At 74.6% G+C, this 56,125-nt stretch carries 55 protein-coding genes (2 of these 55 cut by a window edge); 32 read left to right on the forward strand and 23 right to left on the reverse strand.

Annotated features, from left to right (window positions below; genetic code table 11):
* On the reverse strand, positions 1–64 hold the 5' end (the start) of the coding sequence (locus tag ABD324_RS07235) for an HAD hydrolase-like protein (protein WP_344413761.1). Its footprint begins 578 nt before the window's first position; the window shows 64 of its 642 coding nt (coding positions 1–64); its start codon is at positions 62–64; its stop codon lies off the left edge, out of view.
* 40 nt (positions 65–104) lie between these two features.
* Between ABD324_RS07235 and ABD324_RS07240 the strand changes: the two genes are divergently transcribed.
* Positions 105–1,202, forward strand: a complete 1,098-nt coding sequence (locus ABD324_RS07240) for a lyase family protein (protein ID WP_344413763.1) — start codon at positions 105–107, stop codon at positions 1,200–1,202.
* Positions 1,203–1,280: 78 nt separating this feature from the next.
* Here the strand turns inward: ABD324_RS07240 and ABD324_RS07245 are convergent, their stop codons facing one another.
* Positions 1,281–2,606, reverse strand: coding sequence for an alpha/beta hydrolase (locus ABD324_RS07245; protein ID WP_344413765.1), 1,326 nt, complete (start codon positions 2,604–2,606; stop codon positions 1,281–1,283).
* A 381-nt stretch (positions 2,607–2,987) separates the two neighbouring features.
* Here ABD324_RS07245 and ABD324_RS07250 point away from each other — a divergent pair, with 381 nt between their 5' ends.
* Positions 2,988–4,028, forward strand: a complete 1,041-nt coding sequence (locus tag ABD324_RS07250) for a winged helix DNA-binding domain-containing protein (RefSeq protein WP_344413767.1) — start codon at positions 2,988–2,990, stop codon at positions 4,026–4,028.
* A gap of 128 nt (positions 4,029–4,156) precedes the next feature.
* On the opposite strand, the gene ABD324_RS07255 is transcribed toward ABD324_RS07250, so the two are convergent.
* Positions 4,157–4,357, reverse strand: a complete 201-nt coding sequence (locus ABD324_RS07255; protein WP_344413769.1) for a hypothetical protein — start codon at positions 4,355–4,357, stop codon at positions 4,157–4,159.
* 86 nt (positions 4,358–4,443) lie between these two features.
* Between ABD324_RS07255 and ABD324_RS07260 the strand changes: the two genes are divergently transcribed.
* Together ABD324_RS07260 and ABD324_RS07265 are read left to right on the forward strand one after the other, a co-directional pair.
* On the forward strand, positions 4,444–5,406 hold the full coding sequence (locus tag ABD324_RS07260) for a helix-turn-helix domain-containing protein (RefSeq protein WP_344413771.1): 963 nt from the start codon (positions 4,444–4,446) through the stop codon (positions 5,404–5,406).
* A 127-nt stretch (positions 5,407–5,533) separates the two neighbouring features.
* The gene (locus ABD324_RS07265; RefSeq protein ID WP_344413773.1) at positions 5,534–6,880 is read left to right on the forward strand and encodes an FAD-dependent oxidoreductase; all 1,347 of its coding nucleotides are present in this window, start codon (positions 5,534–5,536) and stop codon (positions 6,878–6,880) included.
* Positions 6,881–6,962: 82 nt separating this feature from the next.
* On the opposite strand, the gene ABD324_RS07270 is transcribed toward ABD324_RS07265, so the two are convergent.
* From ABD324_RS07270 to ctaE, 5 genes are all read right to left on the reverse strand, one after another.
* Positions 6,963–7,235, reverse strand: a complete 273-nt coding sequence (locus ABD324_RS07270) for a hypothetical protein (protein ID WP_344413775.1) — start codon at positions 7,233–7,235, stop codon at positions 6,963–6,965.
* Positions 7,236–7,530: 295 nt separating this feature from the next.
* Positions 7,531–9,240: a cytochrome bc1 complex cytochrome b subunit gene (gene qcrB, locus ABD324_RS07275; RefSeq protein WP_344413776.1), complete on the reverse strand. Its 1,710-nt coding sequence runs from the start codon at positions 9,238–9,240 to the stop codon at positions 7,531–7,533.
* On the reverse strand, positions 9,237–10,355 hold the full coding sequence (qcrA, locus tag ABD324_RS07280) for a cytochrome bc1 complex Rieske iron-sulfur subunit (RefSeq protein WP_344413778.1): 1,119 nt from the start codon (positions 10,353–10,355) through the stop codon (positions 9,237–9,239). The genes qcrB and qcrA overlap by 4 nt, the downstream gene beginning before the upstream one ends.
* Positions 10,352–11,206, reverse strand: a complete 855-nt coding sequence (gene qcrC / locus ABD324_RS07285; RefSeq protein WP_344413780.1) for a cytochrome bc1 complex diheme cytochrome c subunit — start codon at positions 11,204–11,206, stop codon at positions 10,352–10,354. Before qcrC ends, qcrA begins: the two co-directional genes overlap by 4 nt.
* A gap of 54 nt (positions 11,207–11,260) precedes the next feature.
* Positions 11,261–11,863, reverse strand: a complete 603-nt coding sequence (gene ctaE / locus ABD324_RS07290) for an aa3-type cytochrome oxidase subunit III (protein ID WP_344413782.1) — start codon at positions 11,861–11,863, stop codon at positions 11,261–11,263.
* A gap of 127 nt (positions 11,864–11,990) precedes the next feature.
* Between ctaE and ABD324_RS07295 the strand changes: the two genes are divergently transcribed.
* The 3 genes from ABD324_RS07295 (at position 11,991) to ABD324_RS07305 (ending at position 13,832) form a co-directional block, all read left to right on the forward strand.
* The gene (locus ABD324_RS07295) at positions 11,991–12,425 is read left to right on the forward strand and encodes a hypothetical protein (protein WP_344413784.1); all 435 of its coding nucleotides are present in this window, start codon (positions 11,991–11,993) and stop codon (positions 12,423–12,425) included.
* On the forward strand, positions 12,422–13,486 hold the full coding sequence (gene trpD, locus ABD324_RS07300) for an anthranilate phosphoribosyltransferase (RefSeq protein ID WP_344413787.1): 1,065 nt from the start codon (positions 12,422–12,424) through the stop codon (positions 13,484–13,486). Before ABD324_RS07295 ends, trpD begins: the two co-directional genes overlap by 4 nt.
* A 67-nt stretch (positions 13,487–13,553) precedes the next feature.
* Positions 13,554–13,832, forward strand: coding sequence for an Lrp/AsnC family transcriptional regulator (locus tag ABD324_RS07305; RefSeq protein ID WP_344413790.1), 279 nt, complete (start codon positions 13,554–13,556; stop codon positions 13,830–13,832).
* A gap of 69 nt (positions 13,833–13,901) precedes the next feature.
* Here ABD324_RS07305 and ABD324_RS07310 read toward each other — a convergent pair whose 3' ends face one another.
* Entirely contained in the window at positions 13,902–15,668 is a 1,767-nt protein-coding gene (locus tag ABD324_RS07310) for a DEDD exonuclease domain-containing protein (RefSeq protein ID WP_344413793.1), read from the reverse strand.
* Between the two features lie 131 nt (positions 15,669–15,799).
* On the opposite strand from ABD324_RS07310, the gene ABD324_RS07315 reads away from it, so the two are divergent.
* The 4 genes from ABD324_RS07315 (at position 15,800) to ABD324_RS07330 (ending at position 20,452) form a co-directional block, all read left to right on the forward strand.
* On the forward strand, positions 15,800–17,176 hold the full coding sequence (locus ABD324_RS07315) for an NYN domain-containing protein (protein WP_344413795.1): 1,377 nt from the start codon (positions 15,800–15,802) through the stop codon (positions 17,174–17,176).
* A 128-nt stretch (positions 17,177–17,304) separates the two neighbouring features.
* On the forward strand, positions 17,305–17,610 hold the full coding sequence (locus ABD324_RS07320) for a hypothetical protein (RefSeq protein WP_344413797.1): 306 nt from the start codon (positions 17,305–17,307) through the stop codon (positions 17,608–17,610).
* Positions 17,611–17,878: 268 nt separating this feature from the next.
* Positions 17,879–19,204 (forward strand): NlpC/P60 family protein, encoded by a 1,326-nt coding sequence (locus ABD324_RS07325; RefSeq protein WP_344413799.1) that lies wholly within the window; start codon positions 17,879–17,881, stop codon positions 19,202–19,204.
* A 105-nt stretch (positions 19,205–19,309) separates the two neighbouring features.
* Positions 19,310–20,452: a glycosyltransferase family 4 protein gene (locus ABD324_RS07330; protein WP_344413801.1), complete on the forward strand. Its 1,143-nt coding sequence runs from the start codon at positions 19,310–19,312 to the stop codon at positions 20,450–20,452.
* A gap of 91 nt (positions 20,453–20,543) precedes the next feature.
* Here the strand turns inward: ABD324_RS07330 and ABD324_RS07335 are convergent, their stop codons facing one another.
* Entirely contained in the window at positions 20,544–22,355 is a 1,812-nt protein-coding gene (locus ABD324_RS07335) for an AMP-dependent synthetase/ligase (RefSeq protein WP_344413804.1), read from the reverse strand.
* A gap of 143 nt (positions 22,356–22,498) precedes the next feature.
* On the opposite strand from ABD324_RS07335, the gene ABD324_RS07340 reads away from it, so the two are divergent.
* From ABD324_RS07340 to ABD324_RS07365, 6 genes are read left to right on the forward strand one after another with little or no spacing between them, the layout of a single operon-like run.
* The gene (locus ABD324_RS07340) at positions 22,499–22,873 is read left to right on the forward strand and encodes a polyketide cyclase / dehydrase and lipid transport (protein WP_344413806.1); all 375 of its coding nucleotides are present in this window, start codon (positions 22,499–22,501) and stop codon (positions 22,871–22,873) included.
* Positions 22,874–22,883: 10 nt separating this feature from the next.
* On the forward strand, positions 22,884–23,672 hold the full coding sequence (locus ABD324_RS07345; protein WP_344413809.1) for a metallophosphoesterase family protein: 789 nt from the start codon (positions 22,884–22,886) through the stop codon (positions 23,670–23,672).
* Positions 23,673–23,695: 23 nt separating this feature from the next.
* Positions 23,696–24,136: an SRPBCC family protein gene (locus ABD324_RS07350; RefSeq protein ID WP_344413811.1), complete on the forward strand. Its 441-nt coding sequence runs from the start codon at positions 23,696–23,698 to the stop codon at positions 24,134–24,136.
* Positions 24,137–24,171: 35 nt separating this feature from the next.
* Complete coding sequence (locus ABD324_RS07355; protein ID WP_344413813.1) at positions 24,172–25,410, forward strand: ArsA family ATPase; 1,239 nt, start codon at positions 24,172–24,174, stop codon at positions 25,408–25,410.
* Complete coding sequence (locus ABD324_RS07360) at positions 25,407–25,706, forward strand: hypothetical protein (RefSeq protein ID WP_344413815.1); 300 nt, start codon at positions 25,407–25,409, stop codon at positions 25,704–25,706. The genes ABD324_RS07355 and ABD324_RS07360 overlap by 4 nt, the downstream gene beginning before the upstream one ends.
* A gap of 1 nt (position 25,707) precedes the next feature.
* Complete coding sequence (locus ABD324_RS07365) at positions 25,708–26,658, forward strand: ROK family protein (protein ID WP_344413817.1); 951 nt, start codon at positions 25,708–25,710, stop codon at positions 26,656–26,658.
* 41 nt (positions 26,659–26,699) lie between these two features.
* Here ABD324_RS07365 and ABD324_RS07370 read toward each other — a convergent pair whose 3' ends face one another.
* Positions 26,700–27,203: a hypothetical protein gene (locus tag ABD324_RS07370; RefSeq protein ID WP_344413819.1), complete on the reverse strand. Its 504-nt coding sequence runs from the start codon at positions 27,201–27,203 to the stop codon at positions 26,700–26,702.
* 141 nt (positions 27,204–27,344) lie between these two features.
* Between ABD324_RS07370 and ABD324_RS07375 the strand changes: the two genes are divergently transcribed.
* The 3 genes from ABD324_RS07375 (at position 27,345) to ABD324_RS07385 (ending at position 30,620) form a co-directional block, all read left to right on the forward strand.
* Complete coding sequence (locus ABD324_RS07375; RefSeq protein WP_344414243.1) at positions 27,345–28,049, forward strand: lysophospholipid acyltransferase family protein; 705 nt, start codon at positions 27,345–27,347, stop codon at positions 28,047–28,049.
* Positions 28,050–28,110: 61 nt separating this feature from the next.
* Positions 28,111–29,418 carry a DUF1800 domain-containing protein gene (locus ABD324_RS07380; RefSeq protein WP_344413821.1) on the forward strand — a complete coding sequence of 436 codons (1,308 nt, stop codon included), beginning with the start codon at positions 28,111–28,113 and terminating at the stop codon, positions 29,416–29,418.
* Complete coding sequence (locus ABD324_RS07385; RefSeq protein WP_344413823.1) at positions 29,415–30,620, forward strand: DUF1501 domain-containing protein; 1,206 nt, start codon at positions 29,415–29,417, stop codon at positions 30,618–30,620. The genes ABD324_RS07380 and ABD324_RS07385 overlap by 4 nt, the downstream gene beginning before the upstream one ends.
* A gap of 26 nt (positions 30,621–30,646) precedes the next feature.
* Here the strand turns inward: ABD324_RS07385 and ABD324_RS07390 are convergent, their stop codons facing one another.
* Positions 30,647–31,987, reverse strand: a complete 1,341-nt coding sequence (locus ABD324_RS07390; protein WP_344413825.1) for an ABC transporter substrate-binding protein — start codon at positions 31,985–31,987, stop codon at positions 30,647–30,649.
* A 106-nt stretch (positions 31,988–32,093) separates the two neighbouring features.
* On the opposite strand from ABD324_RS07390, the gene ABD324_RS07395 reads away from it, so the two are divergent.
* The gene (locus tag ABD324_RS07395; protein ID WP_344413827.1) at positions 32,094–32,582 is read left to right on the forward strand and encodes a polyadenylate-specific 3'-exoribonuclease AS; all 489 of its coding nucleotides are present in this window, start codon (positions 32,094–32,096) and stop codon (positions 32,580–32,582) included.
* A gap of 170 nt (positions 32,583–32,752) precedes the next feature.
* The gene (locus tag ABD324_RS07400; protein ID WP_344413829.1) at positions 32,753–34,156 is read left to right on the forward strand and encodes a class II 3-deoxy-7-phosphoheptulonate synthase; all 1,404 of its coding nucleotides are present in this window, start codon (positions 32,753–32,755) and stop codon (positions 34,154–34,156) included.
* A gap of 165 nt (positions 34,157–34,321) precedes the next feature.
* On the opposite strand, the gene pknB is transcribed toward ABD324_RS07400, so the two are convergent.
* Positions 34,322–36,235, reverse strand: a complete 1,914-nt coding sequence (gene pknB / locus ABD324_RS07405; RefSeq protein ID WP_344413831.1) for a Stk1 family PASTA domain-containing Ser/Thr kinase — start codon at positions 36,233–36,235, stop codon at positions 34,322–34,324.
* Between the two features lie 117 nt (positions 36,236–36,352).
* Between pknB and ABD324_RS07410 the strand changes: the two genes are divergently transcribed.
* The 3 genes from ABD324_RS07410 (at position 36,353) to ABD324_RS07420 (ending at position 37,947) form a co-directional block, all read left to right on the forward strand.
* A complete protein-coding gene (locus tag ABD324_RS07410; protein ID WP_344413833.1) occupies positions 36,353–36,733 on the forward strand; it encodes an Rv2175c family DNA-binding protein in 381 nt (126 codons plus the stop codon).
* 154 nt (positions 36,734–36,887) lie between these two features.
* Positions 36,888–37,097 carry a type IV toxin-antitoxin system AbiEi family antitoxin domain-containing protein gene (locus ABD324_RS07415; RefSeq protein ID WP_344413835.1) on the forward strand — a complete coding sequence of 70 codons (210 nt, stop codon included), beginning with the start codon at positions 36,888–36,890 and terminating at the stop codon, positions 37,095–37,097.
* A gap of 25 nt (positions 37,098–37,122) precedes the next feature.
* Positions 37,123–37,947 (forward strand): endonuclease domain-containing protein, encoded by an 825-nt coding sequence (locus ABD324_RS07420; protein ID WP_344413837.1) that lies wholly within the window; start codon positions 37,123–37,125, stop codon positions 37,945–37,947.
* Here ABD324_RS07420 and ABD324_RS07425 read toward each other — a convergent pair.
* The 4 genes from ABD324_RS07425 to ABD324_RS07440 form a co-directional block, all read right to left on the reverse strand.
* A complete protein-coding gene (locus ABD324_RS07425) occupies positions 37,833–38,783 on the reverse strand; it encodes a phytoene/squalene synthase family protein (RefSeq protein WP_344413839.1) in 951 nt (316 codons plus the stop codon). The genes ABD324_RS07420 and ABD324_RS07425 overlap by 115 nt on opposite strands.
* Entirely contained in the window at positions 38,761–40,470 is a 1,710-nt protein-coding gene (gene mptB, locus ABD324_RS07430; RefSeq protein WP_344413841.1) for a polyprenol phosphomannose-dependent alpha 1,6 mannosyltransferase MptB, read from the reverse strand. The genes ABD324_RS07425 and mptB overlap by 23 nt, the downstream gene beginning before the upstream one ends.
* Complete coding sequence (gene crtI / locus ABD324_RS07435) at positions 40,467–41,975, reverse strand: phytoene desaturase family protein (protein WP_344413843.1); 1,509 nt, start codon at positions 41,973–41,975, stop codon at positions 40,467–40,469. The genes mptB and crtI overlap by 4 nt, the downstream gene beginning before the upstream one ends.
* Positions 41,976–42,040: 65 nt before the next feature.
* The gene (locus tag ABD324_RS07440) at positions 42,041–43,153 is read right to left on the reverse strand and encodes a polyprenyl synthetase family protein (protein ID WP_425565749.1); all 1,113 of its coding nucleotides are present in this window, start codon (positions 43,151–43,153) and stop codon (positions 42,041–42,043) included.
* Between the two features lie 63 nt (positions 43,154–43,216).
* Here ABD324_RS07440 and ABD324_RS07445 point away from each other — a divergent pair, with 63 nt between their 5' ends.
* Positions 43,217–44,116, forward strand: coding sequence for a methylenetetrahydrofolate reductase (locus tag ABD324_RS07445; protein WP_344413845.1), 900 nt, complete (start codon positions 43,217–43,219; stop codon positions 44,114–44,116).
* Between the two features lies 1 nt (position 44,117).
* On the opposite strand, the gene ABD324_RS07450 is transcribed toward ABD324_RS07445, so the two are convergent.
* Together ABD324_RS07450 and ABD324_RS07455 are read right to left on the reverse strand one after the other, a co-directional pair.
* Entirely contained in the window at positions 44,118–44,819 is a 702-nt protein-coding gene (locus tag ABD324_RS07450) for an LppM family (lipo)protein (RefSeq protein WP_344413847.1), read from the reverse strand.
* Between the two features lie 171 nt (positions 44,820–44,990).
* A complete protein-coding gene (locus ABD324_RS07455) occupies positions 44,991–45,578 on the reverse strand; it encodes a GNAT family N-acetyltransferase (RefSeq protein WP_344413849.1) in 588 nt (195 codons plus the stop codon).
* Positions 45,579–45,873: 295 nt separating this feature from the next.
* On the opposite strand from ABD324_RS07455, the gene ABD324_RS07460 reads away from it, so the two are divergent.
* Both ABD324_RS07460 and ABD324_RS07465 read left to right on the forward strand, forming a co-directional pair.
* Positions 45,874–46,191: a hypothetical protein gene (locus ABD324_RS07460; protein ID WP_344413851.1), complete on the forward strand. Its 318-nt coding sequence runs from the start codon at positions 45,874–45,876 to the stop codon at positions 46,189–46,191.
* 154 nt (positions 46,192–46,345) lie between these two features.
* On the forward strand, positions 46,346–46,756 hold the full coding sequence (locus ABD324_RS07465; protein ID WP_344413853.1) for an SAV_6107 family HEPN domain-containing protein: 411 nt from the start codon (positions 46,346–46,348) through the stop codon (positions 46,754–46,756).
* Positions 46,757–46,802: 46 nt separating this feature from the next.
* Here the strand turns inward: ABD324_RS07465 and ABD324_RS07470 are convergent, their stop codons facing one another.
* A complete protein-coding gene (locus tag ABD324_RS07470) occupies positions 46,803–47,630 on the reverse strand; it encodes a ParA family protein (RefSeq protein WP_344413855.1) in 828 nt (275 codons plus the stop codon).
* Positions 47,631–47,745: 115 nt separating this feature from the next.
* Here ABD324_RS07470 and ABD324_RS07475 point away from each other — a divergent pair, with 115 nt between their 5' ends.
* Together ABD324_RS07475 and ABD324_RS07480 are read left to right on the forward strand one after the other, a co-directional pair.
* Entirely contained in the window at positions 47,746–48,516 is a 771-nt protein-coding gene (locus ABD324_RS07475; protein ID WP_344413857.1) for a class I SAM-dependent methyltransferase, read from the forward strand.
* 230 nt (positions 48,517–48,746) lie between these two features.
* Positions 48,747–49,139: a DUF3040 domain-containing protein gene (locus ABD324_RS07480; protein ID WP_344414248.1), complete on the forward strand. Its 393-nt coding sequence runs from the start codon at positions 48,747–48,749 to the stop codon at positions 49,137–49,139.
* A 216-nt stretch (positions 49,140–49,355) separates the two neighbouring features.
* Here ABD324_RS07480 and ABD324_RS07485 read toward each other — a convergent pair whose 3' ends face one another.
* The 3 genes from ABD324_RS07485 to ABD324_RS07495 form a co-directional block, all read right to left on the reverse strand.
* On the reverse strand, positions 49,356–51,605 hold the full coding sequence (locus ABD324_RS07485; protein ID WP_344413859.1) for a transglutaminase TgpA family protein: 2,250 nt from the start codon (positions 51,603–51,605) through the stop codon (positions 49,356–49,358).
* A gap of 112 nt (positions 51,606–51,717) precedes the next feature.
* Positions 51,718–52,932 (reverse strand): DUF58 domain-containing protein, encoded by a 1,215-nt coding sequence (locus tag ABD324_RS07490; protein WP_344413861.1) that lies wholly within the window; start codon positions 52,930–52,932, stop codon positions 51,718–51,720.
* 10 nt (positions 52,933–52,942) lie between these two features.
* Positions 52,943–53,947 (reverse strand): AAA family ATPase, encoded by a 1,005-nt coding sequence (locus ABD324_RS07495; protein ID WP_425565751.1) that lies wholly within the window; start codon positions 53,945–53,947, stop codon positions 52,943–52,945.
* Between the two features lie 563 nt (positions 53,948–54,510).
* On the opposite strand from ABD324_RS07495, the gene mraZ reads away from it, so the two are divergent.
* Both mraZ and rsmH read left to right on the forward strand, forming a co-directional pair.
* Positions 54,511–54,942 carry a division/cell wall cluster transcriptional repressor MraZ gene (mraZ, locus tag ABD324_RS07500; protein ID WP_344414253.1) on the forward strand — a complete coding sequence of 144 codons (432 nt, stop codon included), beginning with the start codon at positions 54,511–54,513 and terminating at the stop codon, positions 54,940–54,942.
* Positions 54,943–55,247: 305 nt separating this feature from the next.
* Positions 55,248–56,125, forward strand: the 5' portion of a protein-coding gene (gene rsmH, locus ABD324_RS07505) for a 16S rRNA (cytosine(1402)-N(4))-methyltransferase RsmH (RefSeq protein WP_344413863.1). 109 nt of this gene lie beyond the right edge of the window; 878 of the gene's 987 nt are visible here — the first part of the coding sequence; its start codon is at positions 55,248–55,250; the stop codon falls past the right edge of the window.

The following is a 56,125-nucleotide window of genomic DNA, read 5'->3' on the forward strand; positions in this document are numbered from 1 at the left end:
CGAGGATGCCGTCGGCGGAGTCGACGAGCGTGCCGTCGAGGTCGAACAGGACTGTGCGGGTCACGGACCCATTGTGCTGGTGCCGGTGTCGTACGGTCGTGCCCATGACGAACCTGCTGGGTCCCCTCGCAGGTGCCGGACGGGTGGCGCCCCACCTCGGCGGGGCGGCCTGGATCCGGGCCCTGCTCGACGTCGAGGGCGCGCTCGCCCGCGCCGCCGCCGCGGAAGGCCTGGTCACCGCGGCCGAGGCGGACGCCGCGGTCCGGGCCGTCGAGGATCTCGAGGTCGATCCCGCCGAGCTGGCCGAGGCCTCCGTCGCGGGCGGGAACCCGGTGATCCCGCTGGTCACGAGGCTGCGCGCGGCCTGCGACTCGCCGGCGGTCCACATCGGTGCGACCAGCCAGGACGTCATGGACACCGCGCTCGTGCTGCTGGTCCGGCGGGCCGCGCCGACGATCCTGGACGACCTTCGCGGGGCCGCGGACGCCGCGGCCGCGCTGGCCGCCGCCCACCGGGACACCCCGATGATCGCCCGCACGCTGGGCCAGCAGGCGACGCCGACCACGTTCGGCCTGGTCGCGGCGGGGTGGTGCGCCGGGCTGGACGCGGCCCGGGGTGAGCTCGCCGCCCGCGTCGAGGCCCTGCCCGTACAGCTCGGGGGAGCGGCGGGCACGCTCGCCGGCTCGTCGCCGGGCGTGGCGGACACCCTCGCCGCGCTGCTCGGGCTGGCCCCACAGGGCGTCCCGTGGCACACCGAGCGGACCCGCATCGGCACGCTCGCCGCAGCGCTCGGGGTCGCCGCGGGGGCGTGCGCGAAGCCGGCGACGGATGTCGTCCTGCTCAGCGCGACGGAGGTCGGCGAGGTCGCTGAGGGGGCGCCGGGCGGGTCGTCGGCCATGCCGCACAAGCGGAACCCGATCGCGGCGATCACCGCGCGGGCCGCGGCCGGGCGCGCTCCGGGCCTGGTCGCAACGCTGCTCGCGGCGATGGCCCACGAGCACCAGCGGGCCGCCGGTCCCTGGCACACCGAGTGGCCCGCGCTCACCGACCTGATGATCGCGACCGGGGGCGCGGCGGACCGGCTCCGCACCAGCCTCGAGGGCCTGCGGGTGTTCCCCGACACCATGGCCCGGACCCTCGGGGACCGTTCGGACGCCGGACACGCCGCCGCGCTCGTCGACAGGGTCCTGGCGGGCCGGTGACGGGGCCCGGGCACGTCCGGGCGCGCGGCCTTGCGGGGGTGCGGACGTGCGCGGCGGCGATCGAGGCGGACCCGCGCGTCAACTGATCTTCAGTCGCCGGCCCAGCCACGGGAGGGCTGCCTCGAGCCCGGCGCCCCAGGCCTCGTAGTTGTGCCCGCCCGGCACGATCGTGAGCTCCGTGGCGACCCCCGCCGCCTGCAGGGCGGCCGCTATCCGGCGGGCCGCCGGTTGGTACTGCGCGTCCTTGTCGCCGCTCGTCACAGCGGCAGCGAGCTGCGGGAACCGGCGCGTCGCCAGCAGGTCCAGCGGGTTGACGGCCTTGAACCGGGCCTCCGCGTCCGGACCCGTGCCGAAGGCGGCCCGGACCGTCGTGGCACGGTCACCGAGCGTGGGTTCCTGCTGGCCGGAGATGTCGACGAGGGTGGGGTAGACACCCGGGGCCGTCAGCGCGAGCTGCAGCGCGCACGTGCCGCCGTAGGAGAAGCCACCGACCGACCACGCCGCCGGATCGGGGTTCACCTGCAGGTGGCGGCGGATCCAGGCCGGGACGTCGACGGTGAGGTAGGTCGCCGCGTTGCCCAGCTTCGAGTCCATGCAGAGCGGGTTGGCGAACTGGCCGCCGGTGTCGTCCGGCATGACGACGACGGGGGCGAGGCCGTGGTGCTCGGCGGCGTAGCGGTCCATCCGGTCCGACAGCCGGCCGCCGTTGAGCCAGTCGTTGGTGTCGCCGGGCTGTCCGGAGAGCAGGACGAGCACGGGGAGCTGGGCGCGGGTCGTCGAGAGATAGGCCGGGGGGAGGTACACCCAGGCGGGGCGGGCGGGGAATCCCGAGGTCGTCGCGGGGATCTGGACCTGCGCGACCCGGCCGTCCATGGACAGGCCGGCCGGCGGCGTCCAGGTCTGCTCGAGCGGCACGTCCGGCGTCGGACGGACCAGCCGGGCGGCGTGAGTCGGGGTGTCGGCGAACTCCTGCTGGTCCGGATAGTCGATGCCGAGGGCGGTGCGGGTGGTCGGGTAGGCCTGGAACACCAGGTTGACGCTCTGGGCGGCGGTGACGGCGACGAGCGCGGCGGCCAGCACGGCCGCGATCCTGCGGAGCCAGGCGACCCGCCCGCGCCCGGCCAGCACCTGCACTGCCACGGCCAGCCCGACGGCCGCCACGGCGATCCCGCCCCACACCCACACCGATGTCGGCAGACGATCGGGGAAGGGCCGCCACACGTCCGTGACCAGCCAGAGGAGCAGGAAGGTGACGGCGGTGGCGCCGACGATCACGGCCGGCACCACCAGGAACCACCAGCGGCGCCCGATCCCGCCGAACAGCGCGAGCCCGGCCCCCGCGACGATCCCGACCACGACGATCACGGTGGGAAAGGCCCCGGAGAACAACGACCAGTCGAGCACCCACCCTCCCCACCGTCGCGTCCGCCGAGGAGATCATCACCCGCGGGAGGCCGAATCCCCCAGCCTCCATCCGGCGCATCCCACTCCCCGACACCCCCACCCCTCCGCGAGTCGGCACTTTCGGGAGGCCGAAACGCACATCTGCGACGTCGGCGGGGGCGTGTCCGGGGCCCGCGAGTCGGCCCGCCCCGCGAGTCGGCCCTCTCACGCCCCGCGAGTCGGCACATTCGGGAGGTCGAAACACACGCGTGCGACGTCGACTCACACGTGCGCGGGGCCCGCGAGTAGAGCCCGGGCTGTGAGCCGACGGCCTGTCCGAGCCGCGCTCCGACTCCGCGGGTGGTGGGCCCGTCCCCGTCCGACGGTGGGAGAGTGCTCCGCATGGCAGAGCGGGTGCTGTCGTGGGGCGAGCTCAACCGGGCGCTCCTCGCCCGCCAGCTCCTCCTCGAGCGCTCGACCCTCACCCCGGTCAAGGCCGTCGAACGTGTCGGCGGCCTCCAGACCCAGTACGCGCCGTCGGGCTACGTCGGGCTCTGGTCCCGCCTGGCCGGCTTCCGCCGCGACGACCTCACCGACGCCCTGACCCGCGGCCGGATCGTGCAGGCCTGGGTCATGCGCTGCACCATCCACATGGTGTCCGCCGCGGACTATCCGCTGCTCACCGAGGCGGTGCGGGAGCCGCGCCGCCGCTGGTGGCTCCGCGTGCAGAAGGACGCGGCGGGACTCGACATGCCTGCCGTCGCGGCCGACGCCCGTCGCCATCTGGAGGACGGGCCGCTGCGCCAGGCCGATCTCGTCGCGAAACTCGTCGCCGACGGGCACCCGAAGAGCGCGTTCCAGGGCCTGCAGCTCTGGCTCGATCTGGTGCGGGTTCCGCCCGCGGGGACCTGGGAGTCGCCCCGCGCGCACGTCTACGGCCTGGCCGGCACCCGGCCCGTCGACCTCGGGAGGGCCGAGGAGCTGCTGGCCGAGCGTTATCTGCGCGGGTTCGGGCCGGCGTCGGCCAAGGACCTGTCGCGGTACGCGGGCTGGACGATCACGGCCGCGCGCGCCGTGCTCGGCCGGCTCGCAACCCGCCGCTTCCGCGATCCCGACGGCGATGAGCTCTTCGACCTACCCCGGCTGCCGATCCCGGCGGCGGACACCCCCGCGCCCGTCCGGTTCCTGTCGACCTTCGACGCCACGCTGCTGCTCGGGCACGCCACCCGCTGCCGGGTCCTGCCCACGGAGCACCGCGAGAAGGTCTTCGCCGTGACGATGCCCCGGTCGATCCCGACCTTCCTCGTCGACGGCCGCGTGGCCGGGACCTGGCGGTACACCGACGGCCGCGTGGTGCCCGCGCCCTTCGCCCCGCTCCCGGTGGCGGTGCGCCGGGAGGTGGACGAGGAGGCGGAGCGGCTCACGGAGTTCCATCAGGGCTGACGCGGGCCCACCGAGATCGCACATCGCGTGCTCGACGGGCCGGGCAGACGTCGTCGATGTGCAACTCAGCCTCCCGAAAGTGCCGACTCGCGGGTTTGGGGGCTGCTCGCGGAGGGGCGGGTCCGGGGTCAGGTGCGGAGGTGGGTCTCCACGTCGGCCCGGGAGTCCGGGAGGGCGCGCAGGTCGGAGAGCAGGCGCTCGCGGTCCATGTCGACCGGCCTGCCCGCGGACGGCGCCGCGAGGCGGAAGGGGCGGCCGGCGCGGCGGGAGCGGACGAGGCTCCAGGTCAGGAGGGTCAGGGCGGCGAGGACGAGAATCGTTGCGGTCATGGCAGGAAGTTTGCGCGCAACGAGTTCCTGCCAGAAGTGGCAGCAGGGACATGCTTCGCAAAGATTCTGCCAGTACGCTGGCGGCCATGTTGCGCAGCGTCGCCGTGCTCGTGCTGCCCGAGCTCGCCGTCTTCGAGTTCGGGGTGTTGTGCGAGGTCTTCGGGCTGGACCGGTCCGACGACGGGCTGCCCGTGCTCGACTTCAAGGTCTGCGGGATCGAGGCCGGCCGGCCGATCGCCACGACCGGCGGCGTCGACGTCGTCCCCCGGTACGGGCTGGACGGGCTGCGCGGGGCGGACCTCGTCGCCGTCCCCGCCACGCGCATGCGGGAGTTCCCCGAGGAGGTCCTCCAGGCGCTGCGGGACGCCGAGGCGGCCGGGGCGATGTTGCTGACGGTGTGTTCGGGGGTGTTCGTGCTGGCCGCCGCCGGGCTGCTCGACGGGCGGAAGGTCACCGCGCACTGGCACAGCGTCGACGAGCTGCGCGCGCGGTATCCGACGGTGCAGGTGGACCCGGACGTCCTCTACGTGGACGACGGCAACCTCGTGACCAGTGCCGGCACCGCCGCGGGCATCGACGCCTGCCTGCACCTCGTGCGCCGCGAGCTGGGCAGCACGGTGGTCAACGGGATCGCGCGCCGGATGGTCGTGCCGCCGCAGCGGGAGGGCGGGCAGCGCCAGTTCATCGACCGGCCGGTGCCGGAGTGCTCGGCGGACTCGCTCGGGCCCGTGCTCGACTGGATGCTCACCCATCTCGACGTCGAGCACACCGTCGCGGACCTGGCCCGGCGAGCGGCGATGTCCGAGCGGACCTTCGCCCGCCGCTTCGTGTCCGAGGCCGGCACCACCCCGCTGCGCTGGCTCACCCGTCAGCGGGTGCTGCACGCCCGCCGGCTGCTGGAGGACACCGACCTGTCGGTCGACGCCGTGGCGGACCGCTGCGGGTTCGGCTCGGCCACCCTGCTGCGGCACCACTTCCGCAAGGACGTCGGCGTGGCGCCCGCGGACTACCGCCGGACCTTCCGGAGCGAGGATCTCACCGCTTTGTGACATGAATCGCTCCGGCCTGCGGGACCCGAACGGCCGTACGGGAGATACTGACGCGGTCCGACGCGCACCACCACACCGTCCCGGACCGATGCCGACCCGGGGCCGCCGAGGAGCAGTGACGCCCCACATGCCTGTCCAACCGAGAGTTGCGGTGATCGGGGCGGGCCCGTCCGGCCTCTACGCCGCCGCCGCGCTGCTGGCCTCCGAGGTCCCTGTCGACGTCGACGTCCTCGACCGGCTCCCGGCCCCGTACGGCCTGGTCAGATACGGTGTCGCGCCGGACCACCAGAAGATGAAGTCCGTGATCCGGGTGCTCCAGCAGCCCTTCGCGGACGGTTCGCGGGTCCGGTTCCTGGGCAACGTGCGGGTGGGCGACGGGGGCATCCCCCTGGACGTGCTGCGCGAGCACTACCACGCGATCGTGCACGCCTCGGGCAGCTCGGTGGACCGCGATCTCGGCATCCCGGGCGAGGAGCTCGCGGGCAGTCACGGCTCCGGCGCGTTCGTCAGCTGGTACTGCGGGCATCCGGACTTCGTCGATCTCGATCCGCTCCTCGACCATCCCGGGGTGGTCGTGGTCGGGGCGGGGAACGTCGCGCTCGACGTGGCCCGCGTGCTGGCCCGCGGGCACGCCGAGATGGCGGCCACGGACGTCCCGGACCGGGTGCTGGACACCCTGCGGGGCAGCGCGGTGACCGACGTCCACGTCGTCGTCCGGCGCGGCCCGGAGCACGTCAAGTTCACCCCGGCCGAGCTGCGCCAGATCGGGGATCTCGACGACGTCGACGTCCTCGTGCACGACGACGGCGTCCTGGAGGCCGGCGTCCCTGAACCGGAAGAGCGCCGTCAGAAGCAGAACATCGCGATGCTCACCGAGTGGACGGCGCACGAGCCGGGTACTGCGTCGCGCCGCATCCACCTGCACTTCCTGCGGACGCCGCTGCGGCTCGTCGAGGAGGCCGGGCGGGTGTGCGGGGTGGTGGTCGAACGCAACGAGGTCCGTGACGGCGGGATCGTCGGCACGGGGGAGGAGGAGACGCTCGGGGCCGGCCTCGTGGTCCGCGCGATCGGCTACTCCGGCGAGCCCATCCCCGGCCTGCCCTTCGACGAGCGCGCCGGCATCGTGCCCAACGACGGCGGGCGGGTCCCGGGGGTGCCCGGCGCGTACGTCACGGGGTGGATCAAACGGGGCCCCACCGGAGTCATCGGCACCAACAAGCACGACGCCGTCGAGACCGTCGCCCACCTGCTCGACGACCTGCACACCCTGCCCGCCCCGCCGCATCCCGACCCGGAGTCCGTGGTCGAGCGGCTCGAGGCCTACGGCATCGACCCCGTGACGTGGGACGGCTGGGAGCGTCTCGACGCCGAGGAGCTCCGCCTGGGCGAGGCCCGCGGCGGCGCGGAGCGGGTCAAGGTCGCCGACCTGGCCGGCATGCTCGCCGCCGCCCGCAACGCCGTGGAAGCCCGCTGACCAGCCGCGTCATGGAACCATAACGCGCTCAGGAGGCCTCCAGAACCGCGTTATGGTTCCATGACGCGCCCTGGGCGGGGGACTAGTACGGGTCGACGGAGGAGACGGCCGGGAGGGCGCGCAGCTGCGTGGCGAACTCGGCGGCCTCCTCGGCCGTCATGGTGACCGCGCAGGTGAGCTCGCTGCAGCCGACGCCCTCGTGGACGTCGATCGTGAGTTCCTTGACCAGGGCGCTGCAGTCCCGCAGCTCGGCGGCGATCTCGAGGACGGCGGCCATGCCACCCGTCGTGACGATCGTGTGCTTGCGCAGCATGCGGGTGCCGGTGGCGGTGGGGATGTCGAACGTGATGCTCATGGGAAGTGCTCCGGGATGCGTTCGTGACGTTCAGGGAACGCGAGCCAGGTCTCGCCAACAGCGGGGGAGACGGTCGGGACGGGGCCCGTGGTGCGCGCAGACGACCTGGCTCAGCCTGCGCGCCGGGCTACGAGGAGCCCGAGACGCGCGGCGAGGAGGATCGCTGCGATACGCACGAGAACGACGATAGCAGGACAGTGATCCACACGACACCCCGACCCACCCGTCGGGAGGGGTTCACACGAAAGAAGGGGCCCCGCTCGCGCGGGGCCCCTTCTCGTGGCGCGTTCTGCGATCAGTCCGTCTGGTCCTTCGGACGACCCGCGTCGGGCCGGCCGGCCAGCTCGAGCCGGTCCGAGTCCGCCCCGGCCTCGAGGGCCCGGGCGCGCTCGGCGCTGCGCTCCAGCTCGCGATGGTGCTCGTCGGCACGCGCCTGGTCCAGGGCGACGGTCTCGTCGACCGGGTCCGGGCCCAGCAGCGAACCGGGGACGGGCGAGCCCGCCGAGCCGAGCTGGTTCATCCGCTTGGGCACCGGGGCGCCCTGGTAGGACAGCGGGATCGCGTGGCCGTGGTCGTCGACCCCGCCCAGCGGCTGGTGGATCTCGATGAACTCACCGTGCGGCAGGCGCCGGATGATGCCCGTCTCGATGCCGTGCTCCAGGACCGCGCGGTCGCCCTTCTGCAGGCCGATGCAGAGCCGGTACGTCACCCAGTAGGCGATGGGCGGCAGGACCAGCAGACCGATGCGGCCCGCCCACGTCGTCGCGTTGAGCGAGATGTGGAAGAAGTACGCGATCCAGTCGTTCACGCCGCAGAGCACGAGCCACACGTAGAACGTGATGCCCATGACGCCCAGCGAGGTGCGGACGGGGACGTCGCGCGGGCGCTGCAGCAGGTTGTGCAACGCGTTGTCCCCGGTCATCCGCCGCTCGAGGGCCGGGTAGATGCCGGCGACGACGAACAGCACCGGCAGGAACGCGACCGTGGCCCAGAAGGCCGCCGGGATCGTGAACCTCCCGAACAGGTAGATCTCCCACGGCGGGAAGATGCGCGCCATGCCCTCCGAGAAGAGCATGTACCAGTCCGGCTGCGAACCGGCCGACACGTGCGACGCGTCGTACGGGCCGAGGTTGAAGATCGGGTTGATCTGGAACAGCCCGCCCATGATGGCGATGACGCCGGTGACGACGGCGAAGAACGCCCCGCCCTTCGCGGCGAACACCGGCAGGATCCGGACGCCGACGACGTTCGTCTCCTTGCGGCCCGGGCCGGGGAACTGGGTGTGCTTCTGGTACCAGACCAGGCCCAGGTGCACGCCGATCAGCGCGAGCAGGATGCCCGGGAACAGCAGCACGTGGACGATGTAGAGCCGCGGGATGATCTCCATGCCCGGGAACTCGCCGCCGAACAGGGCCCAGTGGGCCCAGGTGCCGATGATCGGGATGGAGAGGATGAAGCCCGAGGCGATCCGCAGGCCGATGCCCGAGAGCAGGTCGTCCGGCAGCGAGTAGCCGGTGAAGCCCTCGAGCATGCCCAGCAGGATCAGGACCAGGCCGATGATCCAGTTGGCCTCACGCGGCTTGCGGAACGCGCCGGTGAAGTACGTGCGGAACATGTGGGCGACCATGGAGGCGATGAACAGCAGCGCCGCCCAGTGGTGCACCTGCCGCACGAACAGCCCGCCGCGGACCTCCATGGAGATCTCCACCGCGGACTCGTAGGCCCGCGACATGTGGACGCCGCGCAGGTTGTCGAACGTGCCGTTGTAGACGACCTCGGTCATCGACGGGTCGAAGAACAGCGCCAGGTACGTGCCCGAGAGCAGTAGCACGATGAAGCTGTAGAGGGCGACCTCGCCCAGCATGAACGACCAGTGCGTGGGGAAGACCTTGTTGAACTGCTTCCGCAGCCCGGCCGCCGGGTGATAGCGCTGGTCGAGCTCGTCGAGGGCCGACGCGGCCCTGCCAGCGCCGGGGGACGTGGTGGGTCTGGTGATGGCGCTCATGGCCTCCGCTCCCAGAATGCCGGTCCGACAGCCTCGATGAAGTCGCTCCGTGCCACGAAGTAACCCTCACTGTCCACGGTAATGGGCAACTGGGGAAGTGCGCGCGTCGCAGGACCGAAAATGGGCCGCGCGAACTCGGTGGCGAGGAACTGGGACTGGTGGCAGGGGCACAGGATCTTGTTGTCCTGCGCCTCGAACAGCGACGTCGGGCAGCCCAGGTGGGTGCACACCTTCGAGAAGGCGTAGTAGTCGCCGAAGTTGAAGTTCTCCTGGCCCTGACGCTTGATCGTCTTGGTGCCGGGCCGGAAGCGGATCACCATGACCGGGGCGTCCGAGGCGCGCTGCGCGTGCAGCAGAGCCTCGTCGTCACCCCGCTCCGACTCGCGGTACGGGAAGACGGTCTCCATCGAGCCCGCCTCCAGGTCCTCGGGCCGGACCCGGGAGATCTCGCCCAGGATGCCGGTGTCGCGGCGCAGGTAGACGGTCTCGCCCTTCTCGGGCCGCCAGCCGGTGACCCACAGGGCGGCGTCGTCCCCGCCCTTCCACGGGTTGCGGATGAGCGGGCCCAGCGCCGCGATGCCCAGGCCGATGCCGAAGATGCCGGCCGCGGCGCCCGCGGACCGGACGATCAGCTTGCGGCGGCCGATGTCCGAGGACTTCCCGGCCGACGCGAGCTGGGCGATGATCGTCTTGCGGTCGACCTCGTCGCTGCGGCCGTCGTGGCGCTGCTGGACCGACACCTCGTCCGGGAAGAACTTCTTGACGTAGGCGATGATCCCGATCCCCAGCGCGAGCACCGAGAACCCGAACAGGAACCCGACGACCGGGGTGTAGCTGGAGTACCAGTCGTAGCCGGGCTCGCCGACCGCCACGTACTCGTGCGGCCAGGCGATGAACGCGACGATGAAGCCCAGCCCGGCCAGCGCGGCCAGCACGAACCAGATCGCGACGGCGCGCTCCGCGCGCTTCTCCGCCCGGGTGCCCTTGACGGGCCACTTCGGCGCGTTGTGGACGACCTCGACGCCGTCGAGGGTGCCGGCCAGCGTGGCCAGCTCGTCCGGCGTCATGCGCTCCAGCTCTTCAGGGGTGGGACCCCCCGTCCCCGTGGCGCTCAATTCTTCGCTCCCAACCACATGGCGAAGCCGATGATCGAGGCCAGGCCGACGACGAAGGCGATGACGCCCTCGGTCGTCGGGCCGAGACCCCCGGCGTTGTAGCCGCCCGGGTTGTTGCCCTCGGTCACCGACTTGACGTAGGCGATGATGTCCTTCTTCTCGTCCGGCGTGAGCTGCCGGTCACCGAACTTCGGCATGTTCTGCGGGCCGGTGAGCATCGCCGTGTAGATCTGCTCCTCCGTGGGAGGGGTCAGGCTCGGCGCGAACTTGCCGGACGACAGCGCGCCGCCGACACCGGTGAAGTTGTGGCAGCTCGCGCAGTTCAGCCGGAACAGCTGACCGCCGCGGGCCGGGTCGTCGCCGCGCAGGGCGGCGCCGGTCTGCATCGGGGCCTCCGGGCCGCCGCCGTTGGCCTGCACGAACGCGCCCAGCGCGTCGAGGTTGGCCCGGCCCTCCGCGGTGTCCGGGTCGAACTGCGGCAGCGGCTGCTTGCGGACCGCCTGCGCCTCCTGGCGGGCCAACGGCATGCGACCCGAGGAGACCTGGAAGTAGACGGCGGCGTCGCCGACGCCCACTAGGCTCGGCCCGCGCTCGTCCACACCCTGCAGGTTGGAGCCGTGGCAGGTGATGCACGCGGCGTTGTACAGCTCCTGGCCCTTGGCGACCAGGCCGGCGTCCTGCTGGGCCGTCGCGGTCGGCGCGTTCGGCAGGAAGAACGCGTACGCGCCGCCGGTCAGGACCAGCGCCGCCGTGATGGCCAGCAGCGCGCCGAGACGGCGCCGGACCTTGCCGTGCGGCCGCGCGCGGCGGTCCGGCTCCCGCCGCGGCTCTGTGGTGGATTCGGTGGTCATCCTGGGCGTCTCACCCTCACGTCTTGTCGGTCCGGGAACGAGCGGGGGAGTCCGCTACTTGATGAAGTAGATGACGGCGAACAGGCCGATCCACACGACGTCCACGAAGTGCCAGTAGTACGACACGACGATGGCGGCGGTGGCCTGCGCGGGCGTGAACTTGCTGAGCTTCGTCCGGATCAGCAGGTAGATGAACGCGAGGAGACCGCCGGTCACGTGCAGGCCGTGGAACCCCGTCGCCAGGTAGAAGACGGTGCCGTAGGCGCTGGACGAGATCGTCGTCTCGTGCTCGGTCACGAGCGTGTGGTACTCGTTGACCTGCCCGAGCACGAAGAACGTGCCCATGAGCAGCGTCAGCAGGTACCAGCGCCGCAGGCCGAACACGTCGCCGCGCTCCGCCGCGAACACACCGAACTGGCACGTGAAGGACGACGCCACGAGGACGATCGTCACGACGAGCGCGTAGGGCACGTCGAGGTGCGTCGGCGGCGGAGGCCACTCGCCGACGTTCTGGGCGCGCGCGGTGAAGTAGATCGCGAACAGACCGGCGAAGAACATCAGCTCGCTGGACAGCCAGACGATCGTGCCGATGCTGACCAGGTTGGGTCGGTTCAGCGAGTGGATCCGCGCGCTGATGTTGGGAGCCGCTGTCGTCACGCGGGCATTATGACCCACAACTTCTACAGCGTGTCGGCCTACCCGGGTGTTCTTTTCCGCGGGACGTCCTTCGAACGTCCGACCTGCTGATCGAGTTCCCGTGAGCGGGGCCACTAGTATTCGGCGGGTGAGCAGCCCCGCGCCCGTGCAGCCGTCGAGCCGTACCTGGAACGTGCTGGTGTTCAGCCACCGCCCCGAGGTCAGGGAGGCGCTGGTCACGGCCGTGGGCCGCCGTCCGGCGCCCGACGTCGGCCGCGTCAGGTACCTCGAGGTCGGCGGGATCGGCGAGGTCCTCGCGGCGTGCGACGCCGGCGAGGTCGACCTCGCGATCCTCGACGGCGAGGCACAGCCGACCGGCGGGATGGGCCTGGCGCGCCAGCTCAAGGACGAGATCACGAACTGTCCTCCGATCGTGGTGTCCGTGCGCCGAGCGGACGACCGGTGGCTCGCGACCTGGTCGCAGGCCGAGGCCGTGCTCGTGCACCCGCTGGACCCGCTGACCGCCGCCGAGACCGTGGCGGACGTGCTGCGCGGGATCTCGAGCGGCGTCTCCGACCGTTGAGCGCGGGTCAGGCTGGTCGGACGGCACAGACCTGGCCGGATCTGCTCGGCCGGCTGATCGCGCGCGAGGACCTCGCCGCCGCGGACACGTCCTGGGTGATGGACTCGGTCCTGTCCGGGGAGGCGACCCCGGCCCAGCTGGCGGGGTTCCTCGTCGCGCTGCGCGCGAAGGGCGAGACGCCGGCGGAGATCACCGGGCTGGCCGCGGCGATGCTCGAGCACGCGAACCGGGTGACGGTCGCGGGCCGGGCGGTCGACGTCGTCGGCACGGGTGGGGACCAGGCGAACACCGTCAACATCTCCACGATGGCCGCGATCGTCGTCGCGGCGGCCGGGGTTCCGGTCGTCAAGCACGGGAACCGGGCGGCGTCGTCGGCCTCCGGGGCGGCGGACGTGCTCGAGGCCCTCGGCGTGGTGATCGATCTCCCACCCGCGGCCGTCGCGGACTGCGTGGCCGAGGCGGGCATCGCGTTCTGTTTCGCGCCGGTCTTCCATCCCTCGTTCCGGCACGCGGGTCCGGTGCGCCGCGAGCTCGGCGTGCCCACGGCGATGAACATCCTCGGGCCGCTCACCAACCCGGCCCAGCCCTCCGCGGGCCTGGTGGGCTGCGCGGATGCCCGGCTCGCGCCGCTCATCGCGGCGGTCCTGGCGGGCCGGGGCTCCTCGGCGCTGGTGGTGCGGGGCGAGGACGGCCTCGACGAGCTGACGACGACGGCGCCGAGCCGGGTCTGGATCGCCGGCTCGGGTGCGGTGCGGGAGACCACGGTCGACCCGCTGTCGCTGGGGATCCCGCGTGCCACGCGGGAGGACCTGCGGGGCGGGGACGCCCAGGCCAACGCCGCCGTGGCCCGCGACCTGGTCGCCGGCAAGACCGGTCCCGTCCGGGACGCGGTCCTGCTGAACGCGGCGGGCGCCCTCGCGGCCTTCGGCGGCCCGGTGGGCGAGGACCTGGACGGTGCTCTCTCGGCGGGCCTCACCCGCGCCGCCGAGGCGGTCGACTCGGGTGCCGCCGCCAGCCTCCTGACCCGCTGGTCCGAGGTCTCCATCCGCCTCGCCCCCTGACCACCCGCGAGTCGGCACTCTTCGTAGGCCGAAACACACGTCCACGACGCCCGAGTAGGAGAGCCCCGTGATCACCGCGATCGTCCTGGTGCACACCGACGCCGACCGGATCCCCGAGACGGCGCAGGCCATCGCGGACCTCGACGGGGTCGCGGAGGTGTACTCGTGCGCCGGGGACGTCGACCTCATCGCGGTGGTGAAGGTGCGCGAGCACGAGCAGCTCGCCGACGTGATCGCGGGGAAGCTGTCGAAGGTGGAGGGCGTGCAGCACACGGACACCCACATCGCCTTCCGCTCCTACTCGAGCGCCGACACGGACGCCGCCTTCTCGGTCGGGACGGACTGAGCGCACCCGCTCGGGAGGTCCCGCCCGTCCCGGGACCCGGCTCGGCACGTCGCAGACGTGTGTTTCGGTCTACCGAAAGTGCCGACTCGCGGGTTCGGGGTCGGTCAGGGCGTGGACCGTGGTGCGGGCCGATTCGGTGTTCTGGCGGGCCTTCTCCGCCCAGGCCCGCCAGCGGCCCGCGCCGAGAGCGGGTTCGGACCACGGGGCGCAGTGGACGAGGCGGGTGCCGCCGGTGGTGAGCCAGCGGTAGATCAGGCGCGCCTCCTCGGGCGGGGCGCCGTGCAGGGGGCCGTCGCCGGGCAGGATCGTCTGGGCGCTCTCGCGGAGAGCCTCGACCACCGGCATCGGGCGGACACCCCGACGGGCGACGTCCGCGGCCGCGAGGCGGCCGTACCGGACCACGGCGAGCTCCCAGCCACCGCGGCCGTCCGGGCGGGCGCCGACCAGCTCCGGTTGCGCGGTCAGGGCGGCGAGCTGCTGGCGGCGGTCCAGGGCGCCGATGAGCGAGACGAGCCGGTCGCGGTCGCCGGCCGCCTCCTCGAAGCGTTCCCGTGCGGCCAGCCGGTCCACCTCCCCGGCGAGGGCGTGCAGCGGGGCGTCCGCGGCACCGTCGACCAGTGAGACCCAGGTGGCGACGGCCGGGGCGTACTCCTCGGGGCTCTGCAGCCCGGCGCAGGGCGCGGCACAGCGGCCCAGCTCGTGCAGCATGCAGGGCGCCGGCCGGCCGGCCGCCGGCGCGCGCAGGGGGATCCGCTGGGTGCAGCGGCGGAGCGGGACGGCGTCGAGCAGGGTGTCGAGCGCCGCGGAGGCGGCCCGCTGGGACGCGAACGGCCCCAGCGCCCCCTCGCGCCCGCTCCCGACCACCGACAGCCGGGGGAACGCCTCGGCCGTGGGCGCGACCCACCACGTCCGGCCCGGGTTCCGCGAGCGCCGGTTGTACTTGGGCTTGTGCGCGGAGAGCAGCCGCAGCTCGCGCACACCGGCCTCGAGCGCGTGCGCGCAGACGATCGCGTCCACCCGCTCGGCGAGCGCCACCATGTCCCGCACGCGGCGCCGCCGCTCCCCGGCGGTGAAGTAGCTCCGCACCCGTCGCCGCAGGTCGCCGCTGGTACCGACGTAGAGCACCTCGTCCTTCGGCCCCCGGAACAGGTACACGCCCGGTGCCGAGGGGACCGCGGCGGCGAGGTGCCGCTGCTGGCGCTGCCGCTGGGTGGGCCGGTGGGCGGACGACTCGCGGCTGAGCGCGAGCAGCTCCTCGAGGCTCTGCACGCCGAGGTTGCCGATCCGTTCGAGCAGGTGGTGCAGCACCTCCACGGTCGCCCGCGCGTCGGACAACGCCCGGTGGTTCGGCTGGGTGCTCGTGCCGAAGTGGCGGGCCAGCGCGCCGAGCGCCACGCTGCGGCACTCCGTGCGGGGGAGGACGGCCCGGGCGAGGCGGGCCGTGCAGAGCACCGGCGGGCGGGGCCAGACCTGCCCGTGCCGCTCGCAGGCCGATCTCAGGAACCCGGCGTCGAACGGGGCGTTGTGCGCCACGAACACCGAGCCGGACAGGAACTCCAGCACCGAGGGCAGCACGGTCGGCAGGCGCGGTGCCCGCGCCACCATCGCCGTGGTGATCCCGGTGAGCGCCACGACGTTGGGCGGGATGCCGGTGCCCGGGTCCACGAGCGTGGCCAGCTCGCCGATCCGCTCGCCGCCGCGGACCTTCACCGCGCCGACCTCGGTGATCGCGTCCCGCTGGTGGCTGCCGCCGGTGGTCTCGAGGTCGAGGACGACGAACGTCACCTCGCGCAGCGGGGTGCCGAGCTCGTCGAACGACAGCTGGGGAGCGGTCACGAGGGGAACGGTAGTTCGAACCACCGACAGTTTTCGCACACCCGTTCGACGCGTGTCGCGGATCGGCACCGGCGGGTGAGGCGGGCGCGCAGGTCGTGGTTGGTTGTCGACAGAGGGGATAACCTTGACCGATGTACGCCGAGGACGACCGGGACGCGCCCGCGCAGGGCGCCGTCCCGGCGTCCCCCGGCCCGGCAGCCGCTCCCGGTAGCGGGCCCGATGCGCGTGCCGGGCTGGACTGGGACCTGCTGCCCGATCCCGTGCGGCACCGGCTCGCCGACGTCGCGGCCACGGCCGTCGCGGGAATGCCGGCCCCCGAGATCCCCGGCACGCTGCGTCCCTTCGCGCGGTTCACCCCCGCCAAACGGGCGCGTCTCGGCGCCACGGTGCTGGTCCGCGAGCTGCGGGACGACTCGGCGTTCCGCGCCGCCGTCGTCGCCTGGTGGGAGGAGCACCGCCCCGGCGAGCTCGCCGCGGGTCCGGACGAGCCGCTCACTGTGGCGGCCGCCGCCGTCCTCACCGGCGCGGCGGAGGCCAGGGCCGCGGTCGCCGCGGTCGCCCGGCGGGGGGACGCGGCCGAGGCGCGTGCCGAGCGCGACGAGGCGCTCTCGCGCGCCGACAAGCTGACCGTCGAGGTCGAGCGGCTGCGGGCGGAGCTCGTGGCCGCCCACGACCAGGTCCGCGAGGCCGCCGCCCATCGCGAGCACGAGCTGACGCAGCTGCGCCGCAAGGTCTCCGAGCAGGGCGGGCGGCTGCGCACGATGACGGACGCGCAGGCCGGCCTGGAGGCCGAGGTCGCGCGCCTGCGGCAGGGGATGGACGCGCGCCTGGCCGAGGCGGTCGCCGAGCGGGACCGGGAACGCGGACGTGCGGACGAGGAGCGGGCCCGGGCCGCGCGGGCGGCGGACGAGGTCGCGGCCGCCCGGCAGGCGGCCAAGGAGGCCCGCCAGGGCGACGAGGTGCGGCTGAGCCTGCTGCTGGAGACGCTCGGTGGTGCCGTCACCGGTCTGCGCCGGGAGCTGTCCCTCGGCGGGGGCGGCCCGCGGCCCGCGGACCTCGTGGCGGGCCCGGGGGCGATGGCGCCCGGCGACCCGGTGACCACGCCGGCCGCGCTGGACACGCTGCTCGCACTGCCGGCCGTCCACCTGATCGTCGACGGGTACAACGTCAGCAAGACCGGCTACGGCGAGCTGCCGCTGCAGGACCAGCGCAGCCGCCTGGTCGGGCAGCTGGGGGCGCTCGCCGCGCGCACCGGCGTGGAGATCACCGTGGTGTTCGACGGGGCGGCGGTCACCGCCGCGCAGACGCGCGGCACGCGCGGGGTGCGGGTGCTGTTCAGCGACGCGTCCGTGATCGCCGACGACGTGATCCGCGACCTGGTCGCGGCGGAGCCCCAGGGGCGGCCGCTGCTGGTGGCCACCTCGGACCGCGCGGTGGTCGCCTCGGTGCGCCGCAAGGGGGCCCACGCGGTGCCCTCGTCGGTGCTCCTCGGGCGTCTCGGGCACTGATCTCTCGCACGTTCGCGCTGATCAGGGCCCTGATCGCCGGAAACTGTCGGTGGTCGTCCCTACTGTCCACGGCATCGGTTCACGCATCGGTTCCAGACCGGTCCACCGGATGTCGAGGGAGTACAGCGATGATCGTCGACTGCGAGGGTTGCGCGGTCCGCGGGGCGGCCTGCGGTGACTGTGTGATCGGGGTCCTGCTCGGGATGCCGGAGGTCCCGTCGCGGGCCCCGGGCGAGTTCGCCGCGGGCGCCGCCGAGCCGGGCCCGGAGGTGCCGTCCGGCGCGCCACAGGTACAGCTCGACGCCGCCGAACGGCACGCGCTGGCCGTGCTGGCGGACCAGGGCCTCATCCCGCGGTTGCGCTTGGTTCCCACGCGGCCGCAGAGCGTCACCGACAGCGGGGGCGCTGCGCCCGAACGCCGTAACGCCGTGTAGCGGATCGGCGGCTCGGATCGCCCGGCGGCGTGGATCCGCACCGATCGGGTGACGCGCCGCTGGCGGCGTGACGGTGGCCGCGGGGTCTGGACGGGTGAATCACGTCCTCGTAATCTCGCCCACGCCATCGCGTCGAGCTGGCCGTCGTCCCCAGGGCGGCCCCGCGACGGCACCGCCGGCGCAGGGCGCTGCGGACGGCCCGGGAACCCCCGATCCCGGGCCGCACGGCGGGTGCGAGGAGGGAGCCGCGTCCGCCGTGGTGTCACCCGTGCCGCCCCCAGGTACGTCTCCCGACCACCCGCTCGCCTCCCGGACGTCCGCTCCCCAGGCCGACCGGACCACCCGGACCGGCCGCGCTGCCCAGGCCGGCCGGACCGCCCAGGCCGGCCGGACCGCCCAGGCCGGCCGAAGCGCCCGGCCGGGTCGCGTGCTCGGCCGGACCGTGGTGCTCCCCGCGCTGCTCGCGCTCGTGGTCGGTGTCGGTGCCTCACCGGCGTTCGCGGACCCCGTGCTGCCCGGCATCCCCGTGCCGGTGCCCGTCCCCGGGACGACCGGTCCGCCCGCCGGCGGTGCCGCGGCCGGCCTCGGGAACACCCCCGCGGCCCCGCTCGCCCCGATCGGACAGCCCTCCGCCCAGCCCGCCCCCTCCTCCCCGGCAGCCGCACCGCCCCAGAACGCCGCGGAGGCGCAGCAGCAGCTCGACACGGTCCAGCGCGAGGCCGAGGCGCTCACCGAGCAGTGGCACGCCGCCACGGACGACCTCGACGCCAAGCAGGCCGCCGCGGACAAGCTCCGCGGCGAGGTCCAGCCGCTGCGCCAGGCCGCGGACCAGGCCCGGTCGGACGAGGAGACGTTCCGCGGCTCGGTCGACGGCGTCGCGCTCTCGTACTTCGAGAGCGGCCGGCTGGACCAGTTCAACGCCCTGCTCGACAGCGCGGGCCCGCAGGCCTATCTCGACCGGATGTCGGCCCTGGAGACGCTCTCCGCGGACCGCGCGGTCGCGCTCGGCCAGCTCCAGCAGAAGGTCGACACCGCGGCCGCCGCCCAGCGCAGGGCGGACGACGCGACCGTCCAGGCCCAGTCCGCGGTCGACGCGGCCCGCGCGGCGGCGGACGACCTCAGGACCCGCAAGGCGGACGCCGACGCCCGGATCAAGGACGCCGAGCAGCTGCTGCGCCGGCTCAGCCCGGCCCAGCTGCGCGACCGCAACGGGCCCTCGGAGTCCGCGCCGGACGTCGCGCTCGGCACGGGTGTCGGGGTCGAGGCGCTCCGGGCCGCCGCGACGAAGCTCGGCAAGCCGTACGTGTGGGGCTCGAGCGGCCCGAACTCGTTCGACTGCTCGGGCCTCACGTCGTGGGCGTTCAAGCAGGCGGGGATCACGCTGCCCCGGTCCAGCAGCGCGCAGTCGAGGGTCGGGACCGCGGTCTCGTGGAACGACCTGCAGCCCGGTGACCTGGTGTTCTACTACTCGCCGGTGAGCCACGTGGGGATCTACGCCGGCGGCGGCAAGATGATCAACGCGCCGCAGAGCGGGGACGTCGTGAAGTACCAGACGGTCTCGCGCAGCGCGTTCAGCGGCGCCCGCCGGCTCTGAGACGACCGGCACCACCGCCTCGGCGGCCCGTTGGGCGTGCCGCCCCGGGCCCGGGCGGGTGGGGGCGTGGCGTCGACGGGCTAGCCGGGCCGATACCGTCCGCGCGTGGCCCGCACGCTCCTCGTCACGAACGACTTCCCGCCCCGGCGCGGTGGGATCCAGAACTACCTGCGGGCCCTCGCCGACGCGCTGCCCGCCGGTGAGCTCGCCGTGTACGCCCCCCGCTGGGAGGGCGCGGTGGAGTTCGACGCCGGGCTCGGCTATCCCGTGCACCGGCACCCGACGTCGCTGATGCTGCCCGTCCCCACGGTCGCGCGGACGGCGGCCGCGCTGGCCAGGGAGCACGGCGCGACCACGGTGTGGTTCGGGGCCGCGGCGCCGCTCGCGCTGCTCGGGCCGTACCTGCGGCGGGCGGCGGGGATCGAGCGGGTCGTCGCGAGCACCCACGGGCACGAGGTGGGCTGGTCCATGGTGCCCGGCGGCCGGCAGGCGTTGCGCCGCATCGGCGACGACGCCGACGTCGTCACCGTGATCTCGCGCTACACGCGCCGCCGGTTCGCCGCGGCGTTCGGGCCGCAGGCGTCCCTGGAGTTCCTGCCGCCGAGCGTCGACACCGAGACCTTCCGGCCCGACCCCGCTGCCCGGGCCGCGCTGCGGGACCGCTACGGGCTCGGGGAGGCACCGGTGGTGACGTGCGTGTCCCGGCTGGTCGCCCGCAAGGGGCAGGACATGCTGGTCCGCGGGCTCGGGTCGCTGCGCGAGCGGGTCGCGGGGACCCGGCTGCTGATCGTCGGCGACGGCCCGGACCGCGACCGGCTGCGCGCGCTCGCCCGCGAGCACGGCGTCGAGGAGCACGTGGTGTTCACGGGCCCGGTGCCGGCCGAGGAGCTCGCGCCCCACCAGGCCGTCGGGGACGTGTTCGCGCTGCCCTGCCGCACGCGCGGGGGAGGGCTCGACGTCGAGGGCCTCGGGATCGTCCTGCTGGAGGCGAGCGCCTGCGGGGTCCCGGTGATCGCGGGGGACAGCGGCGGGGCGCCCGAGACCGTGCGGGAGGGGGAGACGGGCCAGGTGGTCGACGGCCGCGATCCGGCCGCCCTCGTCGACGCCCTCGCCGCACTGCTCGCGGACCCGCACCGCGCGAGGATCATGGGCGCGGCCGGCCGGGCGTGGATGGAGAAGGCCTGGACCCTCCCGACCCGGGCCGCCCGCCTCCAGGAACTCCTGACGGGCACACCCCGGTCCTGCTGACCACGCCCCGCAGCGATCAGCAGGACCTCACTGCTGTTCGATCATGAAAAAATCGCCGTGAGGTCCTGATGATCACCCCGTACAGGGGCGGTCAGGCGGGGGCGGGGGTGTCCGCGGGGGCGTAGAGGGCGGTGATCTCGTCCGCGTACTGGCTCGCCACCACCGCCCGCTTCACCTTGAGCGTGGGCGTGAGCTCCCCGCCCGCCTCGGTGAAGTCCGCGGGCAGGATGCGGAACTTGCGGATCCGCTCCGCGCGCGACACCGCCTGGTTGGCCTCCTCGACCGCGGCGGCGATCTCGCCGCGCAGCTCCGGGTCGTCGACCAGGTCGGCCGCGGAGGACGGGTCCCCGGAGGCGGGCTTGTTGTTGCGCTCCCGCCAGGCCGGCAGGGCCTCGGGATCCACGGTGACGAGGGCGGCGATGAAGGGCTGCCCGTCCCCGACGACCATGCACTGCCCGACGAGCGGGTGGGCGCGCAGCCGGTCCTCCAGGACGGCCGGGGCGACGTTCTTGCCGCCCGCGGTGACCAGCAGCTCCTTCTTGCGGCCCGTGATCGTGAGGTAGCCGGCGTCGTCGAGCTCGCCGATGTCGCCGCTGTGGAACCAGCCGTCCTCGACCGCCTCCGCGGTCGCGGACGGGTTCTGCCAGTACCCGCGGAACACGATGTCGCCGCGCAGCATGATCTCGCCGTCCTCGGCGATCCGGACGCCGTGCCCGGGCACCGGCCGCCCGACGGTCCCGACCCGCTGGGCCGTGATCGCGTTGACCGTGATGCCCGCGGTGGTCTCGGTGAGCCCGTAGCCCTCCAGGATCGGCAGGCCGACGCCGCGGAAGAAGTGTCCGAGCCGCTCGCCCAGCGGGGCGCTGCCGGACACCGCGGCGCGCACCTGACCGCCGGTCGCGGCGCGCAGCTTCCCGTAGACGAGCTTGTCGAAGAGCATGTGCTTGAGCCGCAGCCCCAGCGACGGGCCGCCGGTGTCGATCGCGCGGGACCACGCGATGGCGGTGTCCGTGGCGGCGTCGAAGATCGAGCCCTTGCCCTCGTCGTGCGCCTTCTGGCGGGCGCCGTTGTAGACCTTCTCGAACACGCGCGGGACGGCGAGCAGGAAGGTCGGGTGGAAGCTCTGCAGGTCCGGCAGCAGGTTCTTGGTGTCCGGGGTGTGCCCGATGACGGTGCGCGAGGCGATCGCGCCGCACTGGATGACCTTGCCGAACACGTGCGCGAGCGGCAGGAAGAGCAGCACCGAGCTGTTCGCGTTGAGCAGCTCGGCGAGCACCTCGCGGACCGCGACGATCTCGGTGAGGAGGTTGCGGTGGGTGAGCTCGCAGCCCTTGGGACGCCCGGTGGTGCCGGACGTGTAGATCAGCGTGGCCAGGTCGTCCGCCTTCACCGCGGCCCGCCGCTCCTCGACCTGCGAGGCCGGGACCGACGAGCCGTCGGCGACCAGCGTGTCCACCGCGCCGCCGTCGATCTCCAGGACGAACCGGGGCTGCGCCGCGGACCTCTCGACCAGCCCGGCGTGCCCGGCGTTCTCCACCACGATCCCGACCGCCGCGGAGTCCGTGAGGATCCACTCGATCTGCGACGCCGACGACGTCTCGTAGATCGGCACCGTGACACCGCCGACGGCGACGATCGCGTAGTCGACGAGCGTCCACTCGAAGCGGGTGCGGGAGAGCAGGGCCACGCGGTCGCCCGGCTCGACGCCGCGGGCGATCAGGCCCCGCGCCACGTCCGTGACCCGGGTGGCGAACTCGGCCGCGGTCACCCCGCGCCACTCGCTGCCCTCCTGGATCCTCACCAGGACCTCGCCGGCGTGCTCCGCCGCGTTGGCGTACACGGCGTCGAGGAGGTTCTCCTCGGCACGGACCGTGACGGTGGCGGGGACGCTGTACTCGCGCACGATGCTGACCTCCGGGCCGGCGTTGGCAGGTTACCCGTGAGGAAAGATACCGCGTCGGGACGGTGGCGGGCACGCGTGGCGCCTGTCCGATCCGTCCGTTTCTGTTGCGGTCCGGTCACGGTAGGCGGGGGAGAGGGGCGACCATGCCCAGCATCGACGTGGTGGACGAGACGTTCCTGGCCGTGCCCCGCGCGCGCGTCGCGGACGAGTTCGCCGTGGCCGCCCGCTGGCCGCGGCTCTGGCCGGACCTGGAGCTCGAGGTGGTCACCGACCGTGGCGAGCAGGGGTTCCGCTGGACGGTCGCCGGGGCGCTGGTGGGGAGCATGGAGGTGTGGCTGGAGCAGGTGCTCGACGGGACCGTCGTCCACTACTTCCTGCGGGCCGAGCCGCCGGGGCCGATGTCGCCGCGGCGGGCGGCCGTCGAGGCCGGGCGCCGGCAGCGCGCCGCGAAGGCGATCGCGCTGGCGCTCAAGGCGCGGCTGGAGGCCGGCCGCGCGCCCGGTGAGCCGCCCGTTTAGGGTCGTTTTCATGCGCGTGCACGTGGTCTCCGACGTGCACGGCGAGGTGGACGCGCTGGCCCGCGCCGGCGAGGGCTGCGACGCGCTGATCGTGCTCGGGGACCTGATCGACTTCGTCGACTACCGCGATCCCGAGGGCGGCATCCTCGGCCGCGTCCTGGGCCCGGAGGTGAGCCGGGAGTTCGGGCGCGTGCGGCGCTCGGGCGGGCCGGGGGCGTTGCGCGCCTTCGCGGAACGGGCCTGGTCGCGCATCCCGGACCCGGGCGCGGTGATCACCGAGGCCGTCCACGAGCAGTACGCGCGGATGTTCGCCGTGCTGCCGGACCCGACGTACGCGATCCCCGGCAACGTCGACAATCCCGACCTGTGGCCCGCCCACGTGCGGCCGGGCACCCGGGTGCCGGACGGCGAGGTCGTCGAGATCGGCGGGCTGCGCGTCGGGTTCGTCGGGGGCGTGCCCCTGCCGCCCGGGTTCCCGGCACGCAAGGGCGGCCCGTGGCGCCCGCACCTCCCGTCCTCGGAGGACTACCTGGCCGCGGTCGCGACGATCACCGACATCGACCTGCTCTGCACCCATGCGCCGCCGGAGATCCCGGAGCTGCACTACGACGTCGTCACCAAGCGGCGCGAGCTCGGCGGGCAGGGGCTGCTCGCGCTGATCGACGCCGAGCGCCCGCGGGCCGCCCTGTTCGGGCACGTCCACCAACCCCTCGCCGCCCGGGCGCGGCGCGGGCGCACCGAGTGCGTGAACGTCGGGTACTTCCGCCGGACCGGCGAGCCGTACGTGCTGCGCTGGTGATCGGGGGCGGTAACGTTCGCGTCATGGCCGACGCGACGACCTCCTCGATCACCATCGACGCCGATCCCGAGACGGTGATGGCGGTCATCGCGGACTTCGAGGCGTACCCCGAGTGGGCGGACGCGGTGAAGACCGTGGAGATCCTGGAGCAGGACGGCGGCACGGTCGACAAGGTCCGCTTCTCGATGGACGCCGGCCCGATCAAGGACACGTACACGCTGGCCTACGACTGGGCGCCCGACGGCCGCTCCGTGAGCTGGACCCTGGTCAAGGGCCAGATGCAGAAGGCGCAGAACGGCTCCTACACGCTGGAGTCCGCCGGCGGCGCGCCGACGACGGTCACCTACTCCCTCGCCGTGGACCTCAACATCCCGATGATCGGCATGCTCCGCCGCAAGGCGGAGAAGGTGATCATCGACACGGCGCTCAAGGGCCTCAAGCGGCGCGTGGAGAGCGGCGCCTGAGCCTCACCTGAACCGGTACGGCTAGGCTTCGCCCCGTGCGGGTCGTGCTGTTCACCGGCAAGGGGGGCGTCGGGAAGACGACGCTCGCCGCGGCCACGGCCGCCCGCCTCGCCCGGTCCGGGCGCAAGTGCCTGGTCGTCTCGACCGATCCCGCCCACTCCCTGGGTGACGCGCTGGACTCGGCGCTGGACGCCGATCCCGTCGAGCTCGAGCACGGGCTGTTCGCCGCGCACGTCGACACCCGGGTGCTGCTCGACGGCGCCTGGACGGAGCTGCAGGGGCACCTGCGCACGCTGCTCGCGGGCGCCGGGATCGACGAGCTGGTGGCGGACGAGCTGACCGTCCTGCCCGGCGTCGAGGATCTCCTGGCGCTGGCCGAGGTGCACCGGCTCGCCACCTCCGGGCTGTGGGACGTCGTCGTGGTCGACTGCGGGCCCACGGCCGAGACCCTGCGGCTGCTGGGCCTGCCCGAGGCCCTCTCCGGGTACCTGGAGCGGCTGTTCCCCGCGCACCGGCGGGCCGTCCGCGGCCTGATCGCCGGCATCAGCGGCAGGAACGAGCAGAACGAGGGCTGGGAGCGCACCATCGACGCCCTCGACGGCCTCGCCGCCCGGCTCTCCGGCCTGCGGGCCATGCTCGCCGATCCGGCGGAGACCAGCATCCGGCTCGTCCTCACCCCGGAACGGGTGGTGGCCGCGGAGACCCGCCGCACCCTCACCGCGCTGGCCCTGCACGATCTCCAGGTCGACGGCCTGGTGGTCAACCGGGTCATGCCGGCGCCGCCCCCGTCGCTGCGCGGCCCGACCGCCCGCTGGCTGCGCGAGCGGCACACCGAGCAGCAAGCCGTGCTCGCCGAGCTCCGGGCCGAGGCCGGCGCGGAGGTCCCGCTCGCCGCCGTCCCGTACGCCGCGGCCGAGCCCGTCGGCGTCGAGGCCCTGCTCGGCCTCTCCGAGGATCTCTACGGCGACACGGATCCCGCCGCCCGCGGCCCGCAGGCCGGCCCGGCCCTCCGGCTCGAGCGCACCGCGGGCGAGGGCACCTCCCGGGACTCGGAGTTCGAGCTGGCCCTGCGGCTGCCCGGTGCCGCCGAGGGCCCGCTGGACCTCACCCGGGTCGGCGACGAGCTCGTCGTCACCGTCGGGGTCACGCGGCGGCGGGTGAGCCTGCCGGCCGTGCTGCGCCGCTGCGAGGTCACCGGCGCGCGCCTGGAGGGGGAGGGACACGCGACGGTGCTGGTGGTGGTGTTCGCGCCGGACGAGAGCGTGTGGATGTGAGCTGCGCCCACGCCGAGACCCTCGCCACCGAGCTGAAGGCCCTCGCCCGGACCCTGGTCGAGGGGACGGGCGGCGCCGCCGCGTGCACGTCCTGCCCGGTGTGCGCGGTGATCGCGCTCCTGCGCGGCGAGCGCCCCGAGATGCTCGCCCGGCTCGCCGACCAGGCCGGGGGAGTGCTCGCCGCCCTGCGCGCGCTGCTGGACGAGCTGCCGCACGACGAAGGGACCGCTCCCGATGACGCTCAGGACGACCGGCGGGGTCCCCGGGTCCAGCGCATCCCCGTGGTCCGGGCCTGACGTGCTGACGGTCGGCGTCGACGTCGGCGGGACGAGCGTGCGCGCCGGGGTCGTGGACCCCGAGGGCGCCGTGATCGACAGCGCCAGCACCGCCACCCCGGCCAGCGACGAGGCCCTCGAGTCGGCGATCGCCTCCTGCGTGGCGGAGCTGGCCGGGCGGCACGAGATCGGGGCCGTCGGGCTGGCGCTCGCCGGGTTCGTCGACGCGGACCGGGGCCTGGTCCGTTTCGCGCCGCACCTGTCGTGGCGGGACGCGCCGGTGGCCGAGCGGATGCACGCCCGGCTCGGCGTCCCGGTGGTCGTCGAGCACGACGCGAACGCCGCCGCCCTGGCCGAGCGCCGCCACGGGGCCGCGGCCGGGGCGGGCACGGTCGTGTTCGTCGCCCTCGGCACCGGGATCGGCGCCGCCCTGCTGGTCGACGGCGTGCTCTTCCGCGGGGCCCACGGCGTCGCGCCCGAGCTGGGGCACGTCCGCGTGGTGCCCGACGGCCGGCCCTGCCCCTGCGGCAAGCGCGGCTGCTGGGAGCGGTACTGCAGCGGCACGGCCCTGGGCACCACCGCCCTGGAGATGCTCGGGGACCCGGACGGCGTGTCGTCCGTGCTCTACCGGGAGGCCCAGCGCGACCGTGGCCGGATCACCGGGCAGCGGGTGGCCGCGGCCGCCCGCGAGGGCGACCGGCTGGCCCGGCGCGCCGTCGCGGACCTGGGCCGCTGGCTCGGCGAGGGCCTGTCCATGATCGCGGACGTGTTCGATCCCGAGCTCGTCGTGATCGGCGGCGGGGTGTCGGTGTCCGCACCCCTGTTCCTGGACGAGGCCCGCGAGCACTACGCCGCGATCGTCACGGGCGGGGGGAACCGGCCGAAGGCGCGCATCCGCACCGCCCAGCTCGGCTCCGCGGCCGCGGTGGTCGGGGCGGCGGAGCTGGCCCGCGAGGCGGTGGCGCGCCCCTAGGAGGGTGCTGAAAAGCTCCGGCCGAGCTTTTCAGTGCGCTCCTAGAGCGTGCCGTCGTCGTCCGGCTCGCCGTCCGTCGACGCGGGCTGCCACAGCCGCATCAGCAGCCAGGTGATCCCCGCGGCGATCGCGACGAGCCCCAGCGGCAGCCCGTAGACGGACGAGGTGCCGATCCAGGACGGCGCCGCGATCAGGATGATCCCGATCGCCACCAGCACGAGCCCGACGCCGACGGCGGCACCCAGCTTCGGCAGCGGCGGCGGCTCCGGCGGGACGTAGTGCTCCTCCGGGTCCAGCCGCGGGTCGATCTCCGGCGGGCCGGCCGGCGCGGGGGGCACGGCGCCGTCGTCCGCGCCACCGGGCCAGCGGGGGACCGTGCCCTCCGCCTGCCAGGAGGCGACCAGGGCGTCGAAGTCGTCGGCCCGGCCCGGTGCCTTCTCCGGGACCGCGCCCGAGACCGCGTCCGGGGAGGCCTCGGGCGCCTTCTCGGCGGCCGGCTCGGGCGTGTGCGGGCAGGGCTCCGGCCCCTCGGGCTCGTGTGCCATGCCGGCCTCCCACCCTCGTCCCGCAACGGTCCTGTCATCCTGGCACGCCACCGCCCCGCGGCGCGCCCGGGAGTCCCTCTGTTGTCGCGCCCGGCCCGCCGTCCGTAGGCTGGGTCCCTCGCGGTGAGGAGGCAGCGACCGGTGCTCTACTGGTGGTCGAAGTACGTGCTGATCGGCCCGCTCCTCCGGCTCTGGTGCCGCCCGACGATCGACGGCGTGGAGCACGTCCCGGCCGCCGGCGGTGCGATCTTCGCGAGCAACCACCTGGCGGTCGCGGACTCGTTCCTGTTCCCGTTGCAGGTCCCGCGGCGCATCACGTTCCTGGCCAAGGCCGAGTACTTCACGCAGCCCGGCCTCCTCGGCTTCCTCAAGCGCACGTTCTTCACCGGCGTCGGGCAGGTCCCGGTGGACCGCTCCGGCGGCAACGCGGCGCAGGACGCGATGGACACGGCCGTCCGGCTGCTGCGCGAGGGCAAGCTGCTCGGCATCTACCCCGAGGGCACGCGGAGCCCGGACGGGCGGCTCTACAAGGGCAAGACGGGCGTCGCGCGGATGGCCCTCGAGGCCGGTGTCCCCGTCATCCCGGTCGCGATGATCGGCACGGACAAGGTCAACCCCATCGGCTCGACGATGTGGCGGCCCGGCCACGTGCACGTCAAGATCGGTGAGCCGCTGGACTTCTCGCGCTACGAGGGCATGGCGGGGGACCGGTTCATCGAGCGCTCGATGACGGACGAGATCATGTACTCGCTCATGGAGCTCAGCGGCCAGACCTATGTGGACCTCTACGCGGCCTCGGTCAAGGAGAAGGCGGAGCAGGCGGCGCGGGAGAAGAAGGCCGCGTAGCCGTACGCGGGCCGATCGGGGTCCTGACGTTCCTCGAACATTCGGCCGTCAGGCTGGGCGGGTGTCGGTCAGCGAACAGGTCGCCGTGCGACGGCTGCGGCAGCGTCTCGGGCTGGGCCCGCGCCCGGGTGAGCCGGACGCGGCCTTCGCCCCGACCCTCGACGCGCTGCTCGGCGCCGCCCCGGATACCGCTCCGACGCCGGCCTTCCCCGAGGTCGCGGACCCGGCCACGAACGACAGCGCCGCCAAGAACAACAGCGCCACCAAGAACGACACTGCCGCGAAGAAGGCCGCCCGGCAGCAACGCGCCGAGCAGGCCCGGCAGCTGACGGTGTGGTGGCTCGACCGCATGGCGACGACGACCGCGCCGTTCCCCGAGCGCCTCACCTGGTTCTGGCACGGCCATTTCGCCACGAGCGTGCAGAAGGTCCGCAGCGCCGCGCTGATGGCCGGGCAGAACGCGACCCAGCGCCGGCTCGGCGGCGGCGACTTCCGGGCGCTGGCCGCGGCGATGATCGTCGACCCGGCGATGCTGATCTGGCTCGACGGGCGCGGCAGCAGCGTCGGCAAGCCGAACGAGAACCTCGCCCGCGAGTACATGGAGCTGTTCACCCTGGGCGTCGGGCACTACTCGGAGGACGACGTCCGGCAGGCCGCCCGCGCGCTCACTGGCTGGACCGTGAACGCGGACGGCACCGCCACCTTCCGCCCGCCGCGCCACGATCCCGGTCCGGAGACCGTGCTGGGCGACACCGCCCCGTTCGACGCCCCGGGCCTCGCCGACCTGCTGACCGGGCGCCCGGAGTCGGCCGCGTTCCTGGCCGGACGGGTGTGGGCCCGGTTCGTCTCCGACACCCCGCCCGATCCGGCGACCCTCGACGGCCTCGTCGCCGCCTACGGCCCCCAGCGGAACGTGACGGCGCTGGTGCGGGCCGCGGTGAGCGCACCCGCGTTCACCGATCCGGCGTCGGTGCTGGTCCGGGAGCCCGTGTTGTGGCTGGTGGGGGCGTTGCGGGCGCTGGGCCTGCCGGCGTCGCGGGTTCCCGCGGCGGCGCTGCGCAGCGGGATCCGGGGGCTGGGGCAGGAGCCGTTCGCGCCGCCGTCCGTGGGCGGCTGGCCCGCCGGGACCCCGTGGCTGACCACCGCGGCGGCGCTGGAGCGGCTGCGGCTGGCCGAGGCGCTGGCCGCGGCGGGCGACCTCTCCCCGGTGGCGGACCAGCCGCAGGCGCAGCGGGTCGACGCCGCCGCCGCGCTGCTCGGCGTCACCTGGACCGGCCGCACGGCCGCGGCCCTGCGACCGCTGGCCGCGCGGCCGCCGCAGCTCGTGGCCGCCGCCCTGGCCAGCCCGGAGAACACGGTGAGCGCATGAACTCCCTGACCAGACGGCGCTTCCTGCTGGCCTCCGGCGCGGCCGGGGTGGCCGCCGCCGGGATCGGGTTGGGCTGGTCGGACCTCGCCGACCGGACCCGCACCGATCCGCTCCCGGCGGGGACCGGGGTGCTGGTCGTGGTGACCCTCTACGGCGGCAACGACGGGCTCAACACCGTCGTTCCGGCCGGGGACCCCGCCTACCAGGCCGCCCGCCCCGACCTCGCCTACGCCGAGCACGAGGTCCTCGGCCTCGGCGACGGGCTGGGGCTCAACCCCGGCATGACCGGGCTCAAGAAGCTCTGGGACGCCGGGCACGTCGCGATCGTCCGCGGGGTGAGCTACCCGCGGCCGGACCACAGCCACTTCCGCTCCATGGACATCTGGCAGACGGCGTCGCCGGACCACCCCACGACGTCCGGCTGGATCGGGCGCTGGCTCGACACCCACGGCCGGGACCCGCTGCTGGCCGTGTCGCTCGAGCCGGTCCTCCCGCCCCTGCTCGCCGGCGCCAGCACGGCCGGCGCCGCGCTGCCGCTGTCCGGGCTCACCCTGCCGGGCGGCCCGCTCGGCACCGCCTTCGCGGCGTTCGGGGGATCCGCCGACGAGCCGGGGCCGCAGGCGGTGGCGGCCCGGGCCGTCGCGGACCTGCACCGGACCGTCACGACCCTGGGCCCGACCGTCGACGCGAAGCCCGGCACGGGCGCCGACAGTGGCACTGACAAGGGCGCGCTGGCGGCCCAGCTCGACGTCGTGGCCCGCTGCGTGGAGCAGGGCGCCCCGTGCCGCGTCTATTCGGTCAGCCTGGGCGGCTTCGACACCCACGCCGACGAGCGCGGCACCCAGCAGCGCCTGCTCACCGAGGTGGACCAGGCCGTGTCGGGGTTCCTGGACCGGATGGCCGGCACCGACCGCGGGCGCGCGGTGACGCTGCTGGCCTACTCGGAGTTCGGCCGCCGGGTGGCCGCCAACGCGAACCAGGGCACCGACCACGGCACCGCAGGCCCGGTGTTCGTGGCCGGCGCGCCGGTCCGGGGCGGGTTCGTGGGGCAGCAGCCCGGCCTCACCGACCTCGACGCCGGGGATCTCAAGCCGGACACCGACTTCCGCGACGTCTACGCGACCCTGCTGACCGGCGTGCTCGGTGCCGATCCCGAGCCGGTGCTGGGGCCGGGCCGCGCCACCCTGCCGCTCTTCACCTGAGCACCGTTCGCCTGAGTGCCCGGGCTCTATCCGGAGACGATCGCCGCGTTGGCGGCGTCCTGGGCCTTCTGCAGGCCAGGCCCCACCGGTGTGCGGCCCGCGAAGATCTCCCCGAAGACCGGGTTGAAGGCCCGCGAGCCCGCCCCGAACCGGGCTCCCACCGGCGGGTCGATCGTCGCGCTGCCGCCCTCGGCGCCGAACGCGGCCGTCTCCACGCCCCGCTCGCGCCAGTAGTCGAAGAACTTCTGCTGCGAGCCGGTGACCGCGGGCAGGGCCGCGCCGCGCCCGCCGACCGGGTCCGCGCCCTGCTCGGAGCCGATCCAGTCCAGGACCTTCGCGACGGCGTCCCGGTGCGGGGTCCGGGCGTTGCCGGCCGCGACCACGCTGTTGACGACGGACACCCGGCCCACCGGCCCGGCCACCATCGGCGCCACGCCCCACTCGAACGACGCGCCGTCCGCCACGTTGCGCAGGTTGTACGTGCCGGACTGGAAGATCGCGAGCCGGCCGGCGAGGAACGCGTCCCGCGCGAAGTCCGGATTGTCGTTGGTGTCGTCCGCGTCCGGCGCCACGTGCGCGACGTTGATCAGGTCGGCGAGGTACTGGAAGGCCTCGACCGAGCGGGGCTCGGCGAAGGCGAAGGTGCCGTCCGGGTCCTGGAAGCGGCCGCCGTTGGAGCCGACGAAGTCGTAGTAGATCGCCTGCAGGTCGCGCCCGGCGTTGAAGCCGTAGACGGCGACCGCCTTCGGGTCGAAGCCCGGTTCGCCCGGGTGCCGGCCCGAGGTGTCGACGGTCAGCCTCCGGAGCGCGGGCAGCAGCGTGTCCTTGGCCGGGTCCGGGTTCCACGCCAGCGCCGCCGGGTCCACGCCGGCCTTCGCGAGCAGCGCCTTGTTGTAGTAGACGACGATCCGGCCGTCGGTCAGCGCGGGGACGCCCCAGAGCTTCCCGCCGCGGCGGTACTGATCGACCGCCGCCGGCACCCAGCGGCCCTCCCGGCCCGGCAGCAGCGCCCCGACGTCCAGCAGCGCCCCGGAGTCCGCCAGCGAGCCGAAGTAGGAGGAGTTGAGCCAGAAGACGTCGTCCGCGGCGCCGCCGGTGATCTGTTCCGGCAGGCCGGCGAAGTAGTCCGCGTAGGGCACCACGTCGAGCTGCACGCGGACGTCCGGGTTGCGCCGCTCGAACTCGGCGAACGACGTGCCGTAGGCCTTGGCCACCTGGTCGTCCCACAGCCGCACGGTGACGGTCGTGGGTGCGGCCTGCGGGGGCGCGGAGCAGGCGGCGAGGACGAGCGCGGCCAGGCACAGCAGCAGGGCGGGCAGGGCGCGGCGCATACGGGCGGACTCTCCGGGGAGGGCGAGGGGCGTCACGGGGTAGTCGTTCGGAGTGCCCGAAACGTGACACGGACCGCCGGGACCGGCGCGGACATCCGGGGCCCCGCCGTCGTAGAGTCGGCCCAGGTTCGAAAGGGCGGGCATGCGTTTCTTCTACGACACCGAGTTCATCGAGGACGGCACCACCATCGAGCTCGTGTCCATCGGCGTCGTGGGCGAGGACGGGCGCGAGTTCTACGCCGTGTCCACCGAGTTCGACCCGGGCCGGGCGGGCCCCTGGGTGCGGGCCAACGTGCTGCCCAAGCTGCCCTCGCCCGCGGACCCGGCCTGGCGCTCGCGGGCCCAGCTGCGCAAGGACCTGCTCGCCTTCCTCACCGGCGCGCCGGGCGAGGTGGAGCTCTGGGCGTGGATCGCGGCGTACGACCACGTGGCGCTGTGCCAGCTCTGGGGGGCCATGCCGGCCCTGCCGCGGGCGCTGCCCCGGTTCACCCGCGAGCTGCGCCAGCGCTGGGAGGACGCGGGCAAGCCGCAGCTGCCCCCGCCCAGCTCGGACGCCCACGACGCGCTGGCCGACGCCCGCCTCAACCTGCGCCGCTGGCAGGTCATCGAGACCTCCGTCCCCACGTCGTAGATCGCACACTCGCCCTCCGAGCCGGGTACATGGCGGACTCGGTCCGCGTGCCGACTCGCGGAACGGAAGACCCGCGAGTCGGCACCTTTGGTAGGCCGAGTCGCACGTTCACGACGCCTCCTGAGGGTTCCCGGAGAGGGGGCTTCCGCGACCGAATACCCTTGGCGGTCGTGAACTGGTCCGTCGACGCCCCGGTGGACGTCCTGCCCGAGCTGCCCCCGCTCTCCGCGGACCTGCGTGCCCGGTTGGACGACGCCCTCGCCCGCCCCGCCGCCCAGCAGCCCGACTGGCCGGACCCCGCCGCCGTCTCGCACACCCGCACGGTGCTCGAGAGCGTGCCGCCGGTCGTCCTGCCGCCCGAGGTGGACCGGCTGAAGTCCCGCCTCGCCGACGTCGCCGAGGGGCGCGCGTTCCTGCTCCAGGGCGGGGACTGCGCGGAGACCTTCGTCGACAACACCGAGCCGCACATCAGGGCGACCATCCGCACGCTGCTGCAGATGGCCGTCGTCCTCACCTACGGGGCGTCGATGCCCGTGGTGAAGGTCGGCCGGATCGCCGGGCAGTACGCCAAGCCGCGCAGCTCACCCACCGACGCGCTGGGCCTGCCCAGCTACCGGGGCGACATCGTCAACGGCCTGGCGCCCAACGAGAAGGACCGCACGCCGGACCCGTCGCGCATGATCCGCGCGTACGCCAACGCGAGCGCCGCGATGAACCTGGTCCGCGGGCTGACCGCGACCGGCATGGCGGACCTGACGATGGTCCACGACTGGAACAAGGACTTCGTCCGGACGTCGGCGGCGGGGGAGCGGTACGAGGCCGTCGCCGCGGAGATCGACCGGGCCGTCCGCTTCATGGACGCCTGCGGGGTCGTGGACCACAACCTGCGCAGCGTCGAGTTCTACGCCTCGCACGAGGCCCTGCTGCTCGACTACGAGCGGGCGATGCTGCGGCTCGACCTCGACCGCGACCCGAACGCGGCGACCGGGCCCGCCCTCTACGACCTCTCGGCGCACTTCCTGTGGATCGGGGAGCGCACCCGCCAGCTCGACGGCGCGCACATCGCCGTCGCGGAGCTGCTGCACAACCCGGTCGGCCTCAAGATCGGCCCGACCACCACGCCCGAGCAGGCCGTGGAGTACGTCGAGCGGCTCGACCCGCGCAACGAGCCGGGCCGGCTCACGCTCATCTCTCGCATGGGCAACGGCAAGATCCGGGACGTGCTGCCGCCGATCGTCGAGAAGGTCACCGCCAGCGGCCACAAGGTCATCTGGCAGTGCGACCCGATGCACGGCAACACCCACGAGTCCACCACCGGCTACAAGACGCGGCACTTCGACCGGATCGTCGACGAGGTGCAGGGCTTCTTCGAGGTCCACGGCGGCCTGGGCACGCACCCGGGTGGGATCCACGTCGAGGTCACCGGCGAGGACGTCACCGAGTGCCTCGGCGGCGCCCAGGAGATCAGCGACACCGACCTCGCGGGCCGCTACGAGACGGCCTGCGACCCGCGGCTCAACACCCAGCAGTCCCTGGAGCTGGCGTTCCTCGTCGCGGAGATGCTGCGGGGCTGACCCGATCGCGGTGCGGGCCCGGTGGGGTCCGCACCCGGCCGGGCCGGCGCGCCTGGCCGGGCGCGCCGCGTGGTCGGGTCGCCGACCGGGCGACGGTGGCCGGTGGGTGCGGTACGGAGCGGCCGGGGACGGCCGTCACGTACCGCGGCAGGCGATCCGCCCTGGTCAGAACGTGTCGAGCGAGACCGTGGTGCCCCGGTCGACCTTCTCGCCGGCCGACGGCTCCTGGTCGATCACCCGGCCGTTGCGGCGGCCGAACGGGAAGCTGCTCCGCACGTCCGCCTTCAGGCCGGCGGCGGCGAGGTCCGCCTGGGCGTCGTCGAGCCGCTCACCGACCACCGAGGGCACCGTGACCTGCGGCGGGGGCGGGGTTCCCCGGCTCAGCACGAGGGTGACGGTGCCGCCGATCGGCAGGGCGGCCCCGGCCGGCGGGTCCGTGCGCACCACGGCCCCCTGCGGGACGGACGTGCTGTACTCCTGCGCCGAGTTCGACGTCACCGGGGCGAGCTGGGCGGCCCGCAGGGTCTGCTGGGCGGCGTCGACGGCGGTGCCGGCCGCGATCGCCGGGACGACCGGCCGCCCGGTCGACACCGTGAGGGTCACGGCGCTGCCGCGCAGCAGCCGGGCGGACGGGGCGGGATCGGCCGCGGCCACCTTGTCGGCAGCGACGTCGTCGTGGCGCTCCTCGGTGACCTTGTAGGTCAGGTCCGCATCGGCGAGCATCCGCTCGGCCGCCGACCGGTCGAGGCCGATGACGGACGGCATCGAGGTCCAGCGCCCCGACCCGAACCACCACGCCGAGGCGCCCACGGCCAGGCCGAGGATGAGCAGCACGGCGATCCAGGCGGCGAACACGCGGCGGCTGCGGCGGCGCGCGATCCGGTGGTCCGGCGGGTCCGCCGTCCCGGACCGCCCCGACCGCGACTGCCCCGACCGCGACTGCCCCGACCGCGACTGCCCCGACCGCGACTGCCCCGACCTCGACTGCCCCGACCGCGACCGCCCGGCCTCGCGGCGCCGGCGCGCGGCCCGGCCCTCGCCGACGGGGCCCTCACCGCCGCGCCCCTCGCCGACCCGCGCCGTCAGGTCCTCGTCCGCGCGGTCGTACGTCCGGGTGCCGCGCGGGCCCTCGGGGATGGCCGCGAGCGGGACCGGGCTCGCCGGCACGGTCTCCTGCTGGTCGACCGGCGGCGGGGGCGGTACGGGGACCAGGACGCGGGGGATCGCCAGCTCCGTGCTGAGCGCGCGCACCTCGGCGAGGAAGGCCGCCGCGTCGACCGGCCGCCGCGACGGGTCCCGCGAGGTGGCGCGGCGGACCAGGGCGTCGAGCTCCGGGGGGACCTCGCTCGCGATGTCCGAGGGGGCCGGGACGTCGTCGTTCACGTGCCGGTAGGCCACGGACAGGGCGTTGTCCCCGACGTAGGGCGGGGCGCCGACGAGCATCTCGTACAGCAGGATCCCGGCGGCGTAGACGTCGCTGCGGGAGTCCGCCTGACCCGTCGCCACCTGCTCCGGCGACAGGTAGGCCATGGTGCCGAGGATCATGCCCGCGTGGCTGACGCCGGCCTGCGCGGCCGAGGCGACCAGCCCGAAGTCGGCGACCTTGACCGCGCCCTCGTCGCTGATCAGCACGTTCTCGGGCTTCACGTCCCGGTGGACCATGCCGAGGCGGTGGGCCTGGGCGAGCCCGTCGAGCACCGGCTCGAGCACGGCGACGCTCGCCGGCACGCCGAGCGACCCGCGGCGGCGCAGCACGTCCCGCAGGGTGCCGCCCTCCACCAGCTCCATCACCAGGAACAGGGTCTGCTCGCCGGCCGGGGTGGTGCAGCGGCCGCGGTCGTGCACGTCCACGACGTGGGGATGGTCGATCCGGGCGGCCGAGAGCGCCTCGCGTTCGAAGCGGGTGCGGAACACGGGATCGGCGGCCATCCGTGGTTCCATGATCTTGATCGCGACGGGGCGGTCCAGCCGGGTGTCGAGCCCGCGGTGCACGGTCGACATCCCGCCGCGCGCCAGGACCGGTCCGAGGAGGTACCGCGCGTCCAGCAGCGCGCCGGCCGTTCCGGGGGGCGCGTTCACCCCCCGACGGTACCGTCCTGCCGGGTCCCGCCCGCCGCGTGGTCAGGCGTGGGCGAGACGGCGCACCGCCCGGGCGGTGGCTCCCGTCCCGGCCCGGGCTGTGGCATCGTGTCGGCCGTGAGCGAGCCGTCCACCACGCCGTCCGTCGCGGAGACACCCGTCCTTCCCGATGCCGTCACCCTCCTGCCCACCACCGAGGTCGCGGAGATCCTCTCGATCCCGCGCACCCGCGTCCACCAGCTGATCAAGGACGGCCACCTGCTGTCCCTGCGCCACGAGGGCACCACGTGCGTCCCCGCCGACTTCCTCGACGGCGATGTCGTGGTGAAGGGCCTCGCCGGCACGATCACCGTCCTGCGCGACGGTGGCTACGCGGACGAGGACATCCTCCGCTGGCTGTTCGAGGAGGACGACAGCCTCCCGGGCACCCCCATCGCCAGCATGCGCGCCGGCCGGCACCGCGAGATCAAGCGCCGCGCCCAGGCCATGGCCCTCTGACGGCTCTCTGACGGCCCCTGATCGCCGAGCGGGACCGATAGGTGCGGAAATCCGCGCCTCTCGGTCCGAATCGGTGATCACATGCCGTTCGCGGTGGTGAACGGTTCTTCCGGAAGCGGCTCACGTGGTGCCGGCGCGGTGCAGGGTGCGCCGCGTGGATCTCGACGAGCTGCTCCGGCGACAGGCGGGCGTGCTCTCCCGTGCGCAGGCGCTGGCGTGCGGCATCTCGGCGCGGACCGTCGCGACGCGGGTGTCGGAGGGCCGCTGGCGGCGGGTCCTGCCCGGGGTCTACCTCGCGGCCGGGCACCGGTTCGGCGACGAGGCCCGGGTCCGTGCCGCCTGGCTGTGGGTGCGGCCCGCGTGAGCAGACGGCGGCGCCGGTCCGTGCGGTGGAGCCGACGGAGGCGCTGGTCAGCGGTCCCGCGGCGGCGTGGTGGCACGGAATGCTCGCGCGTCCGGAACCGATCGTCGACGTGACCGTGCCGCGGGCGGTGCACCGCAGCCCTCGTGCCGGGGTCGTGCTCCACCGGCGACCTGTCGCCCCGGAGGACCGGGAGCGGCGCCGCGGGATCGCGCTGGTCGGGCGAGCGCGGGCCGCGCTGGAGACCGCGGTCGCGCTCCCGGACGGCGCCGTGTTCCTGGATCGCGCGCTGCAACGACACGTGTCCTTCGCGCAGCTCGGCGAGGCGGCCTCGCGCATGGTGGGCGCCCGGGGCTCACCGCGCGTCGGGCGGCTCCTGACCGCCGCCGCGGACCACACGGCATCCCTCGCCGAGCGCGAGATGGTGACGCTCCTGCGGGCGGGGCACCTCGACGGATGGGTCGTGGCGCTGCCGTTCGACCGCTGGACCGTCGACGTCGCGTTCCCGGACGCCCGCATCGCGGTCGAGTTCGACAGCTGGGTGTGGCACGTCGACGTCGGGCGCTTCGTGAACGACCGGCGCAAGGGCAACGCGCTGGTGGCGGCGGGCTGGACACTCCTGCGCTTCACCTGGCACGACATCACCGGTTCCCCGCCAGGGTGCTCGCGCAGATCCGCCAGGCACTCCGGCAGGCGGCATGATCACCATCTCGGACCGGTACGTGCGGAAATCCGCACCTATCGGTCCGACTTGCCGATCTTCCGCGTCCAGACGGCGTGGGCGAGGGCCGGGGCGGCTACGGCCAGGCGGCGGGCCTTCGGGACCCGCGCGCGGTGGTGGAGGACGTCGTAGTCCGCGGCCACGATCTCGTCGAGGATCCCGCCGTAGAGGACGAAGGCGCAGCGGACGCAGTCCCGCGACTCCGGGGCCAGGAGCGCGATCCCGGGCTCGGCGCGGCGGTACGTGGCGCGGGTGCGGGCGACCAGGTGGGCCAGCGCCCGGCGCAGGCGCGGGTCGGTCCGGCGGGTGCGGCGGCAGTGCTGCAGGAGCTCCCGGTCCACGCCGAAGGCGGCGAGCTCGTCCGCGGGCAGGTAGACCCGGTCCCGGTCGAGGTCCTCGCCGATGTCCCGCAGGAAGTTCGTGAGCTGGAAGGCCACGCCCAGCGTCGCGGCGCGTGGGGCGGCGGCCTCGGGATCGGGCGAGCCCAGCACGGGCAGGACCTGCAGCCCGATCACCGCGGCCGAGCCGTACACGTACCGGTCCAGGTCCGCGCTCGTCGGGTAGTCGGTGACGTGCGTGTCCATCCGCATCGACGTCAGGAACGGGGAGAACAGTCGCTGGTCGATGCCGTAGCGGCGGACGGTGTCGGCCACGGCCCGCACCACGGGTGAGGTGGAGGGCCCGCCGGAGAACGCGGAGACCAGGTCGATCCCGAGGTCCTCGAGGGCGGCACCCCGGGCGGCGGCGGACCGGCCGTCGCCCAGGTCGTCGACGATCTCGTCCGCCAGCCGCGCGAACCCGTAGAGCGCGTGGATCGCGGGCCGGCGGTCGGGGGAGAGCAGCCGGGTGGCGAGGAAGTAGGTGCGGCCGTGGGAGGAGTTGAGCTCGCGGCTCTCGGCGTAGGCGGCCCGCAGGCCGGGATCGGTGATCCCGGCGGCGTCCAGCTCAGCCTCGGACTGCCGGCTCACGCGTCGCCGCACCGGACTTCCCGGAACCGGAAGCGCCGGAGCCGGACGACCCGGAGCCGGACGACCCGGCACCGGACATCAGGGCACCGGTCGGCCGCACCGGGACGGGGCGGGGATCCAGGCCCACCGGGGCCGGGCGGAGCAGCGCGCGGGCGGCGAACCCGGCCAGGATCCCGCAGACGATCAGGTACGGCCAGTTGTAGAGGCCGGCCTCGCCGCTCGGGTAGTAGACGATCATCAGCCACAGCGAGCCGAACACCAGCCACTGCAGCCCCCGGGCGCTCCACGGGACCATCGCGAGGATCGCCATGCCCCACGAGAGGTACCAGGGCAGCGTGGCGGGGGAGAGCAGCGCGACGGCGAGCAGTGCCACGCCGGCGCGGCGCACGGCCTCCGGGCCGCCCACCCGGGCGCGCCACCACTGCACGGCCACGATCGCGACGAGCGCGATCGCGCCGATGATCCGCGCGACGTTGATGAACGGCTGCTTGGGCAGGTTCCACGCCCCGGCCAGCAGGGTGTGCACGAACTCGCCGACGCCGGTCGGGATCGACAGCCAGTTGACGATCATCGACGGCGCCGACAGCGCCGGCAGCCAGCCCAGCCCGACCTGCGCGGCCACCGAGATCAGCCCGAAGGTCACCACGAACACCGCGACGCTCGCGACGCCCGCCCGGACGAGCCGCCGGGGGAAGGACCCCTGCAGGTCCGCGGCCCAGATCAGGACCAGGAACGGCAGCGCGACGGCGGCGCTCGCCTTGGTGCCCATGGCGAACGTGACCAGGACGATGCCGAGCACGTGCTTGCCGCGCAGCGCGACCAGGCAGCCGAGCGTGAGGAACCCGACGAGCAGCAGGTCGTTGTGCCCGCCGCCGATCAGGTGCACCACGGTCACGGGGTTGGCGACCACGATCCACAGCGCGAGCGCCGGGCGGCCGCCGAGGCGGCGGGTGAGCTCGGGCAGCGTGCGGATCAGCAGCAGCAGCCCGAGGCACATGATCACGCGCATGCCGATCACGCCGAGGATCATGTTGCCGCCGGCCTGCAGCGTGACCCAGGACCAGCCCTTGGCGATCAGGATGAACAGCGGGCCGTAGGGCGCCGGCGTGTTCTGCCAGAAGTAGTGGACGTTGTCCGCGAAGACCCCCGGCATCGCCTCGGGGCCGACGCCGTAGGTGTCGAGCCCGAACAGCGGCAGCGAGCCCTGCGCGAGGTAGCTGTAGATGTCCCGGGTGAACAGCGGCGGTCCGACGAGCATTGGCGCGATCCACGCCAGCGCGATCGTGAGGACCGCCCGGCCGCCGACCGTGCGGGCGATGACCCGCCGGCCGAGCTGCACCCACGCCCACGCCAGCAGCACGACGCCGAGGTACATCAGCGCGGTGGCCAGCTCGCGGCCGTGCCCGTAGCGCCAGAAGCCCAGCGCGGTGTTGGTGAGGACCGGGTCGTGGATCAGCGTTCCGCCGCCGCCCACCCCGCCGACCAGCAGGATCACCGAGCCGGCGAAACCGGTCCACAGGGGCTTGCGCGGCGGGTCGCCGAGCCGTTCCCACAGTCCTGGGCGGACCGGCGACTCCGGCTCGGGGAGCGCGGTGGCGAGGGGCGGGGCGGCGTCTGCGGACAGCGGTGAATCGGCCGGAGCGGTCGACTCCGGCCCGGCTGCCGGTCGGGTGGGCTGCGCGGTCATGTCGGCGCCCATGCTCGCACGGAGGGGGTCCGCGCCCTGCGAGGACCCCGGACGCCGGTGATCCGTTCCGCGGCGAGCCGTCCGGACAGGACGACGGGCGGGATGCCCACCCCGGGCGTCGTCCCGCACCCGGCGAGGACGACGTTCTCCCAGCCCCGCGGCAGGTTCCGCGGCCGGAACGGGCCGGTCTGGGCGACCGTGTGCGCGAGCGAGAACGGGGTGCCCGCGCCGAGCCCCTGCGCGGCCCAGTCCGCGGGCGTGACCACCCGGGACACCTCGATCTCACCCACGGGCAGGCCACGGCGGTCGAGGACGGCCAGCAGCTCGTCCCGGTAGGCCGGGCCGATCGAGTCCCAGGCGAGCGGGGCCCGGTCGGTGTTCGGGCAGGGGGCGAGCACGAACAGCAGGTCCCGGTCCGGCGGGGCGAGCCCGGGATCGGTCGCCGTCGGGCGGGTGAGCAGCAGCGACGGGTCGCTCATCAGCCGACCCTCGTCGACGATCTCGGCGAAGGTCCGCTCCCAGGCCGCGCCGAACGAGATCGTGTGGTGGCCCAGGTCCGGGGTGTTCCGGACGCCGAGGTGCAGGACGACCGCGCTCGGCGACCAGCGCAGCGGCACTGGCCGCCGCGGTGCCCGGCCGAGGAGCCGGTGGACGACCGGGAGATCGGGCGTGAGGACCACGGCGTCGCAGGCCAGGCGCTCGGTGGCGCCGCGGTCCGGGCCCGCGTGGCGCACCGCGGTGACGCGCCCCGGTCCCCGCTCCAGGCCCGTCACCTCGCGCTCGTACAGGAACTCGGCACCGGCGTCGGCGGCCGCGGCGGCGAGCGCGTCCCCGATCGCCCGCATGCCCCCGCGGGGGAACCACACGCCCGCGATCGTGTCCATGTAGGCGATGACGCCGTACGCCCCGAGCGCGCGGTCCGGCGGCAGCCCCGCGTAGAGGGCCTGGAAGGAGAAGATCCGCTGCAGTCTCTCGTCGGACAGGAAGCGGGCGATCCGGGGGCCCAGCCGGCCGAAGCCGCCGAGCGCGCCGAGCCGGGCCAGGTCCGGGCCGACCAGGGAGAACGGGGAGTCGAGGTTGGCGCCGATGAAGGTGTCGATCTCGGCGCGGTAGAGGTCCGTCAGCCAGGTCCGCAGCCGCCGGTAGCCCTCGGCCTCGGCGGGCCCGCACACCGCGCGGACCTCCGCCTCCATCGCCTCCGGGTCCGTGTGGACGGCGATCGCGGAGCCGTCGGCGAACCGCGCGTGGTAGGCCGGGTCCAGGCGGACGAGATCGAGGCGTTCGGCGACGGAGCTGCCGACCGCGGCCAGGGCCTCGTCGAGCAGCTCGGGCATGGTGAGCACGGTCGGGCCGGTGTCGACCCGGTAGGTGCCCCCGGCCGTCCCCAGGTCGAGGCGGCCCGCCCGGCCGCCGGGATGGGCCTCCCGCTCGACCACGGTGACCCGGCGGCCGGCGCCGAGCAGGTGCAGTGCGGTGCAGAGCCCCGCGAGGCCCGCACCGACCACGACGACGTGATCGGTGGGACCCGACAGCGCTGACGGTCGGGTTCGCAGGCTCCGCCCCCGGGCTCTCACGCGTGCCGGCGGGTCGCCCGGATGGCGAGGTCCTGCAGCGCCGAGGCCGCGGGCTCGGCGATCTCCGCCGTGGTCAGCGCGTCGAGGGCCGCCCCGGTGAGCGCGGCGATCCGCTGCTCCACGGCCTGCACCGCGCCCAGCTCGCCGAAGAGTCCGCGCAGCCGCTCGACGGCCGCGGCGTCGAGGTCCGGGTCGCCCAGCGCCCCGGTGATCTCGGCGCGCGCCGGGCCGTCGCCCGCCCGCTCCAGGGCCAGGGCGACCAGGAGCGTCCGCTTGCCCTCGCGCAGGTCGTCCCCGGCCGGCTTGCCCGTGACCTCGGGGTCCCCGAAGACGCCCAGCAGGTCGTCCCGCAGCTGGAAGGCCACGCCGATGTCGGCGCCGAACCGGCGGTAGGCCGAGACCAGCGCGGGTGGGGCGCCGGCCAGCTCCGCGCCCAGGTGCAGGGGGCGCTCGACGGTGTACGCCGCCGTCTTGAAACGGTCGACGCGCAGCGCGGCGCCGGGGGAGTCGTCCCCGGTGGCCTGGGTGAGGACGTCGAGGTACTGGCCGCCGAGGACCTCGGTGCGCATGCCGCGCCACGGGTCGGCCGCGCGGGCCACCACGTCCGGGGCCAGGCCGGCGTCGGCGTACATGTCGTCCGCCCAGGTCAGGGCCAGGTCGCCGAGCAGGATCGCGGCGGCGGCGCCGAAGCGGGCGGGCGGGCCGGACCAGCCGGAGTCCGCATGTCGGCCGGCGAACTCGACGTGCACGGTGGGCCGGCCCCGACGGGTGGCGGAGGCGTCGATCAGATCGTCGTGGATCAGGGCGGAGGCCTGGATCAGCTCCAGCGCGCTGATCGCCTGCAGCACCGCGGCGGCGGTGGGCCCGTCCGGGTCGCCGCCGGCTCCCTGCCAGCCCCACCACGCGAACGTCGGGCGGATCCGCTTGCCGCCGCCGAGCACGAACCCGACCAGGGCGTCGACCGCCTCGGCGAACACCGGGCCGATGGCGGCGGCGTCCGCGCGCCGGGTCTCGAGATAGGCGGCCAGCGCCGCCTCGACCCGCCCGCGGAAGTCCTCCTCGGACTGGCCGGGCAAGAGCGTGTCGCTGGGGACCGGGGGATGCACCACGGGTGCGAGCGTATCGGCGGGTCACATATCGGGCGCGTTCACGCCCGACCGTATCCTCACCCCGTGTCCACACGAGCCGCGCAGCCGCGCACTTCGGTGATCGACCGGATCGGTGACGGTCCGGTCTTCTCGGTCGAGTTCTTCCCGCCCAAGGACGAGCAGGGGGAGGCGGAGCTGTGGCGGGCGGTCCGCCGCCTCGAACCGCTCGATCCGGCCTTCGTCTCGGTGACCTACGGCGCGGGCGGATCGAGCCGCGACCGCACGATCCGGACGACCGGCCGCATCGCCACGGACACCACCCTCGTCGCCATGGCCCACCTCACCGCCGTGTCGCACTCGACGGCGGAGCTGCGCCACGTCATCGGCTCGTACGCCGCCGCCGGGATCAGCAACGTGCTCGCGGTCCGGGGGGACCCGCCCGGGGACCCGCTGGGCGAGTGGACCCCGCACCCCGAGGGCCTGACCTACGCGGACGACCTGGTGCGGCTGGTCAAGCGCTCCGGCTCGTTCTGCGTGGGCGTCGCCGCCTTCCCGTACGGACACCCGCGCTCGGCGGACCTCGACGTCGACCTGCAGCGGCTGCTCGCCAAGATCCGGGCGGGCGCGGACTTCGCGATCTCCCAGCTGTTCTGGGAGCCCGAGGGCTTCCTGCGCCTGCGGGACCGGCTCGCGGCCGCCGGCTGCGACGTCCCGCTGCTGCCCGGGATCATGCCGCTGCTCTCGGCGAAGACGCTGCAGCGCGGCCCGGAGCTCTCCGGCGCCCCGCTGCCGGACGGCCTCGCGGAGCGGATGGCGCCCTACGCGGACGACCCGAGGTCGTTCCGGGCCGCCGGCATGGACCTGACCACGGAGCTGTGCCAGAAGCTGCTCGGCGAGGGCGTGCGCGGGCTGCACTTCTACACGCTCAACCGCTCGCTGGCGACGGTCGAGCTGGTGCGGCGGCTGGGGTTCGTCGGCTCCTGAGTCAGCGCCGGACGGGCGGGTTGCGGGTCCGGCGGGCCAGCAGCACCACGCCCGCCCCCACCAGCAGCACGACGATCCCCAGGCCGACCGTCCAGAGTGTCGCGGACGGGGCCTGCGGATCGTCGTAGGCGACCACGGCGTTGACGTCCCCGACCTCGCCGGGGGTGAAGACCCAGCTCACCGTGCCGGCGTCCGCGTCGCCGTTGGTGTCGAGGACGTTCCCCGGGAAGCTGATCTTGAGCTGGAAGTCGGCCTTGTCGACCGGGACGGTCGTGAGGTCCGTCGCGCCCTGCACGACGATCCGGTTGCCGGCCCGGCGGATGCTCAGCGACGTGCGCTCACCGGCCTGGCCCGCGATCTGCGAGAGCTGCCCGACCTGGTCGAACGACAGGCCGGAGAAGCGCACGACGCTGCCCACGTAGCCGTCCTGGGAGTAGGACGACACGTCCACGTCGGACGCCAGGGCGGCCGGCACGGTGACCACGGGCCCCTTGTCGCCCGCGCCCTTGGTGGGGGTGGCGAGGACGATCTCCCCGGTCACGGTGTCGTCCGGCTGGATCGCCAGCGCGGTGCGCACCCGGGCGCAGCCGCCCAGCATCGCCACCGCGGTGAGCACCAGCACGAGCAGGCCCAGGACCCTGCGGGTGCGGGTCCGCCCGCGCGGGCGGGACGGCGGCGGGGGAGCGGCTTGCGGGATCGGCACGCCGGTCATCGTGCCATCGCGGTCCTGTGCCGCCACGGCAAGCCACGCCGAGAGGAACCCGGGCCACCCGGAGCGGGGGCTCCCGGGTGGCTCACGTTCCTCTCGACGGCTGCGGCGGGGCCGGGCGGGCCCCGGCGCCCCACGGAGCCGGGCGGGGCCGGCCGCGGCGGGTCAGGCCGGGGGCAGCGGGAGGGTGCGGCCGAGGACGGCGAAGGGGCGGCTGTCGCCGGTGAAGCGATGGTCGCGCAGCACGTCGTCGAAGCCGAGGCGGCGGTAGAGGCGCCAGGCCCGGCCGGGGGCCCGCGGGGCGTACTCCGGGGTGGAGAGCAGCACCCGCTCGTGCCGGACGCCCTCGAGCAGGGCGCGGAGCATGCCCTCGCCGAGCCGGGAGCCCTGCGCGTCCGGGCGCACGTGCAGCTCGGTGAGCTCGAAATAGTCCCCGAGCCAGTCCGGGCTGCCGTGGTCGCGGGCGGCGCCGCGCGCGGCCAGCCCGCGCCGGACCTCCTCGAACCACCACTGCCCGGGGCCGCCGGTGTAGCCGTAGGCGATCCCGACGAGGTGCCCGGCCGGGTCCATCAGGCCGGTGGCGCGCCAGCCGGGCCTGCGCGAGTGCTCCAGCCAGAGCGTGCGCCGCTGCCGCGCCGTGCCGGGCGGGTAGCCCATGGCGGCCACGTACACGTCCAGCGCCTCGCCCAGGTGGTCCGCCAGCTCGACCGAGGACAGCGGCACCAGGCGCGGGCGGGCGGGTGCCGCGGTCATCCGGCCCCCCTCGTCGGGCCCTGCTCATCGGGCCGTCCCATCGGCTGGCTCCTCCGGTCGTGCGCTGAGGTCGGGGTCATCTCACCACGGCCCGCAACCCCGCGTCGGACGGCTCCCGGGGCACGGACGGACGACTTGACGACCGCGTTCGAACACGCTGTACTGGATGAGTCGAACACATGTTCGATCGCGGTCGGCTCCGGGGGCGGGGTGGGGGAAGCACCCCGCTCCCGGGGGCGGTCGGCGAGAACCATCCTGCCGGAATCCCAGTCCGGCCGGAGGGAGTGAGCCGCAGGTGAGCACCTTCTCCCGCGTGTTCGGGCCGCGCGAACCCGCTCCGATCCAGGTCCGCTGGCTCGAGGGCGAGCCCGTCGAGTTCGAACGGCGCCCGGCGCGGCGCGGTTCCCGGTTCCTGGTCACCGAGGTGCGGGAGCGCTGGATCGAGGAGTCGCCGTGGCCGTTCCCCTCGCCGATGCCCGTCGGCGGGGACCAGATGCGCTGCTGGCGGGTGGAGGCGCGCTCGGCGGAGGCGCCGCAGGAGCCGGCGCGGGAGTTCGTGCTGCGGATGCGGGCCGGTCCCGGGGTGTGGGACCTGGTGCGTGTCGCCGAGTGACGGTGAGGGTGCTCGGGCGGCCGGTGGTCCCGGAACTGTCGGTGGCTGCCTGTAGGACTTCGCAGGACTCGACGAGAGGGCCGTGACGGTGCCGGGCTGCCGGTGCGGGTGCGGATGTGCGGTGTGTGGGGACGGACGGAAGGGAGCGGTCGGGATGACGATCACGATGGGGGAGCGCACGGCGCTCCCGGTGCCGGTGTCCAAGGCGGCGCTGGGGTTGCTGCGGCAGGCGGCGGAGTGCCTGATGGACGGCCACCGCGCGCCGGAGCCGTTGCTGCGCTACCCGGCGGCCTACCTCGCCGCGCTGCGCGCCGGTGCGGCCGTGCTGGCCATGCGCGCGGTGCCGGACCAGCGGCGCGGGCGCCCGCGCAGCGTGTGGCAGCTGCTCGGCGAGGTCGCGCCGGAGCTCACGGAGTGGGCGGCGTTCTTCGCGTCCTGCTCGGACACCCGGGCGGCCGCCGAGGCGGGCATCTCCCGGCTGGTCACCCGCCGCGAGGCGGACGACCTGCTGCGCCAGGCCGAGCAGTTCGTGGGGATCGTGCGGGACCTGCTGGTCGACCGCTGAGGGCCCGGCGGGCCCGGAGGGTCCACACGGGGTCCGGCGCGCGGGGTCAGGCGCGCGTGCGGGAGCGGGAGCGCAGCAGGCGGCCCAGGAGCGCGGTGAACACCGCGGACACCTCGCGGGCGCCGGGGGTGTCCCAGGCCTGGATCGGCAGGCAGGCGCCCTGGGCCTGCTGCACCGCCGAGCGGTCCGGCAGCACGCTGCTGAACACCAGCGGGCCGAACAGCTCGCGCAGCTCGCCGATCCGGTAGTCGTGCTCGATGTTGCGCGGGCGCACCCGGTTCACCAGCACGCCGAGGGGCTGCAGCTCCTGGTTGCCGCGCTCGCGCTCGGACTGCACCGCGTCGAAGGCCCGCTGCACGCCGGAGACGGCGAACATCGTCGGGTCGGTCACGAGGATCGCCCGGTCCGCCGCGGCGAGCGCGCTGCGGGTGAGCTGGCCCAGCGAGGGCGGGCAGTCGATGATCACCAGCTGGTAGGGGTCGCCCGGCGTGGTCGCGGTGCGGCCGACTCGGGAGCCGAGATCCGGATCGTCCAGCCTGGACAGGGCGCGGCGCAGCCGGTCGAGCTGCTTGTCGCTCGGGTCCGGATGGTTGTGCCGCTCGTTCTGCTCCGTGCCGACCAGCACGTCGAGCGCCTCGTTCCACGCGCTGCCGGCGATGGCGCGGCGCAGCGACGAGCGGCTCGGGTCGTCGAGGACGTCCGCGATGGTGCCGGTGGTGGGGTCGACGTCCGTGGCGATCGTCGTGTTCGCCTGGGGATCCAGGTCGACGAGCAGGGTGGGGATGCCGTGGGCCGCGGCGGCGCCGGCGAGACCCAGGGCGACCGTGGTCTTACCGACCCCGCCCTTGAGACTCAGCGTGGCGACGACCTGCACGCGATCACCCTAGCCCGTCGCCTCCCGGACCCCGCCGCTCCCGCCCCGTCCCTGCAGCGGCGCCGTGTCCCGGGCGGCCCGGCCGGCGTCCGGGTGCGGCACTAGGCTGCTCCGTGTGAGTGCGGCGGCTGGTGAGCTCCCCGGGACCGTGAGCGGCGGCGCCGTGCGCCGCGTGCTGGAGGCCGAGGTCGCGCGGGCCCGCGCGGCCCGTCCGGAGCGCCGGCCCCGCGCGGTCGACGTCGGCGGCGGCAGCGGCTCCTGGGCCGTGCCGCTGGCGGTGGCGGGCTGCGAGGTCACGGTCGTCGACGTCAGCCCGGACGCCCTCGCCTCGCTCGAGCGGCGCGCCCGCGAGGCGGGCGTGCACGGGCTCGTCACCCCGGTCCAGGGGGATGCCGACCAGCTGGCCGAGCTCGTCGGCGCCGGGCTGGCGGACCTCGTCCTGGGCCACGGCCTGCTGGAGCTGGTCGACGATCCGGCCCGCGCCGCCGCGGCGCTCGCCGCGGTCGCCGCGCCCGGGGCGGCGGTCTCGGTGCTCGCGACCAGCCGGCACGCGGCGGTGCTCCGGCACGTCCTCGCCGGGCGGCTCGACGAGGCGCGCGCGGTCCTCACCGATCCGGACGGCCGCTACGGCCCCGGCGACGCGCTCCGCCGCCGCCTCGACGGACCCGCCCTCGGCGCGCTGCTGGAGGCGACCGGGCGGCTGCGGGTCGAGCTGGTGCAGGGCGACGGGGTGCTGGAGGCCTGGCTGCCCAACGCGGTGCGCGACGGCGGCCCCGCCGCGGTCCGGGACGCCGCGGAGCTCGAGGAGCTGGCCGCGGGCGTCCCCGCGTTGCAGGAGGTCGCGGCCCGGCTGCACGTCCTGGCGAGGGCTCTGCCGACCGCCTGACCACCTCCTGACGGCTCCCGAGGGTGACCGGTCGAGGTGATCTCGGTCACCATGGAGCGCGTGGGGGGCGCCGTTCGACGACCGGGTACGTCCGGGATGTGACCTCCGGGTAGTGGACCAGCGCTTTGACTCGTATCCTCATCCCCAGAGGCCCATTCCCGGGCGCTCGTCCCCCGCCCGGGCACCACGGTCGGGAGGACAATCCCGTGACCGTTGTGCCGGAGGACGTCATGCCCCTCTCCGAGCACGAGCAGCGCCTGCTCGAACAGATCGAGCGTGCTCTCTACGCCGAGGACCCCAAGTTCGCCTCCACCGTGCGCGGCTCCAAGCTGCGCCGGCCCAGCCGCCGCCGTCGGTTCCAGGGGATCGCGCTCTTCGCGGTCGGCCTGGTGCTGCTCGTCGTCGGTGTCGCGGTCGGCCCGCTGCGGACCTTCAGCCCGGTGCCGATCGTCAGTGTCGTCGGGTTCCTGGCGATGCTCGGCGGCACGATGCTCGCGCTCAGCTCCCGGGGGGCCGCCAAGTCCGGCGGCGCGTCGGGGGAGAAGGGCGCCGCCGAACCGGACAAGAACCGGTTCACGGGCCGCATGGAAGAGCGCTTCAAGCGCCGCTTCGACCAGGACTGAGCGACCACAGACACCCGAGAGAGCCGCGGCGAACAGCCGCGGCTCTCTCGTCTGCGCTCACCCCTGACGAGCGAACGGCACTCTCGCTCACACCTACTGAGCGAACGGCACTGTCGCTCATACGCGCCCAGCGCTCCCTGCCCCACCGCCCGGGGTGAGCGAACGGCACTCTCGCTCACACCTACTGAGCGAGAGGGCCGTTCACTCACCTTCGGGTCAGGCGTCCGCGCGCTCGATCACCGTGCTGCTCCGCGGGGACAGCGAGCGGGGGAAGAGCGTCCCCAGCAGCCCCCGGAACCCCGTCGGGCCCGTGGCCTTCAGCGCACCCAGGACCTCCGCGGTCGGTGAGGTGAGTGCCCCCGGGGCGGCCGGTTCGTCGCCGTACCACTCCGCCTCGACCGCCCGGACCAGGTCCCGCAACGAGTCCTGGGCCCGGTCCGGCAGGTCGTGCGCGCCGACGAGGGCGCGGGCGGTGCCGCGCACCGTGTCGCCGGGGTCGATCGCCGATCCGCGGTCGCGCGACGTCGCGAGGACCTCCTCCCACGCCGCCTCCGCGGCCCCCGGCCCACCGGCCGCGGTGGCGCCGAGGCGCCGGCGTCGCTGCACCGTGCGCAGGATCGTGGGCCCCCCGAGCAGCGCCACCACCAGCACCACGAGGAGCGGCACCAGGACCGGGACGTCCGGGCCGGTGTCCGTGGCGGTGTCCTGCTGCGGGAGGTCCTGCTGCGGGGCGTCGTCCTGCGGCGTGACGGGTGCGGGTTCCTGGCCCGGCCGCAGGTCGCCCTGGTCCGGCGACGGCGCGGGACTGCCGGTCCCGTTGTCGCCCACCGCCTCCAGCACGTAGGGCGGGACGATCGTGCGGCCGTCGTTGAGCGGGGTGGGATCGAAGGTGATCCAGCCGTAGCCGGGGAACCAGGCCTCGACCCAGGCGTGCGCGTCCCGGGTGGTCACGCTGCGGTAGCCGTCCGCGTCCGTGCCCGCGGTGAAGCCGACCGCCACCCGCGCCGGCACGTTCTGGGTCCGCAGCATCACGGCCATCGCCGAGGCGAACTGCTCGCAGTAGCCGGTGCGGCCGACCGTCAGGAAGTCGACGAGCGCGTCGTCGCCGGTGCCGGGGGCGGTCTGGAGGCTGTACCGGAAGGCCGACTGCGGCCCGGTGAAGTACTCGACGAGCGAGATCGCCTTGTCGAACGACGTCCGCTGGCCGCGGGTCACGTCCGCGGCGATGCTCGCGACGCGGCGGTCGACGCCGTCGACGTTGAGGTAGATCGGGTCGACCGTGGTCCGGCCGGTGGCGGAGCGCAGGTCCGCCGCGGTGGGCGTGGGCAGCACCGCGGTCTCGGTCCAGCCGTCCTCCGAGCGTGGCCGCTGGCTGTAGGCGATGCCGCCGGTTCGGTCGTAGCGCCACACGCCGTCGTCGAGCCCGGCGACGGACTCGGGCTGCCCGTAGAGCGGCAGCCAGTAGTCGCGGAAGCCGACGTTCTCGATCCGGACCTCGACGCGGTCGCCCGGCGACGCGTCCTGCGTGAGCGGCCCGGCGAGCGAGACGCCCGGGCGCGGTGTCGGTGCCGTCCAGCCCTCGTTGGCGCGGTAGTCCGACAGGGTCAGCGCGCGCAGGTAGCTGGCCCGGGTCAGGCCGGTCGTGCGGAAGAGCTCGACGGGCGCGGACTCGTTCAGCTGGCCGCGCAGCGACGTGAACGGGTTGAGCCCGATCGAGCCGCCCCCGTGCCCGCTCCCTCCTCCGGAGGTGAACCGCCCCGCGGTCCCGACGACGGTCGCCGCGCTGCCGAGCAGCACCCCGATCACCGCGGCCAGCGCCACGACGGTCACCCCGCCCGCGACGAGCGTGCCGCTCCCGCGCCGGCCCAGGTCGTCCCGCGCGACGAGCAGCAGCCCGTAGCCCGCGACCGCGCAGGTGATGGCCCACCAGGGCAGCAGCTGGTCCGAGAGTGCCGCCGGTACCGCGACGACGCACAGCAGCGGCACGCCGGCCGCGGCCGGCGCCCGCGCGGACACGGCGATCGCGTACACCGCGACCGCGATCAGCCCGAACGCGACGGCGATGAGGAACAACGACCCCGGGGTGGCGACGACCGGGGCGACCCCCGAGTCGATCTGGCCGCCGGCCTCGGTGAGCAGGTCCTCGAACGCGGCGAAGGTCGAGGGCCCGGGCACGATGCCCCCGCCGAACAGGGCGCCGAGCACGAGGAGCAGGCCGGCGAGCTGCCCGATCAGCACGGCCCAGCCGGGCAGCCGCTGCAGCGCGATCCCCAGCACCACCACGACGGCGACGGCGGCCCCGGCCCCGGCGAGCCAGCCGGTGCCCTGCACCACGGCGACCATGCAGGCCCCGGCGAGCAGCACCGATGCGCCCGAGGCGAGGGGCGTGACCCAGCGGACGGGGCGCCGCTGCGAGGACGCGGGGGCGGGGGTCGGCGCGGGCCGGACCGCGGTCGGCGCGCTCACCGGTGTCCCCGCTCGTCGACCACGAATGAGCGAACGGCCCGCTCGCTCGGTAGGGAGGAACGAGAGCGCCGTTCGCTCATCGGGCGGCGCGCGTGGGAGCGGGCCGGGGAGCTCACGACGCCCCCGCCCGGACGCCCTGACCGAGCACGAGGGCGTCCCACGCCTCTTCCGGGGTCCGGTCCGCGGCGGCGACCGTGACGTGCCAGCCCGCCCTGCGCAGCACCGCAGCGGCCTCGGGATCGGCCGTGCGCGCGCCTCCGTCCCAGGTCGGGACGTCGAGCACCACGGCGTAGCCCCCACCCGGGTGCCGCCCCGCGAGCCGGCCCGCGTCCTCGGCGCTCGTCGCGCCCAGGACGGCGACCAGGTCCCGGCCGGCCGCGACGGGCGACCCGGTCAGATCCGTGCGGGCCGAGGGGCGCAGCACCGCGAGCGCGTCGAGCAGCGGATCGAGGCCGTCGCCCGGGGCGACCGGGAGGCCGTCGTCCGTCACCAGCTCCATCGGCTCGCCGCGGCGCAGCAGGTGCGCGCCGATGCTCGCGGCCAGGGTCACCGCATACTCGAGGCTCGAACGCTGCCCGTGCCCCCGGTGGGCGGAGTCCCGCCGGTCGAGCAGCACCGTGACGCCGGAGTGCCAGGGCCGCTCCTCCATGCGCACCATCAGCTCGTCGTGCCGGGCGGTGGAGCGCCAGTGGACCCGGCGCAGCTCGTCGCCCTGGCGGTAGGTCCGGACCATGACGTCCGGGCTGCCCTGGCCCTGCTGCGCCGCGGCCCCGGGAGTCCCTTCGCCGCTGCCCAGCGCGGCGGGGGCGCCGCGCAGCGCGACCAGGTGCGGGAGCACGAGCAGCGTGTCGGCGGGGCGCATCTCGCGGCTGAACTCGGCCAGCCCGAGGGCGCCGACCGCGCGCCCGGTGAGGGGCCCGATCCGGTGCGCCCCGCGGAGCTGCGGCGCCAGGGGATAGGTCACCCGCGCACCCGCCGAACCGATCCGGTGCACGGTGAACCGCGGCGGCGTCGCCCGGACGGGACCCGCGGCGTCCGGCACGGTGTCCGCGAGGCGCAGGGCCCCGAGCACCGGTCCACCACGGAGCTCGAGCGCCACCTCGGCCGGGCTGCCGGCGGCGACCCGCTCGGGCAGCAACGCGCGGGTGGCCGCCACCGTGCGCCGGGTCCGGATCGCGACCAGCAGCGACACCAGCGGCAGCAGGCACACGAACAGCCCGATGCGCAGCAGGTCGCGCTCGTCGAGCACCACCGCGCACACGGCCGTGGCCACCCCGCCCGCGAGCAGGCTGCGCCCGCGGACGGTGAGCCCGAAGCTGCGCCTCATGACCGGCGGTTCACGCGCGTGCGGGCGCGCGCACCGGGATCCGGGAGAGCAGCCCGCGCACCACGTCCGAGGCGGTCACCCGGCTCGCGTCCGGCCCGACCGTGAGCCGGTGGGCCAGGACGGGCACCGCCACGGCCTGCACGTCGTCCGGCACCACGAACCCGCGCCCGGAGAGTGCCGCCTGGGCCCGGGCCGCCCGCACCAGGTGCAGGGTCGCGCGCGGGGAGGCGCCGAGCCGCAGCTCGGCGGCCCGCCGGGTGGCCCCGACCAGGTCGACGCAGTACTGCCGCACCTCGGGCCCGACCCGCACCCGGCGCACGGCCTCGATCACCGAGCGCACCGCGCGGGCGTCCGCCACCGGGCGGAGCTGCTCGAGCGGGTCCGCGCCGGCGTGCTCGTCGATCATCGCGAGCTCGGCCTGCGGATCCGGGTAGCCGACGCTGATCCGCGCGGTGAAGCGGTCCCGCTGCGCCTCGGGCAGGGGATAGGTGCCGTCCATCTCCACCGGGTTCTGCGTGGCGACGACGAGGAACGGGCTGGCGAGCGAGTAGGTCGCCCCGTCGACGGTGACCTGGTGCTCCGCCATGCACTCCAGCAGCGCGGACTGCGTCTTCGGCGAGGCGCGGTTGATCTCGTCCGCGATCACGACGTTGGCGAAGACGGGCCCGGGCCGGAACTCGAACTCGTTGGTCTGCCGGTTGTAGACGCTCATCCCGGTGATGTCGCCGGGCAGCAGGTCCGGGGTGAACTGGACGCGGCTGACCGAGCAGTCCAGGGACCGGGCCAGCGCCTTGGCCAGCGAGGTCTTCCCGACGCCCGGCACGTCCTCCACCAGGAGATGGCCCTCGGCCAGCAGGGTGACCAGCGCGAGCCGCACCACCTCCGGCTTGCCGACGATGATCCGCTGCACGTTCTGCGCGATGCGGCCGGTGACCTCCGCGACGGCCGCGAGCGGCGGCGGCTCGGTCGCGCCCGCGTCGGCGGGGACCCCGGGACGGCTGCTGGTGGTGCTCAACCCTGCTCCTGTCGTGTGGTCGGCGGGCGCACTGGGCGGCCCTCCTGCGGAGCAGGGCACGTGGTCACGCCGGACAGACTGCCCTCCAGTCTGTCAAATACCCGGGGGCCGTGTCCCCCGGACGTGTCCATCGCCCGGCCTGTCACCCTCCGCGACGTCCTGGTTCCGTCCCGCAGCCGCCACGCGCGGGTCGCGGAGGGTCCCCACCGGGGCCCACCGCAGCCCCATCGGGTCCCCGCCGCGTCCCTCACCCCCGGCCCCCACACCGCTCCCCACCTTCCCCCCACTGCCCACCACTGGCGCCCCCACCGCTCCCCACTCCGCGAACGGCATGTCGCTGACCTGCGGTTCTCCGGAGCGTCCCCGGGGTGGGGGAGCCGCCCTGATGATCTTCGGGGCCGGTCGAGGCCGTTTCTCCCCACTCCGCCCCACGTCATCCGACCTGCTGAAACGTCGAGGAAACCCCCTGGCGGGCGACCGTTCCGTGTTGACGGTGGTGCGAAGTGGGGTAATGTGGCGCGTGTTGGAGCGAAGCGGGGCTCCGAGCAGAAGAGGTGGTGCGGGTGTTCCTCGGCACCTACTCACCTCGGCTGGACGACAAGGGACGACTGACGCTCCCGGCGAAGTTCCGGGACGAGCTGCGGGGTGGCTGCATGGTGACGAAGGGGCAGGACCACTGCCTCTACGTCTTCACGCGGGACGCCTTCACCGAGATGGCCACCAAGGTCGCCTCGGCGCCGCTCACCAGCGAGTCGGCCCGTGCCTTCCAGCGGAACCTCTTCTCGGGAACCGACGAGCAGAACCCCGACGGCCAGGGCCGGATCGCGATCACCCCGGAGCTGCGCCGCTACGCGGGACTGAGCAAGGAGTGCGTGGTGATCGGCGCGTTCACGCGCGTCGAGATCTGGGACGCGCAGTCCTGGCAGCAGTACCAGGAGCAGCACGAGGACGAGTACGCGAAGGCGCAGGAGGAGGTTCTGCCCGGGCTGATCTGACGATCGGTCTCATTCCGACGGCAACAAGACGTCGCCGTCCCGACCCGGACGCCGTGACAACCGGCCGGCCCGCGGGCCCTGGCGCACCTTCCCCGGTGCCAGGTCCCCCGGACCGCAACCGGTCCACGGCGTCCAGGTGGGGGCGGCGGCAGCGGGACGGGAGCCCGCCGGGCTGGGGAGCCGGCGCGGGCCCTGCAGCGGCTCGGGACGTGCAGTCCCGGGCCGCTGCGTGTCAGCGCGCCGTGTCGCGCTGCGCGGACGACCTCGTGGGGCGCGGGGATCGGGTACGGCGGGAGGTGACGGGCATGCTCTCCGAGAACGACGCAGACGGTGCACAGGGCGGCCACGCGCACGTCCCGGTGATGCTGCCGCGGGTCATGGAGCTGCTGGATCCCGCGCTGCGGGACCGCCCGGCGGTCTGCGTCGACGCCACCCTCGGCCTGGGCGGCCACTCGGCGGCCCTGCTCGCCGCGCACCCGCAGCTCACCCTGGTCGGGCTGGACCGCGATCCGCAGGCACTGGAGCTGGCCGGGCGCCGGCTCACGGCCTTCGCCGACCGGATCCACCTGGTCCACGCCGTCTACGACCGGATCGCGGACGTCCTCGCCGACCTGGGCCTGCCGCACGCGGACGGGATCCTGTTCGACCTCGGCGTCTCCAGCCTGCAGCTCGACGCCGACGAGCGCGGCTTCTCCTACTCCCGCGACTCCGACCTCGACATGCGGATGGACCCCACGCAGGGGCCGACCGCGGCCGACGTCCTCAACACCTACGCGCCGGGCGACCTCGTCCGGATCCTGCGCGAGTACGGCGAGGAGCGGTTCGCCACCCGGATCGTCTCCGCGGTGGTCAAGCGGCGCGAGCGCGAGCCGTTCGTGCGCAGCGCCGACCTCGTCGAGCTGCTGTACGCGGCGGTGCCGGCGGCGTCGCGGCGGACCGGGGGGCACCCCGCGAAGCGGACCTTCCAGGCGTTGCGGATCGAGGTCAACGCCGAGCTGGAGGCGCTGCGCGGCGCGCTGCCGGCGGCGGTCTCGTCGCTGCCGGTCGGCGGGCGTGTCGTGGTGCTCGCCTACCAGTCGCTCGAGGACCGGATGGTCAAGCGGGAGCTGGCCGCGGGGGCGGCCTCGCGCACCCCGGTCGACCTGCCCGTCGAGCTCCCCGAACACGCCCCCGAGCTGCGCCT

Source organism: Pseudonocardia ailaonensis (assembly GCF_039531635.1).
Taxonomy (GTDB): Bacteria; Actinomycetota; Actinomycetes; order Mycobacteriales; family Pseudonocardiaceae; genus Pseudonocardia; species Pseudonocardia ailaonensis.

Bases quoted from the DNA above. Each gene is read 5' to 3' on its own strand.
- ABD324_RS07240 (WP_344413763.1), top strand. From the start codon at position 105: ATGACGAACCTGCTGGGTCCCCTCGCAGGTGCCGGACGGGTGGCGCCC.
- ABD324_RS07250 (WP_344413767.1), top strand. From the start codon at position 2,988: ATGGCAGAGCGGGTGCTGTCGTGGGGCGAGCTCAACCGGGCGCTCCTC.
- ABD324_RS07255 (WP_344413769.1), bottom strand. From the start codon at position 4,357: ATGACCGCAACGATTCTCGTCCTCGCCGCCCTGACCCTCCTGACCTGG.
- ABD324_RS07260 (WP_344413771.1), top strand. From the start codon at position 4,444: ATGTTGCGCAGCGTCGCCGTGCTCGTGCTGCCCGAGCTCGCCGTCTTC.
- ABD324_RS07265 (WP_344413773.1), top strand. From the start codon at position 5,534: ATGCCTGTCCAACCGAGAGTTGCGGTGATCGGGGCGGGCCCGTCCGGC.
- ABD324_RS07270 (WP_344413775.1), bottom strand. From the start codon at position 7,235: ATGAGCATCACGTTCGACATCCCCACCGCCACCGGCACCCGCATGCTG.
- qcrB (WP_344413776.1), bottom strand. From the start codon at position 9,240: ATGAGCGCCATCACCAGACCCACCACGTCCCCCGGCGCTGGCAGGGCC.
- qcrC (WP_344413780.1), bottom strand. From the start codon at position 11,206: ATGACCACCGAATCCACCACAGAGCCGCGGCGGGAGCCGGACCGCCGC.
- ABD324_RS07315 (WP_344413795.1), top strand. From the start codon at position 15,800: ATGTACGCCGAGGACGACCGGGACGCGCCCGCGCAGGGCGCCGTCCCG.
- ABD324_RS07320 (WP_344413797.1), top strand. From the start codon at position 17,305: ATGATCGTCGACTGCGAGGGTTGCGCGGTCCGCGGGGCGGCCTGCGGT.
- ABD324_RS07340 (WP_344413806.1), top strand. From the start codon at position 22,499: ATGCCCAGCATCGACGTGGTGGACGAGACGTTCCTGGCCGTGCCCCGC.
- ABD324_RS07345 (WP_344413809.1), top strand. From the start codon at position 22,884: ATGCGCGTGCACGTGGTCTCCGACGTGCACGGCGAGGTGGACGCGCTG.
- ABD324_RS07350 (WP_344413811.1), top strand. From the start codon at position 23,696: ATGGCCGACGCGACGACCTCCTCGATCACCATCGACGCCGATCCCGAG.
- ABD324_RS07370 (WP_344413819.1), bottom strand. From the start codon at position 27,203: ATGGCACACGAGCCCGAGGGGCCGGAGCCCTGCCCGCACACGCCCGAG.
- ABD324_RS07385 (WP_344413823.1), top strand. From the start codon at position 29,415: ATGAACTCCCTGACCAGACGGCGCTTCCTGCTGGCCTCCGGCGCGGCC.
- ABD324_RS07395 (WP_344413827.1), top strand. From the start codon at position 32,094: ATGCGTTTCTTCTACGACACCGAGTTCATCGAGGACGGCACCACCATC.
- mptB (WP_344413841.1), bottom strand. From the start codon at position 40,470: ATGACCGCGCAGCCCACCCGACCGGCAGCCGGGCCGGAGTCGACCGCT.
- ABD324_RS07455 (WP_344413849.1), bottom strand. From the start codon at position 45,578: ATGACCGCGGCACCCGCCCGCCCGCGCCTGGTGCCGCTGTCCTCGGTC.
- ABD324_RS07465 (WP_344413853.1), top strand. From the start codon at position 46,346: ATGACGATCACGATGGGGGAGCGCACGGCGCTCCCGGTGCCGGTGTCC.
- ABD324_RS07480 (WP_344414248.1), top strand. From the start codon at position 48,747: ATGCCCCTCTCCGAGCACGAGCAGCGCCTGCTCGAACAGATCGAGCGT.
- ABD324_RS07490 (WP_344413861.1), bottom strand. From the start codon at position 52,932: ATGAGGCGCAGCTTCGGGCTCACCGTCCGCGGGCGCAGCCTGCTCGCG.